Annotated in this window: 42 protein-coding genes and 2 pseudogenes; 21 read left to right on the top strand and 23 right to left on the bottom strand. The window is 63.3% G+C overall.

Translation table 11 applies throughout. The features are described 5' to 3' along the window. Positions 1 to 135: 135 nt before the first annotated feature. Positions 136 to 1416 carry an acyl-CoA dehydrogenase family protein gene (locus tag JWQ24_RS17650; protein ID WP_299810726.1) on the bottom strand — a complete coding sequence of 427 codons (1281 nt, stop codon included), beginning with the start codon at positions 1414 to 1416 and terminating at the stop codon, positions 136 to 138. Next, positions 1413 to 2240 (bottom strand): alpha/beta hydrolase, encoded by an 828-nt coding sequence (locus tag JWQ24_RS17645; RefSeq protein ID WP_299810723.1) that lies wholly within the window; start codon positions 2238 to 2240, stop codon positions 1413 to 1415. The genes JWQ24_RS17650 and JWQ24_RS17645 overlap by 4 nt, the downstream gene beginning before the upstream one ends. A gap of 213 nt (positions 2241 to 2453) precedes the next feature. On the opposite strand from JWQ24_RS17645, the gene JWQ24_RS17640 reads away from it, so the two are divergent. Further along, on the top strand, positions 2454 to 3632 hold the full coding sequence (locus JWQ24_RS17640) for an acyl-CoA dehydrogenase family protein (protein ID WP_299810720.1): 1179 nt from the start codon (positions 2454 to 2456) through the stop codon (positions 3630 to 3632). Between the two features lie 106 nt (positions 3633 to 3738). Here the strand turns inward: JWQ24_RS17640 and JWQ24_RS17635 are convergent, their stop codons facing one another. Continuing rightward, a complete protein-coding gene (locus JWQ24_RS17635; RefSeq protein WP_299810718.1) occupies positions 3739 to 4188 on the bottom strand; it encodes a cupin domain-containing protein in 450 nt (149 codons plus the stop codon). A 127-nt stretch (positions 4189 to 4315) separates the two neighbouring features. Between JWQ24_RS17635 and JWQ24_RS17630 the strand changes: the two genes are divergently transcribed. The 4 genes from JWQ24_RS17630 (at position 4316) to JWQ24_RS17615 (ending at position 9945) form a co-directional block, all read left to right on the top strand. Then, entirely contained in the window at positions 4316 to 5074 is a 759-nt protein-coding gene (locus JWQ24_RS17630) for an SDR family oxidoreductase (protein WP_299810716.1), read from the top strand. 46 nt (positions 5075 to 5120) lie between these two features. Then, complete coding sequence (locus tag JWQ24_RS17625) at positions 5121 to 5957, top strand: enoyl-CoA hydratase family protein (RefSeq protein ID WP_299810714.1); 837 nt, start codon at positions 5121 to 5123, stop codon at positions 5955 to 5957. 263 nt (positions 5958 to 6220) lie between these two features. Further along, positions 6221 to 8572: a bifunctional salicylyl-CoA 5-hydroxylase/oxidoreductase gene (locus JWQ24_RS17620; protein WP_299810712.1), complete on the top strand. Its 2352-nt coding sequence runs from the start codon at positions 6221 to 6223 to the stop codon at positions 8570 to 8572. A 122-nt stretch (positions 8573 to 8694) separates the two neighbouring features. Further along, positions 8695 to 9945 carry a flavin-dependent oxidoreductase gene (locus JWQ24_RS17615; RefSeq protein ID WP_299810710.1) on the top strand — a complete coding sequence of 417 codons (1251 nt, stop codon included), beginning with the start codon at positions 8695 to 8697 and terminating at the stop codon, positions 9943 to 9945. A 196-nt stretch (positions 9946 to 10141) separates the two neighbouring features. Here JWQ24_RS17615 and JWQ24_RS17610 read toward each other — a convergent pair whose 3' ends face one another. From JWQ24_RS17610 to JWQ24_RS17585, 6 genes are all read right to left on the bottom strand, one after another. Beyond that, positions 10142 to 10597, bottom strand: coding sequence for a cupin domain-containing protein (locus tag JWQ24_RS17610; RefSeq protein ID WP_299810708.1), 456 nt, complete (start codon positions 10595 to 10597; stop codon positions 10142 to 10144). A gap of 43 nt (positions 10598 to 10640) precedes the next feature. Next, positions 10641 to 11339: an ABC transporter ATP-binding protein gene (locus tag JWQ24_RS17605; protein WP_299810706.1), complete on the bottom strand. Its 699-nt coding sequence runs from the start codon at positions 11337 to 11339 to the stop codon at positions 10641 to 10643. Then, the gene (locus JWQ24_RS17600; RefSeq protein ID WP_299810704.1) at positions 11339 to 12091 is read right to left on the bottom strand and encodes an ABC transporter ATP-binding protein; all 753 of its coding nucleotides are present in this window, start codon (positions 12089 to 12091) and stop codon (positions 11339 to 11341) included. The genes JWQ24_RS17605 and JWQ24_RS17600 overlap by 1 nt, the downstream gene beginning before the upstream one ends. Further along, positions 12088 to 13071, bottom strand: a complete 984-nt coding sequence (locus tag JWQ24_RS17595; protein ID WP_299810701.1) for a branched-chain amino acid ABC transporter permease — start codon at positions 13069 to 13071, stop codon at positions 12088 to 12090. Before JWQ24_RS17595 ends, JWQ24_RS17600 begins: the two co-directional genes overlap by 4 nt. 12 nt (positions 13072 to 13083) lie before the next feature. Further along, a complete protein-coding gene (locus JWQ24_RS17590; RefSeq protein WP_299810698.1) occupies positions 13084 to 14004 on the bottom strand; it encodes a branched-chain amino acid ABC transporter permease in 921 nt (306 codons plus the stop codon). A 201-nt stretch (positions 14005 to 14205) separates the two neighbouring features. Next, positions 14206 to 15378: an ABC transporter substrate-binding protein gene (locus JWQ24_RS17585; protein ID WP_299810695.1), complete on the bottom strand. Its 1173-nt coding sequence runs from the start codon at positions 15376 to 15378 to the stop codon at positions 14206 to 14208. A 325-nt stretch (positions 15379 to 15703) separates the two neighbouring features. Between JWQ24_RS17585 and JWQ24_RS17580 the strand changes: the two genes are divergently transcribed. The 4 genes from JWQ24_RS17580 to JWQ24_RS17565 all read left to right on the top strand — a co-directional run bounded on the left by JWQ24_RS17580 (position 15704) and on the right by JWQ24_RS17565 (position 19342). After that, positions 15704 to 16222: a MarR family transcriptional regulator gene (locus JWQ24_RS17580; protein ID WP_299810693.1), complete on the top strand. Its 519-nt coding sequence runs from the start codon at positions 15704 to 15706 to the stop codon at positions 16220 to 16222. Next, entirely contained in the window at positions 16219 to 17034 is an 816-nt protein-coding gene (locus tag JWQ24_RS17575; protein WP_299810691.1) for an alpha/beta hydrolase, read from the top strand. The genes JWQ24_RS17580 and JWQ24_RS17575 overlap by 4 nt, the downstream gene beginning before the upstream one ends. A 150-nt stretch (positions 17035 to 17184) precedes the next feature. Then, positions 17185 to 18849, top strand: coding sequence for an AMP-binding protein (locus tag JWQ24_RS17570; RefSeq protein ID WP_299810689.1), 1665 nt, complete (start codon positions 17185 to 17187; stop codon positions 18847 to 18849). Between the two features lie 58 nt (positions 18850 to 18907). Continuing rightward, positions 18908 to 19342, top strand: a complete 435-nt coding sequence (locus JWQ24_RS17565) for a RidA family protein (RefSeq protein WP_299810732.1) — start codon at positions 18908 to 18910, stop codon at positions 19340 to 19342. Positions 19343 to 19525: 183 nt separating this feature from the next. Here the strand turns inward: JWQ24_RS17565 and JWQ24_RS17560 are convergent, their stop codons facing one another. Together JWQ24_RS17560 and JWQ24_RS17555 are read right to left on the bottom strand one after the other, a co-directional pair. Beyond that, positions 19526 to 19768 (bottom strand): pentapeptide MXKDX repeat protein, encoded by a 243-nt coding sequence (locus tag JWQ24_RS17560; protein ID WP_299810686.1) that lies wholly within the window; start codon positions 19766 to 19768, stop codon positions 19526 to 19528. A 139-nt stretch (positions 19769 to 19907) separates the two neighbouring features. Further along, a complete protein-coding gene (locus JWQ24_RS17555) occupies positions 19908 to 20708 on the bottom strand; it encodes a helix-turn-helix transcriptional regulator (RefSeq protein ID WP_299810683.1) in 801 nt (266 codons plus the stop codon). A 62-nt stretch (positions 20709 to 20770) separates the two neighbouring features. Here JWQ24_RS17555 and JWQ24_RS17550 point away from each other — a divergent pair, with 62 nt between their 5' ends. Next, the gene (locus JWQ24_RS17550; protein WP_299810680.1) at positions 20771 to 21943 is read left to right on the top strand and encodes an MFS transporter; all 1173 of its coding nucleotides are present in this window, start codon (positions 20771 to 20773) and stop codon (positions 21941 to 21943) included. A gap of 86 nt (positions 21944 to 22029) precedes the next feature. Here JWQ24_RS17550 and phaZ read toward each other — a convergent pair whose 3' ends face one another. After that, positions 22030 to 23253 (bottom strand): polyhydroxyalkanoate depolymerase, encoded by a 1224-nt coding sequence (phaZ, locus tag JWQ24_RS17545; protein ID WP_299810677.1) that lies wholly within the window; start codon positions 23251 to 23253, stop codon positions 22030 to 22032. A gap of 147 nt (positions 23254 to 23400) precedes the next feature. Between phaZ and JWQ24_RS17540 the strand changes: the two genes are divergently transcribed. Together JWQ24_RS17540 and JWQ24_RS17535 are read left to right on the top strand one after the other, a co-directional pair. Beyond that, on the top strand, positions 23401 to 24054 hold the full coding sequence (locus JWQ24_RS17540) for a glutathione S-transferase family protein (RefSeq protein WP_299810674.1): 654 nt from the start codon (positions 23401 to 23403) through the stop codon (positions 24052 to 24054). 261 nt (positions 24055 to 24315) lie between these two features. Beyond that, positions 24316 to 25467: a hypothetical protein gene (locus JWQ24_RS17535; protein ID WP_299810729.1), complete on the top strand. Its 1152-nt coding sequence runs from the start codon at positions 24316 to 24318 to the stop codon at positions 25465 to 25467. A 218-nt stretch (positions 25468 to 25685) separates the two neighbouring features. Here JWQ24_RS17535 and JWQ24_RS17530 read toward each other — a convergent pair whose 3' ends face one another. Continuing rightward, positions 25686 to 25895, bottom strand: coding sequence for a hypothetical protein (locus tag JWQ24_RS17530; RefSeq protein ID WP_299810672.1), 210 nt, complete (start codon positions 25893 to 25895; stop codon positions 25686 to 25688). Positions 25896 to 26039: 144 nt separating this feature from the next. Here JWQ24_RS17530 and JWQ24_RS17525 point away from each other — a divergent pair, with 144 nt between their 5' ends. After that, positions 26040 to 26399 carry a hypothetical protein gene (locus tag JWQ24_RS17525; protein WP_299810669.1) on the top strand — a complete coding sequence of 120 codons (360 nt, stop codon included), beginning with the start codon at positions 26040 to 26042 and terminating at the stop codon, positions 26397 to 26399. A 53-nt stretch (positions 26400 to 26452) separates the two neighbouring features. Here JWQ24_RS17525 and JWQ24_RS17520 read toward each other — a convergent pair whose 3' ends face one another. Continuing rightward, entirely contained in the window at positions 26453 to 27676 is a 1224-nt protein-coding gene (locus JWQ24_RS17520; protein ID WP_299810666.1) for an ABC transporter substrate-binding protein, read from the bottom strand. A 158-nt stretch (positions 27677 to 27834) separates the two neighbouring features. Further along, a complete protein-coding gene (locus JWQ24_RS17515; RefSeq protein WP_299810664.1) occupies positions 27835 to 28671 on the bottom strand; it encodes an enoyl-CoA hydratase-related protein in 837 nt (278 codons plus the stop codon). A gap of 156 nt (positions 28672 to 28827) precedes the next feature. Between JWQ24_RS17515 and JWQ24_RS17510 the strand changes: the two genes are divergently transcribed. Both JWQ24_RS17510 and JWQ24_RS17505 read left to right on the top strand, forming a co-directional pair. Beyond that, entirely contained in the window at positions 28828 to 29763 is a 936-nt protein-coding gene (locus JWQ24_RS17510; RefSeq protein ID WP_299810662.1) for an SMP-30/gluconolactonase/LRE family protein, read from the top strand. A 10-nt stretch (positions 29764 to 29773) separates the two neighbouring features. Then, a complete protein-coding gene (locus JWQ24_RS17505; RefSeq protein ID WP_299810660.1) occupies positions 29774 to 30361 on the top strand; it encodes a GNAT family protein in 588 nt (195 codons plus the stop codon). Between the two features lie 147 nt (positions 30362 to 30508). Here JWQ24_RS17505 and JWQ24_RS17500 read toward each other — a convergent pair whose 3' ends face one another. The 5 genes from JWQ24_RS17500 to JWQ24_RS17480 all read right to left on the bottom strand — a co-directional run bounded on the left by JWQ24_RS17500 (position 30509) and on the right by JWQ24_RS17480 (position 36559). Continuing rightward, positions 30509 to 31489 carry a PDR/VanB family oxidoreductase gene (locus JWQ24_RS17500; RefSeq protein ID WP_299810657.1) on the bottom strand — a complete coding sequence of 327 codons (981 nt, stop codon included), beginning with the start codon at positions 31487 to 31489 and terminating at the stop codon, positions 30509 to 30511. Positions 31490 to 31502: 13 nt separating this feature from the next. Next, the gene (locus tag JWQ24_RS17495) at positions 31503 to 32255 is read right to left on the bottom strand and encodes a GntR family transcriptional regulator (RefSeq protein WP_299810654.1); all 753 of its coding nucleotides are present in this window, start codon (positions 32253 to 32255) and stop codon (positions 31503 to 31505) included. A 4-nt stretch (positions 32256 to 32259) separates the two neighbouring features. After that, positions 32260 to 33309: an aromatic ring-hydroxylating dioxygenase subunit alpha gene (locus JWQ24_RS17490; RefSeq protein WP_299810651.1), complete on the bottom strand. Its 1050-nt coding sequence runs from the start codon at positions 33307 to 33309 to the stop codon at positions 32260 to 32262. A gap of 298 nt (positions 33310 to 33607) precedes the next feature. Beyond that, positions 33608 to 34450 (bottom strand): MoxR family ATPase, encoded by an 843-nt coding sequence (locus JWQ24_RS17485; RefSeq protein ID WP_299810648.1) that lies wholly within the window; start codon positions 34448 to 34450, stop codon positions 33608 to 33610. A 192-nt stretch (positions 34451 to 34642) separates the two neighbouring features. Further along, positions 34643 to 36559: a diguanylate cyclase gene (locus JWQ24_RS17480; protein ID WP_299810645.1), complete on the bottom strand. Its 1917-nt coding sequence runs from the start codon at positions 36557 to 36559 to the stop codon at positions 34643 to 34645. A 281-nt stretch (positions 36560 to 36840) separates the two neighbouring features. Here JWQ24_RS17480 and JWQ24_RS17475 point away from each other — a divergent pair, with 281 nt between their 5' ends. The 3 genes from JWQ24_RS17475 to sseA all read left to right on the top strand — a co-directional run bounded on the left by JWQ24_RS17475 (position 36841) and on the right by sseA (position 39445). Continuing rightward, entirely contained in the window at positions 36841 to 38022 is a 1182-nt protein-coding gene (locus tag JWQ24_RS17475; protein ID WP_299810642.1) for a VWA domain-containing protein, read from the top strand. Continuing rightward, complete coding sequence (locus JWQ24_RS17470) at positions 38019 to 38438, top strand: rhodanese-like domain-containing protein (RefSeq protein WP_299810639.1); 420 nt, start codon at positions 38019 to 38021, stop codon at positions 38436 to 38438. Before JWQ24_RS17475 ends, JWQ24_RS17470 begins: the two co-directional genes overlap by 4 nt. A 152-nt stretch (positions 38439 to 38590) precedes the next feature. Next, positions 38591 to 39445: a 3-mercaptopyruvate sulfurtransferase gene (gene sseA, locus JWQ24_RS17465; protein ID WP_299810636.1), complete on the top strand. Its 855-nt coding sequence runs from the start codon at positions 38591 to 38593 to the stop codon at positions 39443 to 39445. A gap of 36 nt (positions 39446 to 39481) precedes the next feature. On the opposite strand, the pseudogene JWQ24_RS17460 reads toward sseA, so the two are convergent. Next, positions 39482 to 39604: pseudogene (locus tag JWQ24_RS17460) on the bottom strand (AraC family transcriptional regulator); the annotation flags it as partial. A 4-nt stretch (positions 39605 to 39608) separates the two neighbouring features. Between JWQ24_RS17460 and JWQ24_RS17455 the strand changes: the two are divergent. Further along, positions 39609 to 39692: pseudogene (locus tag JWQ24_RS17455) on the top strand (3-oxoacyl-ACP reductase); the annotation flags it as partial. 9 nt (positions 39693 to 39701) lie between these two features. On the opposite strand, the gene JWQ24_RS17450 reads toward JWQ24_RS17455, so the two are convergent. Further along, positions 39702 to 40445: a hypothetical protein gene (locus tag JWQ24_RS17450; protein WP_299810633.1), complete on the bottom strand. Its 744-nt coding sequence runs from the start codon at positions 40443 to 40445 to the stop codon at positions 39702 to 39704. Positions 40446 to 40447: 2 nt separating this feature from the next. On the opposite strand from JWQ24_RS17450, the gene JWQ24_RS17445 reads away from it, so the two are divergent. Then, on the top strand, positions 40448 to 40744 hold the full coding sequence (locus tag JWQ24_RS17445; RefSeq protein ID WP_299810630.1) for a hypothetical protein: 297 nt from the start codon (positions 40448 to 40450) through the stop codon (positions 40742 to 40744). A 55-nt stretch (positions 40745 to 40799) separates the two neighbouring features. Continuing rightward, positions 40800 to 42002: a L,D-transpeptidase gene (locus JWQ24_RS17440; RefSeq protein WP_299810627.1), complete on the top strand. Its 1203-nt coding sequence runs from the start codon at positions 40800 to 40802 to the stop codon at positions 42000 to 42002. Between the two features lie 2 nt (positions 42003 to 42004). Here JWQ24_RS17440 and JWQ24_RS17435 read toward each other — a convergent pair. After that, on the bottom strand, positions 42005 to 42703 hold a 699-nt coding region (locus JWQ24_RS17435; protein ID WP_299810624.1), incomplete at its 5' end, for a D-2-hydroxyacid dehydrogenase family protein.

Genomic DNA, 42703 nt, shown 5'->3' with positions numbered 1-42703 from the left:
GATGAGATCGGAGAGGTCCATAACGGTGCCGGGCTCAATTCGCGACGCCTGGGAGCGTCGACGCCACGCACCTGCGGCGCGTCACGGCGGTGCGCCTTGCGCGCGCACCGGCGACGGACACTTCCCGGGCCATCATCACTCGTCAGTTTCGCCCGGCTCATACAAGGTCTCGCGCCCGAGCCGGTCGAGGCAGATTTCGGCCGTCCACGGCAGCATGAGCGAGCCGCAGCGGCTGTCGCGGTAGATGCGCTCGAGCGGCAGGCTCTTCAGCATGGCCTGGCCGCCGCAGGTGCGGATCGCCAGCGTCGCGATCTCATTGGCGCCTTCCATCGCGGAGTATTGCGCGGCGTAGGCGCGCAGCACCTGCTCCTTGCTGGGATTGGGGCCGGCTTCGGTGACCGCCTGAAACCAGATCGCCTTGATCTGCTCCAGTTTTATTTGCATCTGCGCCACCGCGATCTGCTTGGTCGGATACATCCGGCGCTTGACCGGCGGCATGCCCGGCACTTCGCCGCGCAGATATCTGATGGTGAAATCATAGGCCGCCTGCGCCAGACCGACATAGGTCGGCGACAGCGTCAGGAACATGTGCGGCCAGCGCATTGCCGCCTGGAAATACACGCCGCGCGGCATCAGCGCCGCGTCAAACGGCACGAAGACATCCTTGAACAGCAGCGTGCGCGAAACCGTGCCGCGCATGCCCAAGGGATCCCAGTCGCCAACCACCGCGACGCCCGGCGCGTCGGCGGGGACTGCGAGATACAGCGTGTTGCGGCGGGAGGCTTTCTCGCCTTCGGCCACCTCGGTGCACAGCACGCCGTAATAGTTGGCGTGGCCGGCCAGCGATGCAAAGATCTTCTTGCCGTTGACCAGCCAGCCGCCCTCGACCGGCTTCGCCTCGGTGCCGAACGCGACGCCGCCCGCGGCCGCCGCGCCGCCTTCGGAGAATGGCTGCGAATAGATCGCGCCGTCCTCAATGATGCGCTTGTAGTGGATGGCGCGGCGGCGCTCCTGATCGGCGCGGGTGGGCTCGTCCATCTCGAGGTCGTCGGCCAGCGGGCCGGACCACAGCGTTGAGCAGACATGCATGTTCCAGGTCAGCGCGGTGGCGCCGCAATAGCGACCGATCTCGGCGGCGGTCATCGCGTAGGTCTGGTAGCCCGCGCCGAGCCCGCCGTGAACTTTCGGGATCGCAATGCCGAGCAGGCCGGCTTGATGCAGATCCTTGTAGTTCTCCGCCGGGAAGGTCGCTTCCCTGTCCCAGACCGGCGCACGGCCGGCGAACACGGTCTGCCCGAGCGTGCGCGCCCGGGTCATGATCTCCGCCTGTTCGTCAGTCAGGCCGTAGGCCTTGGCGTCGAAGATCGGTTTGTCGAGTACGATGGCGTCGAGGTCGAGTTTGGCCGGCATGGTCATGAGGAGGTTCCCGAAACTTCATGACTGGTGGACAGGAAGTTGCCCAGCACTTCGTTGAATTCGTTGGGCCGTTCCATGTTGACGAGATGGCCGACGCCTTCGAGTTCGACATAGGTCGAGCCCTTTACGAAGGTCGCCATCTTCGCCATCGTCTTGGCCGGTGCATTGTTATCCCTGGAGCCCGACAGCAGCAGCGTCGGCACCGCGATGTCGGCGAGGTTCTTGCGAAGGTCGAAGCCGATCATCGATTTCATCGAGGCGCGATAGGTCTCCGGTTTCACCGAAGCCATGCAATCGCGCGCCAAAGCTACGCCGGCTTCACTGGGTTCATCACCGAGCAGGTCCTGCACCAGCTTCGGCGCCATCGACGCCATGGTCTCGCCGCGGTCAAGCGGGCCGAGCCGGGCCTCGATGAAATTCTTCTGCCACTCGCCGTCGGAACTGCCGAATGCCGAACTGGTCTGCGCCAGCACTGCGGCGCCGGCGAGATCGGGATAGGACAGCAGAAACTGCTGCACGATCATGCCGCCGATCGAATGGCCGACCAGCACCGGCTTGACGGCGCCGAGCTGCGCCAGGAAATCCTTCAATGCGGTGGCGAGGCTGGAGATGCTGACTTCGGGCAGGGGCTGCGAGCCGCCATAGCCCGGCATGTCCCAGGCGACGGCATGATAGCGGTCGCCGAATGCGTCGAGCTGGTTGCGCCAGCCGCGCGCGGCGCCGCCGATGCCGTGCAGGAAGACCAGCGGCGTGGCCGCGGGGTCACCCGCCGACTCGTAGCCGAAGCGGCCGTCTGTGGTGGTCTTGGCTGCGGAGTGAGTCACGGCGCATCTCCCTGTGGACTGGATTGCCATCGATCCTAGCAGGGTAAAATTATATGAAAAGCGATAGTTTTAGACTTAAAGGGCCCCCGGGTGCCTAGCGGACAGGCAGGTTAAGCGCACAATACGCGAGCGTGCCGACCTGCGGCCATGGCTCTTGTCCGAAATCTCTTTAGGTTTAAAACAATCCCGTCGCCTGAACGCAGGAAAGCAAACATGTCCGATCAATCGTTTCTGTCGTGGCCGTTTTTCGAGGACCATCACCGCAAGCTGTCCGCGGAGCTTTCGCAATGGGCGGCGGCCAATGTGCCGGCCCTGATCGACCATCACGACACCGACGGATCGTGCAAGCGACTGGTGCGGGCGTTGGGCGATGCCGGCTGGCTGCGCGTGGCGGTGCCCGCCAGCCACGGCGGACTGTACCCCACCTTCGACGTGCGCGCGCTGTGTCTGGTGCGCGAGACGTTGGCCTATGTCAGCGGCCTCGCCGACTTTGCCTTTGCGATGCAGGGATTGGGCACCGGGCCGATCAGCCTGTTCGGCACCGATGAGTTGAAAGCGCGCTATTTGCTACGCGTGGCCAAGGGCGAGTCGATTGCGGCCTTTGCGCTGTCGGAGCCCGATGCCGGCTCCGACGTGGCGGCGATGACCACGTCGGCCGTGCCGGATGGTCCGGATCACGTGCGCATCAACGGCCTCAAGACCTGGATTTCCAACGGCGGCATTGCCGATCATTACGTGGTGTTCGTGCGCACTGGCGAGGCCGGCGCCCGCGGCATCAGCGCCTTCGTTGTCGATGCCGATACGCCGGGCCTGACGATCTCCGAGCGCATCGACGTGATCGCGCCGCATCCGCTGGCGACGCTGAAATTCGAGGATTGTCGCGTGCCGCTCGCCAACCGCATCGGGCGGGACGGTGAGGGCTTCAAGGTGGCGATGGCGACGCTCGACGTGTTTCGCTCGACGGTCGGCGCCGCAGCGCTCGGGCTTGGCCGGCGCGCACTCGACGAAGCGATCCATCGCTCGGCCACGCGAAAAATGTTCGGTCATACGCTAGGCGACCTGCAGCTCACTCAAGCGGGCCTCGCCGACATGGCGACCGACATCGATGCCTCCGCGCTGCTGGTGTATCGCTCGGCCTGGACCAAGGATCAGGGCGCGCCGCGCATCACCCGCGAAGCCGCGATGGCCAAGATGTTCGCCACCGAGGCCGCGCAAAAGGTGATCGACCGCGCCGTGCAGATTTTTGGCGGCATGGGCGTGCAATCCGGCGTCAAGGTCGAGGAGCTGTACCGCGAAATTCGCGCGCTGCGGATCTACGAGGGCGCGACGGAAGTCCAGAAGGTCATCATCGGCCGCGAACTGATCAAGGCCGCGCAGGCGGCTATCTCGTAAGAGCTAATTGTAACTCGTCATGGCCGGGCTTGTCCCGGCCATGACGATGTCGCGCGCTGGCGTGGATGCCCGGCATGACGGCCTCTGGTGCCGGGCTTCAGGCTCGCTATTCATTCGCTTCCGGCGGCAGGAAGTTGACTTCGTGTTCGGCTGACACCTTCACGATAGCTTCGATGTCGGTCATGTTGTCCAACTGCTTGAACAGCGCTTCCAGCTTCGCCGCCGGCGACACCCAGAACAGCGCCCGTGCCGGTTTGTCGGACTTGTTGAAGTAACCATGCGGAATGCCGCGCGGCAGCCGGACGAGGTCGCCGGCATGGGCCTTGACCCAGACGCCGTCGAGCTTGAGGTCGAGGGTGCCTTCCTGCACCAGGATGAACTCTTCCTGCGTCGGGTGCACGTGCACCGGGACGAACTGGCCGGGATCGCTGTTGGTCTCGAAGGCGAAGGTGGAGTCGGTCACAGCCTTCGGGAAATACACTTGGCCAAGGATATTCCATGTCGTGCCGGCATATCCCGTGCCGTTGGCCGTGATGCCTTTTTCGAGCGCCGTCATCCATCAGTCTCCCTGTTGAAGGTTGAAGGCTACCTGCGGTGCATGCGCTGTCAAGCAAGGCTTTGTTGCAAAAGCTTGAAGTCTAAAATATATCCAAAGCCTGTTCGGCGTTGATGGAGACTGCGGAATGTCCACTTTGTCAGGCTTCCATGCGCTGGTCACCGGCGGCGGACGTGGCATCGGCCGCGCCATCGCGGCGTCGCTGGTGCAGGCCGGCGCGACGGTGACGATCATGGGCCGCAAGCTGGATACGCTGAATGAAGTGATCGTTGCCGGCGATGCGCATCACGCCATCGCCGCCGACGTCTCCGATCAGGCAGCCCTGACAGAAGCCATTGCGGAAGCCGCAAAGCGCGCCCCGATCGATATCCTGGTCGCCAATGCCGGGGCTGCGGAATCCGCGCCGTTCGGCCGCTCCGATGCGGCGCTGTTTCAGCGTATGATGGACGTCAATTTCCTGGGCGTGGTGTATGCCGCGCAGGCGGTGCTGCCCGGCATGGTTGCGCGCAAGCGCGGCCGCATTGTCGCGATTGCCTCCACAGCGGGTCTCAAGGGCTACGGCTACGTGACCGCCTATGCCGCTGCCAAGCACGCCGTGATCGGACTGGTGCGCTCGCTGGCGCTGGAAGTGGCGACCAAGGGCGTTACCGTGAATGCGGTCTGCCCGGGCTTTACCGAGACCGATCTTCTGGAAGGCAGCATTGACAATATCATGGGCAAGACCGGCCGCACGCGCGAGCAGGCCGTTGCAGAACTGGCGAAGCACAATCCGCAAGGCCGTCTGGTGACGCCGGCCGAAGTCGCTGATGCCGTTTTGTATCTGTGCGGGCCGGGCGCTAGCGCGATCACCGGGCAGAGCCTGGTGGTGGCCGGCGGCGAGATTTGATCCAGCGCATTCAAGACCAACGAACAACAGACTACAGGGAGCTCCCATGCAGAAGTTCGCCAACCCCGTCACGCTGCCGCTGATCGACTACAAACCGCAGCATTTCCTGCTGGCGGTGGTCGATGGTATCGCGACCGTGACGCTGAACCGGCCAGAGCGGAAGAACCCGCTGACCTTTCAGAGCTACCGCGAACTCACCGACTTCTTCCGCGCCTGCGCGATGGATGACGACGTGAAGACCATTGTCGTCACCGGCGCCGGCGGCAATTTTTCGTCGGGCGGTGACGTGTTCGAGATCATCGGGCCGCTGGTCGAGATGAACACCAAGGATCTCACCGCCTTCACGCGCATGACCGGCGATCTCGTCAAGGCGATGCGCGGCTGCCCGCAGCCGGTGATTGCAGCCGTCGAAGGCATCTGCGCCGGCGCCGGGGCGATCATGGCGATGGCCTCTGATCTTCGGATTGCCGCCACCGGCGCCAAGGTCGGCTTCCTGTTCAACAAGGTGGGCCTCGCCGGCTGCGACATGGGCGCTTGCGCGATCCTGCCGCGCATCATCGGCCAGTCGCGCGCCTCGGAGTTGCTCTATACGGGCCGCTTCATGACCGCCGAGGAGGGCGAGCGCTGGGGCTTCTTCAGCCGCGTCGTTGCACCCGATGAGGTGCTGGCGCAGGCGCAACTGCTCGCCAAACAGATTTCGGAAGGCCCGACCTTCGCCAACACCATGACCAAGCGGATGCTGGCGATGGAATGGGCGATGTCGGTGGATGAGGCGATCGAGGCCGAGGCGGTGGCGCAGGCGCTGTGCATGACCACCGAGGATTTCGCCCGCGCCTTCCACGCCTTCGCCAACAAGCAAAAGCCGGTGTTTCAGGGAAATTAAGGTAGGCTGATCGGCTTCGTTTCCCGGACGCGGTGCTGCATTCTTATGCCGCTCCGCAGATCCGGAATCCCGGTCTCTTCGCGCCTAACCGGGGCCCCGGATCAGCAGGGCACCAGCCCGCAAGGGCGGGCCCGTGCGCAGCATCCGGGGAACGAGCACCTGGCGGCCTGCGGAGGCGGCACCCATTGCCGCTCAAACGGGCTTGCACGGAAATGCTTTAAGGTTAAAATATATAGGTTGAAGCTCTACCTGCGGAGGCTTGCATGAAGATCGCGATCATCGGTGGCGGACCTGCGGGGCTGTATTCCGCGATCCTGTTGAAGAAGCAGCGGCCGCAGGCGGATATTACCGTCTATGAGCGCAACCGGCCGGATGATACCTTCGGCTTCGGCGTGGTGTTCTCCGATGCCACGCTCGATAATTTCGAGAAATACGATCTTCCGAGCTACCAGCGTATCACCCAGGAGTTCGCCTACTGGGATGACATCGCCGTGCATTTCCGCGGCACCGTGCACCGCGTCGGCGGCAACGGGTTCTGCGGCTGCTCGCGCCGTACGCTCCTGATGATCCTGCAGGACCGCGCCCGCGAACTCGGCTGCAAGATCTTTTTCGAGGTTGATATCACCGACGAAGCGCAGTTCGCCGATTGCGATCTGGTGGTGCTGGCGGATGGCATCAACAGCCACTTCCGCAACAAGTACATCGAGCACTTCGAACCCGAAGTCGACCTGCGCTCCAACAAGTTTACCTGGATGGGCTCGACCCGACCACTCGACGCCTTCACCTTCCTGTTCGAGGAAACCGAGTGGGGCCCGTTCATCGCCCATGCCTATCAATATGAGGCAGGACGTTCGACCTGGATTTTCGAAACCGATCCGGAGACCTTCAAGCGCGCCGGCCTGGAAGGGCTGAGCGAGCAGGAGTCGGCCGAACGCATGGAGCAGATCTTCGGCGGGTTCCTCGAGGGCCACAAGCTGCTGATCAATCGTTCGATGTGGCGCAACTTCCCAATGATCCGCAACAAGCGCTGGGTCCGCGACAACATGGTGCTGCTCGGCGACGCCAAGGCAACCGCGCATTTCTCGATCGGCTCCGGCACCAAGCTGGCGATGGAAGATGCCATCGCGCTGTACGAGTCGATGGGCCGCGCAGAGAACGTCCAGGCCGCCCTCGACGATTACGAGCACGGCCGCCGCGAGGAAACCGAGAAGATCCAGCATTCGGCAGATGTCTCGCTGGTGTGGTTCGAGCACGTCGACCGGTTCTGGGATTTCGATCCCGTGCAGTTCGCCTTCGGCGTGATGACGCGCTCCAAGGCGATCACCTACGACAATCTGACCTTGCGCGCGCCCGGGTTCGTCAAGGAAGTCGACAAGGCGTTTGCGGAATCCGTTCGCGCCAAGGGTTTTGACGTCGACGTGAAGAAGCCGGCGGCGCCGATGTTCCAGCCGATCAAGCTGCGCGACATGACGCTGGCCAACCGCGCCGTGGTGTCGCCGATGTGCATGTATTCGGCGACCGAAGGCGTGCCCGGCGATTTCCATCTGGTGCATTACGGCTCGCGCGCGATCGGCGGCGCTGGTCTGGTTTTCACCGAAATGGTCTGCGTCGGCCGCGATGCGCGCATCACGCCCGGTTGCGCCGGGTTGTGGACCGACGAGCAGCAGGCGTCATGGACACGGATCGTCGATTTCGTGCATGGCAATTCGGCCGCGAAGTTCTGCCTGCAGTTGGGGCATGCCGGTCGCAAGGGCGCGACGAAACTGATGTGGGACGGTATGGACCGCCCGCTGGCGGAAGGCGCGTGGGACGTGCTGTCGGCGTCGCCGATCCCGTACTACCCGGACAGCCAGGTGCCGCGCGAGATGGACCGCGCGGCGATGGATGCGGTGAAGGCGGAGTTTGTCGCGTCCACGCTGCGCGGCGATGCCTGCGGCTTCGACATGCTGGAGCTGCACTGCGCTCACGGCTACCTGCTGGCCAGCTTCATCTCGCCGCTGACCAACCAGCGCAGCGATGAGTATGGCGGCTCGCTGGAAAACCGGCTGCGCTTCCCGCTCGAAGTGTTCGAGGCGATGCGCGCCGCATGGCCATCGCACAAGCCGATGTCGGTGCGCATTTCCGCTACCGACTGGGCCGAGGGCGGCATCACCGGCGATGACGCTGTTTTGATCGCGCGCGCTTTTGCCGAGCACGGCGTCGATCTGGTCGATATCTCTACCGGCCAGACCGTTCGCGATGCGCAGCCGATCTACGGGCGCATGTTCCAGACGCCGTTCTCCGAGCAGGTCCGTAACGAGGGCCGCGTCGCCACCATGTGCGTGGGCAACATCACTTCCGCCGATCAGGTCAACACGATCCTGGCCGCCGGCCGCGCCGATCTGGTGGCGCTCGGCCGTCCGCATTTGATCGATCCCTCGTTCACCATCAAGGCGGCGGCCTGGTACGGCGCCAAGGATGCCTATTGCCCGCCGCAATACATGCCCGGCAAGGAGCAGATCTTCCGCAACAGCGTCCGCGACAAGCAGGATTTCGACGAGCTGAAAATTAAGGCTAAGCCGAAGACCCGCGCCGAGTTGCGCGCCGAAGCGGCCAAGCCGCTTGCAGCGGAATAGGACGGGTGGCACGTTAAATCGAAAGGTAGGCCGTTCCTGCTCCGCACCCCGCGAAGCTTAGTTGGGTGGGGAAAGGTGAAGAAGGCGCCGGCCGGCGTTATAGTAACTGTGGAGTAAAGCGGATGAAGGCGATCATCGTTGGCGGCGGGATTGGCGGGCTCACCACGGCCCTGATGCTGCGGGCGCGGGGCATTCACTGTGAGCTTTATGAGCAGGCGGACAGCATCCGCGAGCTTGGCGTCGGCATTAACACGCTGCCGCATGCAATTCGCGAACTCGCCGGTCTTGGCCTGCTCGATGCGCTTGACGCGATCGCGATACGTACCGACGAACTGCACTATCTCAACCGTCACGGCCAGGAAGTCTGGCGCGAAACCCGCGGCTTCGGCGCGGGCCATGACGTGCCGCAATTCTCCATCCATCGCGGCCGCCTGCAGAGCGTGATCCACAGCGCGGTCGAAAAGCGCCTCGGTGCTGATGCGATCCACACCGGCCGCCGGCTTGGCGCTTTCACGCAGGACGAAGGCGGCGTCACCGCGCATTTCTTCGACCGTTCCGGCGCCCATGTCGAAACCGCGCGCGGCGATATTCTGATTGGCGCCGACGGAATTCATTCCAAGGTGCGCGACACGCTGTTCCCGAACGAAGGTCCGCCGGTCTGGAACGGGCTGATGCTGTGGCGCGGCGCACGCGACTGGCCGGCCTTCCTGACCGGCAATTCGATGATCGTCGCCGGCGGCCTGCATGCCAAGGTGGTGGTGTATCCGATCGCGGAGGGCATGACCGCAGGCAACCGCCTGACCAACTGGGCGGTGCTGGTGAAGGTCGGCGATGGCGGCACGCTTCCGCCGCGCCGCGAAGACTGGTCGCGCGTCGGCAAGCGCGAAGAACTGATGCCGCATGTAGCGCGCTTCAACGTCCCGCATATCGACGTGCCCGCTTTGATCACCGCGACGCCGGAATTCTGGGAATATCCCTGCTGCGACCGCGATCCGTTGCCGTTCTGGTCGAGCGGACGCGTCACGCTACTCGGCGACGCCGCGCATCCGATGTATCCGGTCGGCTCCAACGGCGCCTCACAAGCCATTCTGGATGCCCGCGCGCTGGCGGATTCGCTGGCGCATGCCGAGCATCCGCGCCAGGCGCTGATGGCCTATGAGCGCAAGCGTTTGCCGATGACCGCCGAGATCGTCCGCGCCAATCGCCGTGGCGGCCCGGAAGGCGTCATCGACGCCGTCGAGCAGATCGCACCGGACGGCTTCGACAATGTCGAGCACGTGCTGACCTACGCGCAGCGCGAAGCGATCGTGAAGGGCTATGCCGGCAAGGCTGGCTTTGCCGCGTTGCCGGGACTATCGGTGGTGGGCGGGTAGAGCGAAGCTCTTTTCTTACTTCCCCTCTCCCCTTGTGGGAGAGGGTGGATCGAACCGCGGAGCGGTTCGAGACGGGTGAGGGGTAGTCCCAAACTCCGAGCCTTGCGACTACCCCTCATCCGCCTCCGCTTCGCGGAGGCACCTTCTCCCACCTAGCGAAGCTTCGCTTCGCGCGGGGGAGAAGGAAGGAAGCAGTTCACGCGCCGGGAGGCGGCGGCAGGAAGTGGATGTTGTGCTCCGCGGCCAGCGCCACGACGTCGGCCGGGTTCTGATCCTTCATGTTGTGGATGCCCCAGAACAGGTCATACAGCCGGCGCGTCGGCGATACCCAGAACAGCACTTTTGCCGCCTGATCCGACTTGTTGAAGATGCCGTGCGGGACGCCGCGCGGCAGGCGCACGAGGTCGCCCGGCGTGGCCTGCGCATCGGCGCCGCCCAGCATGAAGTCGAGCTTGCCCTCGAGGATGTAGAGATACTCTTCCTGGTCGGGATGGATGTGCGGCGGCACGAAGGTGCCGACCGGGAAGGTGGCGTGCCAGGAGAACGAATCTTCGGTGCAGGTCTTCGGCACGTAAATCTGGCCGAGGATGCTCCAGGTGATGCCCTGCATGCCCTCGTTGGCGCGCGTGATGCCGGCGGTTTCTGTTTTCACGATGTTTCCTTCCTTGGTTCTGACGCTTGGCGGCGCCTGATTATCAGACATGGAGAAAGCGATCCTTAACGGTAGGATCGTCCTTCAGCTCTGCCGAGGTGCCGGTCCACACCACGCGGCCCTTTTCGATGATGACGTGGCGGTCGGCGAAGGCGGCGAGGGCATCGACGTTCTTGTCGATCACCAGAATGGACTGGTGTTCGGCCTTGAGCATCTTCAGGCAATTCCAGATTTCCAGCCTGATCAGCGGCGCGAGACCTTCGGTGGCCTCGTCGAGGATCAGGAGCTTCGGATTGGTCATCAGCGCGCGGCCGATTGCCAGCATCTGCTGCTCGCCGCCGGACAGTTGCGTGCCGAGATTGCTGCGGCGTTCCTTCAGCCGCGGAAACAGCTCGTAGATATCCTTCAACGTCCACCTTGCCGGCGGGCGGCGCACCGCGGCTGTGGCCAGCAGGTTTTCTTCCACGGTCAGCGTCGGGAAGATATGTCGGCCTTCCGGAACCAGCCCGATGCCGGCCTGCGCGATGCGATACGACGGCAGGCCGGTCAGCCCCTGGTCGTCAAAGGTGACGCTGCCGCCGGTCGGGCGGATAAGGCCCATGATGGTATTGATCGTGGTCGTCTTGCCCATGCCGTTGCGGCCAAGCAGCGTGACGACTTCACCTGCGCCGATACTCAGCGAGATATCGAACAGCACTTTGGCGGCGCCATAGGCGGCCTGAAGGTTGGTGACATTCAGCATCAGAGCGCCTCCTCGCCGAGATAAGCGGCGCGCACGTCGGCATTGTCGCGGATGCTCTGCGGCGTGCCGGAAGCGATGATCCGGCCGTAGACCAGCACCGAGACACGGTCGGCCAGTGCGAACACCGCGTCCATGTCGTGTTCGATCAGCACGATCGGTAACTCGCGGCGCAGTTCCTGCAGCGTGTTGATGAGGCGTTGCGACTCGTCGTGGCTGGTGCCGGCCAGCGGCTCGTCGAGCAGCAGCAGCTTCGGTTTGGCGGCCAGCGCGATGGCGATTTCGAGCTGGCGCTTTTCGCCGTGCGACATTTGTCCGGCGGGAATGGTCGCGCGATGAGCGAGCCCGAACCGCGCGAGCAGCGCCATGGCAATGTCGTTCAGCCCGCGCTCGGTGGCGGCATTGCCGAGGAACGAAAAGCTGGAGCCGGAGCGCGCCTGTACGGCGAGGGCTACGTTCTCCAGCGCCGAGAAGCGCGGCAGGATCGAGGTGATCTGGAACGAGCGCACCAGGCCGAGCCTGGCGCGTTCCGGCATGCGCAGCCGGGTCACATCCTGGCCATCGAACACGATGCTGCCGGAGTCGGGTCGCGCAAGGCCGGAGATCTGGTGGATTAGCGTGGTCTTGCCGGCGCCGTTGGGGCCGATGATGGCGTGCAACTCGCCGGGCGCGATGGTCAGCGAGACGTCGTCGGTGACGCGAAGCGCGCCGTAGCTCTTGCGCAGGTTCTGCAATTGCAGCGGAGCGGTGTTCATGGCTTGCTCCCCAACAGGCCGCCGATGCCGCCGCGTGCAAACAGCACCACGAGGATCAGGATCGGGCCGAACAGCAGCGCCCAGTGTTCGGTGTAATGCGACAGGATGTCCGCGAGCAGGCTGAACGCCGCAGCGCCGATGATCGCGCCGTGCAGCGTGCCGAGGCCGCCGAGCACGATCGCGAAGATCAGGTCACCGGAGCGCTGCCAGCTGGTGAAGGCCGGGCTGACGAATTCGGTCTGGTTGGCGAGCAGGCAACCCGCCACGGCGGCGATCATGCCGGCGATGACATAGGCGGCGAGCTGGTAGCGATACGGCGTAAAGCCGATCGCCTCCATCCGCACCGGGTTCTCGCGGATGCCGCGCAGCACGCGGCCGAAGCGCGAGGCAACGATGCCGCGCAGCAGCAGGTAGGCGCCCAGCAGGAAGCCGAACACGACGTAATACAGCACGACGTCGTTCTTCAGGATCTTCGAGCCGAGCAAGGTGCTGCGCGACGCCAGCGTAAGCCCGTCGTCGCCGCCATAGGCGGCCAGCGACGTGCCGAGGAAATACAGCATCTGGCCGAAGGCCAGCGTGATCATGATGAAATAGACGCCCTTGGTGCGCAGCGAGATCGCGCCGGTCAGCAGCGCGAACACGAACGACACGGCCAGTGCTGCGCCGAGATGGACGAAGCCGTCGGTGATGCCGTGGCTGGACAGGATCGCGACGCTGTAGGCGCCGAGGCCTACGAAGGCGGCGTGGCCAAACGAGATCATCGCGCCATAACCGATCAGCAGGTCGAGCGACATGGCGGCGAGCCCGAGCACCATGATGCGGGTGACGATGGAGAGCACGAAGCTCTGCGCGCCCCACAGGCCGGCCAGCGGCACCAGCGCGAACAGCGCAAACAGAATCAGCGGCAGCAGGACAACGCGGCGCGCACGCGCGGGGGCGGTGATGGCAGGGGCAGTATCGAGGTCGACGGATTTGTTCACGGCGATATCCCGTTAGTGTTTCGACGGGAACAGGCCGGACGGCCGGAAGAACAGCACCGCGGCCATCAGGATGTAGATCAGCATCGGCGCAATGGCGCGGCCGGTCTGGCTGGCGGTCGAGGGATCGAACAGCAGCTTGAGCAGGGATGGTGCAAAGAAGCGACCGAGCGTATCGACCAGGCCGATCAGCAGGGCTGCGATGAACGCGCCGCGGATCGAGCCGATGCCGCCGATCACGATCACCACGAAAGCCAGGATCAGGACGTTGTCGCCCATGCCGGGCTCCACCGACAGGATCGGCGCCACCATCGCGCCGGCGAAGCCCGCCAGCATGGCGCCGACGCCGAATACGATGGTGAAGAGAAAGCGGATGTTGACGCCGAGCGCGGAGACCATCGCCGCATTGCTCGCGCCGGCGCGCACCAGCATGCCGAGCTTTGTCTTGTTGACGACGAGGTAGAGCGCGAGGCCCACGGCGAGGCCGACGGCGATGATGACGAGGCGATACACCGGATAAAGCATGCCATCGGCGATTTCGATGGTGCCGGACAGCGCATCAGGCATCGGCACGTTGAGCGGCGCGGCCCCCCAGACGAACTTGACGGCCTGATTGAGGAAGATGATGACGCCGAAGGTGGCCAGCACCTGGTCGAGATGGTCGCGGTCATACAGATGCCGGAAGATCAACACCTCCAGCAGCAGGCCGAACGCCAGCGCCGCCGGCAACGCCAGCGCGAGGCCATAGAGGAAGCTGCCGGTCATCGCGGCGAAGGCGGCAATGAAATAGGCGCCGACCATATACTGCACGCCATGCGCCAGATTGATGAAGTCCATCACGCCGAACACCAGCGTCAGGCCGGCGGCGATCAAAAACAGGATCAGCCCGAACTGCAGGCCGTTCAGGATCTGGACGAGGGCAAGGGTGAGGGTCATGCGGGGAATGCGATCTTTGCGCGGCCGGCGAAACATCCGCCGCGTCGTCCCCGCGAAAGCGGGGACCCATAAGCACTGTCGTCATTGAGAAGCATCGGCGCTGGCTCCGTCACAGGATTGGCACCTCGGCGCGTATGGGCCCCCGCTTCCGGGGGGACCCATGTTGATAGGCCATCGCTGGGCGATGGCGTGTTCGCCGACTTACTGCGGTGTGCAGCTGGCGGCGTAGCGGTCGGCGTAGTTGGTGAACACCTTCTGCGCGATTTCGGTCTGGAACTTGCCGTCGGCGCGCTTGGCGACCTTGGTCAGATAGAAGTCCTGGATCGGGTAGCCATTGGCGCTGAACTTGAAGTCGCCGCGCAGCGACTGGAAGTCGGCTTTTTTCATCGCCGCGCCGACCTTGGCCTTGTCGGACAGATCGCCCTTCACGGCAACGACGGCGCTGTTGATCAGCATCGCCGCGTCATAGGACTGGAAGGCGTAGGTTGCCGGCACGCTGTTGTAGGTCTTCTCATATTCCGCGACGAACTTCTTGTTCTGCGCGTTATCGAGGTTGGGTGCCCAGTTCGAGCCGCCGAACATGCCCAAAGCAGCATCCTGCTGCGCCGGCAGCGTCGATTCGTCGACGGTGAAGGTGGACAGGAACGGGATGCGGTCGAGCAGGCCGGCCTGCTTGTACTGCTTGACGAGGTTGACGCCCATGCCGCCCGGCATGAAGGTCAGCACAGCGTCGGGCTTCATCGCAGCGATCTTGGAGAGTTCGGCCTGGAAGTCCAGCGTGCCGAGCGGCAGATAGGATTCCTCGAGGACTTCGCCCTTGAAGTCCATCTTGACGCCGGCGACGAAGTCCTTGCCGGCCTGGTAGTTCGGCGTCATCAGATAGACCTTCTTGTAGCCGCGCTCCTGCGCGACCTTGCCGAGGATCTGGTGGATCTGGTCGTTCTGATACGACGTCACATAGAAGAACGGATTGCATTCCTTGCCAGCGAAGCTGGACGGACCGGCGTTCGGGCTGATCAGGAACGTCTTGTTCTCGGTCACCGGCTTGTGGATCGCGCCGAGGATGTTGGAGAAGATCGGGCCGACCACGAAGTCGACCTTGTCGCGCTCCAAAAGGCCCTTGACCTTGGTGACGGCGACGTCGGGCTTCAATTCATCATCGACGACGATGACTTCGACTTCCTTGCCGCCCATCTTGCCGCCGAGGTCCTTGACGGCGAGGTTGAAGCCGTCGCGGGCCTGCTGGCCGAGCACGGCGCCGGCGCCGGACAGCGACACGATCACGCCGATCTTGATTTTTTCCTGCGCGACGGCCGGCAAGGCCGCGACGCTCATCAGGGCGGCCAGGCCGGCCAATTTGATCTGCTGCTTCATGATCTCTCCTCTGGTCGGCCGCGCTTTGCGGCCGAAATCCCGCCAACCCGAATGGTTCCTGCCTCAGACTATTCTGAGAATGTCTGCCGCTGCAAGCAAGCGTATCGCGGGCTAACCGTGAAAACGGCTATGCAAACGGCAGGCCAATTTGTTTGAAGCCTAAAGAAATATCGGGAATCCGGCGCCCGGGAAGCTGCGGCGTTTTGACTTGCGGTGGCTCGGTTATTGCTTGAAGGTCAAAGCATCGGACGGTGCCCGGTGGTGCGCCGTAGGGATTTCCGGTGGCGTTGCTATCGCGGACGCCCAAGCCAGGTAAGATTGCATCATGATTCTCGATTCCGAGACCAAGGCTGTCGAACTTCCCGATGATCACGGCGACGAGTTGCGGCTGTGGCTGCGGCTGCTCACCTGCACCACGTTGATCGAGGGTGAGGTTCGCGGCCGGTTGCGCGAGCGCTTCGACGTCACTCTGCCACGCTTCGACCTGATGGCGCAGCTCGACAAGGTGCCAGACGGCATGACGCTGTCGGATGTCTCCAAGCGCATGATGGTATCGAACGGTAATGTCACCGGGCTGGTCGAGCGGCTGGTCGAATCCGGTCATGTCGATCGCCGCACCTCGGACACCGACCGCCGCGTCCAGGTGATCCGGTTGACCAAGCTCGGCCGCGCCGATTTCCGCAAGATGGCGGAAGAGCATGAGACCTGGATTGCCGAGATTTTCACCGATCTGGCGCCGAAGGACGTGCGCGAATTGATGCGGCTGCTCGCCAAGACCAAGGCGTCGGCGCAAAAGGCCGCGCAAAAGCTTGCGCCGAAGTCAGCTAACGGCAAGGCGACGTGAGCGTGATCGATCTTGAGGTTGAGTACAATAATCGCGCGCGCGTGCCTGAAAATCCGACGCTGATCGCCGGCTGGGCGCGGGACGCCAAAGGCTATCGCGAGGCCTGCCCGGGCTGGCGCGTCATTCCCTACGGCGTGGGTGCGCGCCACACGATCGATTTTTTTCCGGCGGGCAATGACGGTCCGATCGTGGTCTTCATCCACGGCGGTTACTGGCAGGCGCTGGACTCCTCGTTCTTCAGTCATCTCGCCGCCGGCCTCAATGCGCACGGCGTCAGCGTCGCGCTGCCGTCTTATGATCTGTGCCCGAACGTTTCGGTCGGCGACATCATCGAGCAGATGCGTTCCGCGGTGCGCGAACTCGCGAAAATCGGGCGACGACTGGTGATCTCCGGCCATTCCGCCGGCGGACATCTTGCAGCCTGCATGCTGGCGACCGAATGGCGCGCGCTCGATGCGGCGTTGCCGTCAGATCTGGTGGTCGCGGTGTACTCGATCTCCGGCCTGTTCGATCTCGGGCCGCTGGTGCCGACCTCGGTCAACGCGCCGCTGCATCTGAACGACCAGAGCGCCCGCGATGTCAGTCCCTTGTTCTGGCCGATGCCGTCGCATGGCAGTCTCGATGCCGTGGTCGGCGGTAATGAGAGTTCGGAGTATTTCCGGCAGAGCCAGGCCATCGTCGATGCCTGGGGCGCTGCCATCCCGACGCGCTATGAGGCGATTTCCGGCGCCAACCATTTTACCGTCATTGCAGGGATGGCCGATCCGCAGTCGGCGATGACGCTGCGTTTGAAGCAACTGGCGCAGCGTTAGGCGGCGTTTGCCTAAACTTCCCGCGGGCGTTCCGGCCGGAAATCGAAAAAAACCGTCGACCGGCCGATCCGGGCAGTTGCGCCAATATGTTTTAAGTCTAAAATGATATCGGACGCGCTACCGGGCGTAATATCGTGACAGGAGCAAGCAATGGCCCTCGCCGAGGCTCACCTCACACAGGCTTACACTGCTCAATCTTATACGGCCCATGTTGATACGTTCGCGCGGGACAACATGCCGCCGCCGGAGCAGTTGCCGGAGTTTCTGTTTACCCGGCCGGAGTTTCAGTATCCGCCGCGCGTGAATTGCGTGACGCCGTTTCTCGACCGCTGGGTCGAGGAAGGCCATGGCGACGCGCCCTGCATGTTCGGTCTCACCGACAGCTACACCTATCGCGAATTGCAGGCGCTGGTGAACCGGATCTGCAACGTGCTGGTAGGCTCGCTCGGTCTCGTGACCGGCGGCCGCGTGATGCTGCGCTCTGCCAATAACCCGATGATGGTCGCGACCTATCTGGCGGTGATCAAGGCCGGCGGCGTCTGCGTCGCGACGATGCCGCTGCTGCGCGCCAAGGAACTGACCTATCCGATACAGAAGGCGAAGATCGCGCTGGCTTTGTGCGACGGCAAGCTTTCCGACGAGATGGAAAAGGCGAAGCTGGCTGCGCCCGAATTGCAGCGCGTCGTCTATTGGGACGTGGAAGGCCCGAACTCGCTGGAGGCGATGATCGCCGACGCCAGCCCGGAATTCACCGCGGTTGATACCGCTTCCGACGACATCTGCCTGATTGCCTTCACCTCGGGCACCACGGGCGATCCGAAGGGGACGATGCATTTCCACCGAGACATGCTCGCGGTGTGCGACGGCTTCGCCCACAACGTGCTGCGCGCCTCGAAGGAAGACCGCTTCATCGGCTCGGCGCCGCTGGCCTTCACCTTCGGATTCGGCGGCGTGCTGTTTCCGCTGCACATCGGCGCGTCGTTCGTGGTGATGGAGAAGGCCGGCCCGGAAGAACTGCCTGTCGCGATCGAGAAGTTCAAGGTCACGGTGTGCTTTACCGCGCCGACCTCGTACCGCGCGATGCTCGCCAGGCTCGGCAGCCATGACATCTCCTCGCTGCGCAAATGCGTGTCGGCCGGCGAGACGCTGCCGAAGGGCACCTATGACGCCTGGCTCAAGGCCACCGGCATCAAGCTGATGGACGGTATCGGCGGTACCGAGTTGTTGCACATCTTCATCTGCGCCACCGAGGAAGAAATCCGGCCTGGCTCGACCGGAAAGCCGGTGCCGGGCTACATCGCCAAGATCATCGACGAAGAGGGCAATGACGCCGCGCCGGGCACGATGGGCCGGCTCGCGGTAAAGGGTCCCACCGGCTGCAAGTACCTCGCCGATCCGCGCCAGCTGAAATTCGTGCAAGACGGATGGAACCTGACCGGCGACACCTTCATCATGGATGAGGACGGCTACTTCTGGTACAAGTCGCGCTCCGACGACATGATCGTTTCTGCCGGTTACAATATCGCAGGTCCTGACGTCGAAGCCGCGCTGATGACACATCCCGCGGTGGCCGATTGCGGTGTGGTCGGCTCGCCCGACGAAGCGCGCGGCATGCTGGTGAAGGCCTATATCGTGCTGGCGCCGGGCTTCATCGGCGACGACACGCTGACATTGGAGTTGCAGAACCACGTCAAGCGCGAGATCGCGCCGTACAAATATCCGCGCGCGATTGAATTCGTCACGCAACTGCCGAAGACCGAAACCGGCAAGCTGAAGCGTTTCGCGCTGCGCCAGGTGGCGATGGCAGCGGAATGATATTGATCGACTTTTGCCTGAAGGAGAATTGCCGGTGACTGCCCCCAAGGGCCCCACGCTGACCGTGGTGCCGAATGCCAAGACCGATGCCGATCCGTCCGCCCCGCGCGTGCTGCAGCCGTCAGGCTGGCCGGTGCCGAAGGGCTACGCCAACGGCATGACCGCCGATGGCCGCATCGTCGTTACCGGCGGCGTGATCGGCTGGGATACCGTGGGCCATCTGCCGGCGGATTTCACCGCGCAGGTCAAGCAGGCGCTGGAGAACATCGCAGCCATCCTCGCCGACGGCGGTGCGAAGCCCGAGCACCTGGTGCGGCTGACCTGGTACGTCGTCGACATGGAAGAATATCTGGGGAACCTGAAGGCGCTCGGCCGGATCTACCGCGATGTTTTCGGACCGCATTATCCGGCGATGGCGCTGGTGCAGGTGGTCCGGCTGGTCGAACTCGCCGCGCGCGTCGAGATCGAAGCTACCGCGGTGGTGCCGCGATAGGCCGTCGTTGCCGCATGCGTTGTTGAAACAGCATCAGGCGGCCGTCCGTACCGCGCAGAAGCCGCCGGGATCATTGTCACGATTGATGCTTTTCCAAAGCCACTGAAGCTTCGCAAGGCCCGTTCATTCCCATGAACGCGCCTTGCGGGCGTGGCTGCAGGTGATGGTCAGTCGGTGAAGCCGTTACTTCTTCATCCCGTCCTTGGCCGTGCCGTCTTTCTTCATGCCGTCCTTGTCCATCATGCCATCCTTCTTCATGCTGTCCTTGCTCATGCTGTCCTTGCTCATGGCGTCCTTGCTCATGGAGTCTTTGGCCATGCCGTCCTTGCCCATCTTGTCCTGTGCATAAGCGGGCGATCCCGCCGCGAGGCCCAGCACAAGCATGGCGGCCGACAGCGAGGTGGCAATTCGTGAAGTCGTAGTCATGGGCTCATTCCCTCTGGATGGGTTGGACGATCGACGTCGTCCATAGGCATACGGAGCGGAAAGCGGCGGCGTTACGCCGGCTCCAACATTTGGTTGGAATATTTCGATCCTCGCCGCGCCGCCGCCCGGACGCGCCGCGTCACGTCTTGTTGGCGAATTCCGTCGGACTCTTGCCGGTTACCTGACGGAACGCGTGCGAGAACGCGGAGAAGCTGGCGTAGCCGAGATCGGCGGCGAGCTGTTTTACCGGCAAATCCCGTTCCATCGACAGCCGTGCGATAGCGCCGGCGATGCGGGCACGCTGGCACCAGCTCCTGAAGCTCAATTGCGTTTCCGCGAGGAACAGCCGTGACAGCGTCCGCGCCGAGGTGCCGACCGAGCGCGCTAGCGTCTCGATTTCGTACGAACCCGTGGGATCGGCCAGCACGATATCGGCGGCGCGGCGGCAGCGCGGCTCGTGTGGCAACGGAATGAACGTTGTGGGGTCTTCCGCTTCGTGCAGTTCGAGCATCGCCAGCCTGATCAGCAACTCGTTGCGGACGGCGTCGTTGCGGCCGTCGAACAAAGCAAGGATGGCCTGGTGCAGTAGTTGCGATACCCGGACGACGAATTCGGCGTCGAGATTGGCGTGATGCGCGTCCCGCTTCATCCAGCCGACGTCGAAATACAACGCACGCATCTCGATATCGGCCAGCACATCGATCGCGTGCGGAAGTCTGGCCGGCATCCAGACGGCGCGATCCGGCGGCACCAGCCAGCGCCCCTTCGGGGTGGTGACCTGCATGGTGCCTTCGGTGGCGAAGATAAGTTGCGATTCGCGATGGGTATGCGGCTCCAGCCGCATGCCCTTCGGGTAACGGGTCGCCAGAATGTGGACGCCGCCGCCGGCTGAACGCCGGCGATCGGATAGCGGACGAATTGGCGCTTTGGCGATAATCATTGGCGACATCCCGACAGGGTAACTTCCTATAACGGATATCAACGTCCACAGGAATCGCTTTCATGAACGTCCCCGCCCGGGTCATCACCCTCGTCAACGTCGCGCATTTCATCGACCACTACGCGATGCTTATTTTTGCCGCGGCCATCATTGTGATGGGGCCGACGATGAACATGACTTATTCCGAACTGCTGCCCTATGCGACGCCGGGATTCGTTGCTTTCGGCGCGGGCTCGCTGATCACCGGCTGGCTCGGCGATCGCTGGAGCCGGCGCCACATGATGGTGATCTATTTCTTCGGCATTGGCGTCTCGATGATCGCCGTGGGCCTGGTGCAGACGCCGTTGCAACTCGGCGCGGCCTTGTTCTCGATCGGTGCTTTTGCGTCGATCTATCACCCGGTCGGCACCGCGATGATCGTCTCTTATGCCGACAAGATCGGCCGCGAGATGGGCATCAACGGCGTGTTCGGCAATTTCGGCGTGGCGTCTTCGGCGCTGGTCACGGGTGTGGTCGGGCAATTCTTCGGCTGGCGCTACGCCTTCATCCTGCCGGGTCTGGCGACGCTGGCAGCGGGCGTGGTGTTCATGCGCGGCGTCGCGCATGAGGATCGTTCCGGCTTCAAGCAGGCGGCAGCGCAGTCGCGCGTCGCAAAGTCCGATATGTGGCGGGTGATCCTGGCGCTGCTGATCACGGTGATCGCGATCTCCACCACCTTCAATGCGATCACGGTGGCGCTGCCGAAGCTGTTTGCCGAGCGCCTGTCAGACCTGACGCACAGCCCGGCGCTGCTCGGCGTCATCGCAGCCGGCGTCTATGTGTTCGGCGCGCTGACGCAGTACAATATCGGCGGGCTGATCGACCGCTATTCGCTGAAGGCAGTATGCGTGCCGCTGTCCTTCGTGCTGGCGCCGTTCCTGTATTTCGCAGCCACCCTCTCGAACGTCTCGCTGATCGTGGTCGCGATCGGCATCATCATCGGGCTGTTCGGCCAGATCACCGTCAATGAGGCGATGGTCGGTAAATACACCAGCGAGGAATGGCGCTCGCGGGCTTATGCGGTTCGCTATTTCGTCGGCTTCACTGCGGCGGGCGCCTCGGTCGGGCTGGTGTCCTGGCTGTATGAGAAGGGCGGCTTCATGATGATGCTGCACACCTTCTCGGCGCTATGCGTGCTGGTGATCCTCGCAGCCCTGATCCTGCCGCCGGAACTGCCGGGCGCCAAGGCCACCTGATCCGCGGCCGGACGACGTCCAGTTCTGACGGGGCACGAAAAGACCGGCCCGAGGGCCGGCCTGGCGTTGATACGCCGTGCCCGTAATCAGGAATTGACGTGCACGAAATCTCGCAGCAGCGGGTAGATTTCGTTGTTCCACCGGCGTCCGCTGAACACGCCGTAGTGGCCGACGCCGGCCTGCATGTGGTGGACCTTGCGATAGGCGCGCACGCCCGTGCACAAATCCTGTGCGGCCAGCGTCTGGCCGATCGAGCAGATATCGTCTTTCTCGCCTTCCACCGTCATCAGGCCCATGCGCTTGATCGAGCCGGGATTCACCGGCCGGCCCTTGTAGGTTAGCTTGCCCTGCGGCAGCAGATGCTCCTGGAAGACGTCGCGGATGGTCTCGATGTAGAACTCCGCCGGCAGGTCCATCACTGCGAAATACTCGTCATAGAACGTCTTGATAACCTCGGCCTTCTCGGTCTCGCCTTTGGCCAGATGGTCGGCGAGATCGACATGCGATTTGATGTGGCGCTCCAGGTTCATCGAGACGAAAGCGGTGAGCTGGATGAAGCCGGGATAGACCTGCCTGAACGCGCCCTTGCACTGGAAGGGGACGTAGTTGATCAGATTGTCCTCGAACCATTTCAGCGGCTTGCTCTTGGCGAAGTCGTTGACCTTGGTGGGGGAGATCCGCGTGTCGATCGGCCCGGCCATCAGCGTCAGACTGGCCGGCCGCGCCGGATGGTCGTCCTCCGACATGATAGCCGCGGCGGCGAGCGCCGACACGGAAGGCTGGCAGATCGCTACCATGTGCGAACGAGGGCCGAGTTCATTCATGAAGGTAATGAGATGCTCGGTATATTCGTCGAGCCCGAACTTGCCCTGATTGACCGGGATGTCGCGCGGATTATGCCAGTCGGTGATGTAGACGTCGTGGTCCTGCAGCAGCGTCTTTACAGTGCCGCGCAGCAGCGTCGCGAAATGACCGGACATCGGCGCCACCAGCAGCAGCTTCGGTTGCAGCGGCGAATTCTCTTTCTTGAAGTGCAGCAGGGAGCCAAACGGGGTGGAGAATGTCACCTCTTCGGTGACGGCGAGCTCGCTGTTGCCGACCATCACCGGGCCGATGGCGAATTCCGGCCGCACATAGGTGAGGGCGGTGCGCGAAACCAGTTCCAGCGCGGAAGAAAGACGGCCGAACAGCTTTTCGGATGTACCGGCCGGTACGAGATTTAGGTATTTCAGGGCCGCTGCGGCGCCGGAGCGCCACGGGGCCGTCAGATCCATGTGGTTCTGGTAGGCCTGATACATCATCGACATCATCCGGTGATCTCTTCCCTGCTTTATTGCTATGCAATATCGAAGCCAGCGCGGAGTCAAACTATCTTGAAAACTGGCACATGGTTTGCTCAATAAGATGCGGGCAGCCGGGGTATATTCGGCCGCCTTGGGTGACGCAGGGGGAATAGAATGGCCAGAGCGACACTGACACTCAGCAGCAAGAATTACTCGTCATGGTCGCTTCGCGGCTGGCTGCTGACCAAGTTTTCCGGGCTGGAGTTCGACGAGATCGTCACTGCGCCGGACGACGCTTCCGCGAAAGCGGAAATTCTGCTGCTTTCGTCCTCGATCCTGGTGCCGTGCCTGCGCCATGAGGGCGCGGTGGTGTGGGATACCCTGGCGATAGCCGAATACCTCAACGAAATCATGCCGGAAGCGGGTCTGCTGCCGGCCGACCGCGTGCTGCGCGCGCATTGCCGGTCGATATCAGGCGAAATCCATTCCGGCTTCACCACGCTGCGGGCGTCGCTGCCGGTCAACCTCAAGGGCCATTTCCCGAATTTCAAGATCTGGTCGCGCGCACAATCCGACATCGACCGCGTCTGCACGATCTGGCGCGAATGCCTGGCGAAATCCGGCGGACCGTTTCTGTTCGGCCAGCGCAGCATGGCGGACGCGATGTACGCGCCCGTGGTGACCCGCTTCATGACCTACGACGTCAAGCTCGACCCGCAACTTACCGTTTATGCCTCCCTGATCATGGCGATGCCGGAAATGCAGGAATGGGTCGAGGCCGCCAAGAACGAGCACGAGGACATCGAAGAGCTCGAAGTCGAATACTAGGCAGCAAGGGCCAACGGCCATGTGGCGAGGGTATCTCGCCATGAAGGCTGACCTGTAGCGGCCCGCGAATCGGGCAAGCTCTGCTCAATCTGTATCCAGAGGTTGTGGGAGCCCTTCGGCGAATTTGACCAATCCGGCGGCAAAAGGCCGGCGGATGCTACCGTTTTGGTAGCAAAAGTCCTCCTCAGCCGCTGGCGTGGAATTCGCATGGTGCATTGCAGAAGCAATGGGCCAGCGCCCCCGCCAGGATTGGAGGATGCCATGAACGTGCATGCTACGGTCGATCTCAAATCTACCGGCCTCACCCGCCCGAACGGCGCTCCCCTCCGCCTCAATCATCAGGATTTTGTCGCTATCGACCGCGACAAGAATGCAAAGTTCGAGGCGACGTACCGCCCGCAAGCGCTCTACAATCGCGCCAACGAAGGCTTTCACGCGAACAACGAAACCTTCCTCCTCCATGAGGTCGCGACCAACCTGCCGATCTATCGCGAAGATACCGGCCCGACGGATTTCCATCTTCATCTGCCGCCCGGCGGTTTCCAGCTCGTGCTGGTCACGTCGGGGGTGTTCACCTTCGATTACGATGGTCGCGTGTACTACGTCGGCCCTGGCGCGGTGATGCTGCAAAGCGCGATCGTGCATCGCCAGTTGTTTTACACCTGGTCGGGATTATCCACCGAAGAGAACCTTAAGACGCCGCAGACCGTGGTGCCGGATGCGCTTTCGATGGGCTATTCCGGCAAGTTCCTTGAAGCCTTCGTGACCGATCCGACGACCTTCCCGAATCCGACGATCGTCGGTCCCGATCAGATTGTTGAGGCCGAAACGCCGCGTGTGGCCTGGACTCATTCGCTGCATGATCGCCCTGTGGGCGCAGGCTTCTGGTTGCAGGATCCGTTGGCGCTGGATGCGCTGTTCAAGCCGCTGGTTGATAGTGCCATCAAATCGACCTCGCCGGTTTACGTGCGTGATATCGGGATCGAGGTTCCGAGCGGTTTTCTTGTCACCGGCCACATCATCGGGACCGACCCGCGCGGCCAGTCGCTGCTGCCGAAGAGCACGTCGGCGTCCGTGGACGCGGCTTCTTTCGCGAAAGGCGAGGTGGTCATCTATCGCGTCATTCGCGGCACCGCCGAATTCAAGGACAATACGGGGAAGACCTTCGAACTTGCCGCCGGCGATGTGGTGACGGCCGGCAAGGATTCGACCAACCTCATCGGCCTGGGCGAGAACACGCAGGTTCTCCGGCTCGGCCTTCTGAAGGGCATGGAGCAGCTTCGCAGCTGGACGCCGACACAGCGCGACGAGATCGACGGCCTGGCGGGGGACATCATCACCCGGAAGGACATTCGCCCGCTGCGCACGGAAGGCGCGCCGGTCGGGTATCTGTACGAGCCAACGCCGGCCTGACGGGCGCAGCGCTTTCGTTAACCTTTGATACAGGAATTCGATCGCCAGACGGTTCTGCTGCTGGCTAGATCTGGTGCGATGGCTGGAGCGCCGCACCAGATGCACCTGCGCGCATGGTCTCGCGAATCGAATTCGCCGATTCGGGCGCGGTTCGTTCTATGCGCGTACCAGAGGTTAACGCGGCTTCGAATTTCGTCGCAATTTGAGACAAATGCGCTCTAAGTGAAGCGCGGTAGGCGCCAGCCGACTACGGCAGCCTCGACAAGGCTGCCGGATGCGGCGTTGCGCCATTGGCCATCGATAAATTTGCAGGGGAACGGCAGCTGATAGGTGCCGCTATGGTCTTCGCACAGAACTTGCACCGCCTGATCGGGCAGCGGGTCGCCCTGTCCGTTGAATTCCGCCAGCCGTCGTTCGCGTGTTGCCATTCAAAAAATGCTCCGTGGCTGCAACGGTGGCGGTACACCGTTGTTCCGTTTGCCGCCGCTCTCGCCCTGCTGCTGCGGTTGACAGCCGGCCGTTCTGGCCGCTTGGCTTGGCGCAGCACTTCAGGGAAACGACGAGGGCCACCAATGCGCACCCAGATCATGGCAACAATGCTGCTGGCAACCTGCTTGGGCAGGCCGGCGTTGGCGCAGGACGTGCCGGGGATCGAGATTTGCACCGTCGAGAAGACGATGGAGCGTCGCACCAGTTGCCTGCAGAGCAACGTGAACTTCCTGCAGACGACGCTCGGCAAGCAGGGGCGCGATCAGCAGCAGAAGCTCGACGCCGCCAACCGCCAGATCGATGCATTAAAAGCGACGCTGGCAGGTTTGCAGAAGACGGTCGAGGAATTGCAGGCGGCGCAGAAGAAGGCACCGGCTGCAACGCCTGCGAACGATGCGCCAGCTAAGGAAGGCACGCCGGCCAAGGAGGGGGCGGCGAAGTAAGTTGCTGTTCCCTCCCCGCAAGGGGGAGGGAAGCCATTTGCGCCAGTGCTAAGTTACGATTCTTTCTCCCCCGACATCAGCGGGCCGAACAGCTCCCAGCTCTCGCCCTTGAAGCGCATCATCTGCAATTGATCGAGCGGGCTGAAATCGGTCGGGCTGGTCCTGATCTTGGTGCCCGGCAGATAGATGCCGATCTCCATGTTCAGATTGGCGGCCTGCTTCATGATGTTCTCGCGGGTCAGGTTGTCGCCGCATTGCTTCAGCACCTGGACGATGCCTTGCGCCACGCCGTAGCCGAACACGGTGCCGCCGTCCTCCTTGTCGCCTTCGGGGAAATACTTGTCCATGAAGACGCTCCATTCCATCATCGCGGAGTCGTTCTTCCAGGTCGGGTCCTTGGGATCCTTCATATAGGCGGCGCTGAGCACGTCCTGCGAGTTGCCATAGCCTGCCGGCTTCATGACCGCGCCGACGGATGCCGAGACGTTGGTGACGATGTGGACCGGCTTCCAGCCCATCTCCCCGACCTTCTTGATCGCCTGCGCGGCGAACTTAGGCGTCGCGATGTTGATGAAGACGTCTGGATTGGCGGACTTGATCTGCACGATCTGCGAATCCACCGTCGGTGAACTGGTCTCATAGGGTACTTCGCTGACGATATAGTCCTTGACCTTGTCGCCGAAGCCGTCATGCAGCCCGATCAGGTAGTCCTTGCCGAAATCATCATTCGCGAACAGCACGCCGACCTTCTTGCCGGGATAATTTTTCATGACGTACTGCGCATAGATTCGCGCCTCGGCCTGGTAGCTCGGCTGCCAGCCCATCGTCCACGGGTAGTTCTTTGGATCTGCCCATTTCGCCGCGCCGGTGGAGACGAACAGTTGCGGCACCATCTTGGTGTTCATGTATTTCTGGATCGCGGTGTTGCCGGGCGTGCCAAGCGGATTGAGGATGAACAGCACCTCGTCGCTCTCCACCAGCTTGCGCGCCTGCTCGACGGTCTTCGGCGGGCTGTAGCCGTCGTCATAGGAGATGAAGTTGATCTTGCGGCCGTTGATGCCGCCCTTCTCGTTGATCATCTTGAAATAGGCGGCTTCGGTCTTGCCGATGACGGCGTAGGACGAAGCGGGGCCGCTATACGGCATGATGTTGCCGATCCGAATCTCGGTGTCGGTGGCGCCGGTGTCGTACTTTTTCTGGGCGAGTGTTGCAGTGGCGGTCATGGACAAGACGATACCGGCAAGCGCCAGCGATCGCCCAACTTTACAGCTTGGCATAGTGTCCTCCCTCTGTGGTTCGATCACCGCATCGGCCCGTCTGCGCGGGTCTTGGATGCGGCTCGAATGCCGGGAGTATGCACTAAGGCGGTGGATTGGAAAGCTGCGCTGCGGCGCGTGGTCGTGGCGCGCCGCACAACGCCGACCCAATGATGTTGCTATCGCCCCTTGAAATCGGCCGGGCGCTTCTCCAGAAACGACGCCATGCCCTCGCGAAAATCCTCGGTGCGAAACAGCGGCAGCAATTGCAGGAAGACGTGGTGAACGTGGTCGCCGAAACTCTCCGAAAGGCCGGAGCGCATCATCCGCTTGGCGGCCTGCACCGCCAAGGGTGCGTTGGCGGCAATCTCGGCGGCGACCGCGTTGGCGCGCGTCATCAGTTCGGCATCCGGAACGACTTCATTGGTCAGTCCCATCGCGAGGCTTTCCTGCGCGGTCAGCGTGCGGCCGGTGAAGATGAGTTCGGCGGCTTTCGCCCAGCCGATCATGCGCGGCAAAAACCAGGTGCCTCCGGATTCCGGCACGACGCCGCGCTTGACGAAGGCAGCCGCGAATTTCGCGCTCTCCGCCATGATGCGGATGTCGCAGCCCAGCGCCATGTCCATGCCGTAGCCTGCAGCCGCGCCGTTCAGCACGCAGATCGTCGGCTTCTCCATGTTGAACATCACGGTCGGGGGCGCCGTCTTGAGGTCGAGCGTGGTGCGCGGCGTTTCGGCATCGTTGGCGGAGCCGATGCCGGTGCCCTTGGTGGCGCTGGTCATGTCGAGCCCGGCGCAGAACGCGCGGCCGGTGGCCGTCAGGACCACCACGCGCACGGCGGGATCAGCATCGGCCTTGAGAAACAATTCGCTGAGCAGCGCGAGCATGGCGCGCGAGATGGTGTTCAGCCGTTGCGGGCGGTTCAGCGTGATGGTGGCGATGCCGCGATCGACGGCATAGAGCACTTCGTCATCGGCTGGTGAAACGGCGGGTTCAATCGCGGGAGCGTTCGACATCTGGCGTCCTCCATTCGTGGTCTTGTTGCTTGCAGCTAAGGCCGATTGGATATTCCACGCAAGGCGCCATGCGCTGGCGCGCCTTGGCAGCGCGGGGGATGTTTGCTTTAGTCCGCCGCCAAGCGACAAAAAGAAAAATCATAGGGAGCTTCCATCATGTCCAATCCCAACATCCGCGTGCTTGCGACCGATCTGGCCTTTCCGGAAGGTCCGGTGGTGATGCCGGACGGCTCGGTGATTCTCGTCGAGATCCGCGCGCAGCAGCTGACGCGGGTGTGGCCCGATGGCCGCAAGGAAGTGGTGGCGAAGATTCCCGGCGGCCCGAACGGCGCGGCGATGGGGCCAGACGGCAAAATGTACATCTGCAACAATGGCGGCTTTGCCTGGGTGCCGTCGCGCGGCATGCTGATGCCGCACGCGCCGGAGCCGCATGAATATATCGGCGGTTCTCTGCAGCGCGTCGATCTGCAATCCGGCAAGGTCGAGACCCTGTTCGACACATGCGGCGAGCATCGTTTGAAAGGGCCAAACGATCTGGTGTTCGACCGGCAGGGCGGGCTGTGGTTCAGCGATCTCGGCAAGCGCCGCGCCCGCGACATGGATGTCGGTGCCGCCTATTACATGAAGCCCGGCGCGACGGAGATCACCGAGCAGGTGTTCGGCGTGCTGCCGGCCAACGGCATCGGCCTGTCGCCGGACGAGAAGACGATGTACATCGCGGAGACGCCGACGGCCCGGCTGTGGGCCTATGACATCGCGACACCCGGCGAGGTGAAACCACGCGATGTGATCTACCGTGGCGAGCGCGGCCATCCGATCGCAGGCCTCGGAGGCTACCAGATGTTCGACTCGTTGGGGGTGGAGGCCTCCGGCAATATCTGCGTCGCGACTTTGGTCAGCGGCTGCATCTCGGTGATCGCGCCGGACGGAAAACTGGTCGAGCAGGTGCCGACCGGCGACCGCGTCACGACCAACATTGCGTTCGGCGGCCCAGAGCTTAAAACGGCGTACATCACGCTGTCGGGCAGGGGCGAACTTGTCGCGATGGACTGGCCGCGTGGCGGCCTGCCGCTGAATTTTTTGAATAAATAAAGGACGCTGAATGCCGTGGCTTGAACCCGTAACGCTCAAAGGTGCTCATGCCCGGCTCGAGCCGCTGTCACCCGCCCATGTCGACGGCCTGATCGAGGCGATCGGCGACCTGTCGAACATCTGGTACACGGCGATCCCGACGGCGGACAAGATGCCCGCCGAGATCCAGCGCCGGCTGGCGCTGCAGGCGGCAGGCAGCATGCTGCCCTTCACGGTGTTCGATGCCGGCGGCAAGATCGCCGGCATGACCACTTACATGAATGTCGATGCCGCCAACCGCCGCGTCGAGATCGGCTCGACCTGGTACGCGAAGCGGGTGCAGCGCACCGCGCTCAACACACAGTGCAAGCTGCTGCTGTTGCAGCATGCCTTCGAAAGGCTGGATTGCATCGCGGTCGAATTCCGCACGCATTTCTTCAACCACCAGAGCCGCCGCGGCATCGAGCGCCTCGGCGCGAAATATGACGGCATCATCCGCAATCACCAGATCGCGCCCAACGGCACGCTGCGTGATACCGTGGTGTACAGCATTCTCCCCGGGGAGTGGCCGACGGTGAAGGCACATCTGACCTATCAGATGAACGAGCGGGTGAGGTAGGCAGCGGCCTCTCCACGCCATTGCGAGGAGCACCACGACGCGGCAATCCAGAAGACTGCAAGCGCGAAAAGAGCTGGATTGCTTGGTCGTAAGGGCTAAGGGGAAAGCTGGCAAAGCCAGCTTTCCTTGACCTCGCAAAGACGGCGCCTAGATCGCATCCGGCTGGTACTGTGTATCCACCGTCACCGTGCCGAGTACGCGTGATACGCACGGGCAGATCTTCGCGTTGCCCTGCTTCTGGTGGTCGCTGAAGAACACGTCGCGGTGGTCGATCTCGCCGTCGAGCGCCACCACGTCGATGGCGCAGACGCCGCATTCGCCGCGTTCGCAGTCCGACATCACCTCGAAGCCGGCATCGTTCAACGCCGCCAGCATCGAGCGGTTCTGCGGCACCACGAGTTCGGCGCCCGAACTCTTCAGCCGCACCCGAAATTCCGCGGTCGGCAGCAGTCCGCTGGAGCCGAAGGTTTCATAGCGCAGGTCGGAAGGCTTCCGGCCGGCATCGTTCCAGGCACGGCGCGCCGCTTCCAGCATCCGCATCGGGCCGCACAGGATAGCGATGGCATCGGCGGGCAGCGAGGCAAAGGTCGCAGCGAGATCGAGCCTCGCGCCTTCGTTGCCTGCATGGACGGTCAGGCGATCGCCGAGCCATTCGGAAAGCTCATCGAGATAGGCGGCGTCACGGCGTGATTTCACGGCGTAGTGCAGTTGCACCTCGATGCCGTCGCGCAGGTTCAAGGCATGAGCTATGCCGGTGATCGGTGTGATGCCGATGCCCCCGGCGATCAGGCAATAGGTCTGCCGCGTCCAGTCGATGTCGTACAGCGACGACGGGCTGGAAATCTCCAGCCGCGCGCCGGTGTTCAAATTCCACATCGCGCGCGAGCCGCCGCGGCTGTCCGGTGCCAGCCTGACCGCGATACGCAATTGATCCGAGTTGCGTTCACCGACCAGCGAATAGGATCGTGTCTGCGGCTGTCCGTCGATCAGGAGACTGACGTTGATGTGGCTGCCCAGCGGATAGGGCGCGACAGGTGCATCGGGCGTCAGCGTGATCTCGCGAATGCCCGGCGTGACATCGCGCGTGGATGCAATGGTGCAACCCATCCAGTGTTCGGCAAAGCGCATGGCGGTTCTCCGATCAGTCGCTGGTAGCGGTCAGCAGCGTCAGCGCCGGCAGCAGGTCGAGATGGCTGCGGTTGCGCAGCGCCAGTCGCAGATTTCGCACCGCGAGCCTTGCATGTTCGCGCATGATCGCCTCGGCGCGCGCACCCTCGCGGTTCTCGATGGCGTCAACGACGATGCGATGATGCTCCTGGCCGATCAGCAGGATGGTATGGGCCTCGGGCAGCGCCGACTGCGCCATCACGAAGGCGCTTGGCGAGGCAAACGGCATCGCGGCGACGCGGTCGATCTGTCGGATCACCGGCGCGCTGCCGGATAATTCGGTGAGCAGTGCGTGGAAGCGGGCGTTCATGGTGACGTAAGCAGAGAAGGCTTCCACCGAGATCGGATCTTGCCGCACCAGCTGGTCGATGTCGGCGAGACATTCCTTCAGCGGTTCGAGGCTGCGGGCGCTGGCGCCGCGCTCGGCGGCGAAGCGCGCGGCGAGGCCCTCCAGCGTGCCGCGCAACTCGATGGAATCGAGGATGTCGCGTTCGGAAAACGCCTTCACCATGAAGCCGCCGGAGGGGATTGCCTGTAGCAGGCCTTCATCCTCCAGCCGAACCAGAGCGAGCCGCACGGGGGTGCGCGACACGGAGGTTATCTCCACCGCCTGCAATTCGCTGATGCGCTCGCCGGGCCGCAGGCGGCCGGACAGGATCAGGTCGCGCAGCGCCAGTTGGGCGCGCACGGTCTGCGAGACGGAGCGTTCGGAATCGCGTTCAATCATGGTCTCACTCCGCGGCCTGCAGCTTCGGCGGCGTCGTCTCTTTCGCCACCATGCGGTCGATCACCCGCCGCGTCCACATCGCGCCGGCGTCGATGTTGAGGTTGTAGAACACCCGGTCGGGATTCTCGGTCATGGCGCGCTGCTGCGCCTCGAGAATGATCTCGTCCTCGCGAAAAATGGCCGAGACGCCTTCGCGGATCTCGGTGGTCAGCTTCTGCTCGGTGATGCGGTGGTTGCGCATGAACGCCCAGAAATAGTGGCAGGTGGTTTCGGTCTCCGGCGTCATGGTGTTGAGCACGAAGCCGTTGACGCCCTGCGAGCGATCGCCTTCCGGCGCGCCGGTGCCGGCCGGGGCCACGCCGACATCGATGTTCACCGTGGCGGGCGCCTCGAAGCGGATGATCTGCCAGCGGTCCACCGGGCCGGGCTTTTGCAACTGCTGGGCCCAGAACGGCGGCGCCTCGATGCCCTTCATCCAGCGCGTCACGGTCACCGTCTTGTCGCCATGCGTCACGTCGAACGGCGCTTCGGCGACATCTTCCTGGCCGATGCTGGAGCCGTGCACGAAGGTCTCGTGGGTGAGGTCCATCAGATTGTCGATGACCAGGCGCCAGTCGCATTTGGCGTGGATGGTCTTGCCGTCGCCGGCCCATTCGGGATCGTCGTTCCAGTGCATGTCCGGCACCAGGGCGGGATCGGCCAGCGCCGGGTCGCCCATCCATAGCCAGACGAAGCGATGCCGCTCCACCACGGGATAGGATCGCACGCAGGCGGAGGGATTGATGGTCTCCTGAGAGGGCATGTAGGTGCAGCGGCCCTGCGCGTTGTATTTCAGCCCGTGATAGCCGCACACCACGGTGTCGCCGTCGAGCCGGCCCTTGGAGAGCGGCACCAGCCGGTGCCAGCAGGCATCCTCCAGCGCGGCAATCCCGCCATCGGCGCGGCGATACATCACCACATGCTTGTTGCAGATCGTGCGCGGGAAGAGGGCGTGCTTGATGTCCACATCCCAGGCGGCGGCGTACCAGGCATTCATGGGGAAGGGGGCGGTCATCTCGGCGTCCTCCGGCTCTTATGAATTCAGGATGTATACTGAAATTCGATTAAAGGCAGGGTACAGCGCAATTTATGGCTTTGGAAGCCTATTCCTGTATACTGAATTTGTATTTACCATTGCTGAAACATAAAAACCGCATCCGGATACCGGATGCGGCTGTTTGGCATCGTCTTCTCCGCGTCATGGCCGGGGCCTGCCTATCCCGGCCATCCACGATGTTTTGCGCCAACGTCGATGCCCGGCACGAGGCCGGGCATGACGGAGCTCTGGTCGATATATCGTTGTGTTACCGGCCTCAGACTTCCCGGCGGTTCAGAAACGCCAGCCGCTCGAACAGATGCACGTCTTGCTCGTTCTTCAAGAGCGCGCCGTGCAGCGGCGGGATCAGCTTGCGCGGGTCGCGCTCCCTGAGCATCTCCGGCGTCATGTCCTCGTTGAGCAGCAGCTTCAGCCAGTCCAGCAGTTCGGACGTGGATGGCTTCTTCTTCAGGCCGGGCACGTCGCGGACCTCGAAGAAGATCCGCATCGCTTCCGCCACCAGCCGCTGCTTGATGCCCGGGAAATGCACCTCGACGATCTGGTTCATCGTCTCTACGTCGGGGAACTTGATGTAGTGGAAGAAGCAGCGGCGCAGGAAGGCGTCGGGCAGTTCCTTCTCGTTATTCGAGGTGATCATCACGATCGGGCGCTTGGCCGCCTTGATGGTCTCGCCGGTCTCGTAGACGTGGAATTCCATGCGGTCGAGTTCGAGCAGAAGATCGTTCGGGAATTCGATGTCCGCCTTGTCGATCTCGTCGATCAACAGCACCGGGCGCTGCTCGTGGGTAAAAGCCTCCCACAATTTGCCGCGCTTGATGTAGTTGCGAATATCCGACACGCGGGCGTCGCCGAGCTGGCTGTCGCGCAGCCGCGATACCGCGTCGTATTCGTACAGGCCCTGCTGTGCCTTGGTGGTCGATTTGATGTGCCAGGTCAGAAGCGGCGCGCCGAGCGCCTTGGCGACTTCCTCGGCCAGCACGGTCTTGCCGGTACCGGGCTCGCCCTTCACCAGCAACGGGCGCTCGAGCACGATGGCGGCGTTGACCGCGATCTTGAGGTCGTCGGTGGCGACGTAGTTCTGGGTGCCGGTGAATTTCATCAAACGCTGCCTTGTCCTGTGGGCGGGCGTTCCCGACGTGAAACGACCGCCTTCCGGCGGTCGTGGATCAGGTTCAAGGATGACGCCACTCTTCGAGGCCAAGTCTAGTGGAATTGGCGGGCAGGTCCAGCCGCCATTACGGAGCCCTCCCGTGATATGACGCAAAACATATCATCGCGGGGAAAGCGCGGGTCAGCCGTTCTGGATCAGGCCGGTGTCGATATATTCGTGTTGCAGCGTGGAAGCCGCCACACAGCAGTCGCGGCCGCGGCGCTTGGCTTCGTACAGCGCCAGGTCGGCCTCGCCGACCAGCACCGCCTCGCTCGGCGTTTGTGGTCGCCGGCCGGCGACCCCGACGCTGATCGAGAGATAGCCGCGGCTGGTGGCGGAATTGGGCATCTCCAGCGCCCGTACCTTCAGCCGCACGGATTCGGCGACGATCATCGCATCGGCTTCCGATACGCCGGGCAGGATGATCGCGAACTCCTCGCCGCCGTAGCGCGCCGAGAGGGCCGGCGTATTCTCCGTCGCCTCTGCCACCACAGCGGCGACGCGCTTCAGGCATGCGTCACCCGCCTGATGGCCCATGCTGTCATTGTAGCCCTTGAAGTGGTCGATATCGATCAGCAGCACCGACAGATCGTAGCGCAGCTCATATTCGCGGCGCAGGAAGCTATCCAGCGTTCGGCGGTTGGCGAGGCCGGTCAGGCCATCGGTGGTGGCAAGTTCGGAGAGGCGGCCGTTCAGCGCCGTCAGTTCGTCCTGCATCAATTTGCGCTGCGTGACGTCGCGGAGCACGCCGACGACCTCGATCCTGTCCTGGTCTTCTGCGCGGCTTGCCAGCTTGAAATTGATTTCAACCCAGGCAGTGGAACGGTCGTCGCGAAAGGTGCGGAAGATCGCGGTTCGGGTTGCGGTCAGGTCGGTGAGCTGCGCGCTGGCATGTTTCACCGCCTCGATGTCGTCGGGATGCACCAACTCGAAGCAGGAGCGCCCGATAAGGTCTTTCGGATCCAGACCGAGCACGAATTCGACCGACTGCGAAACGAACACGAAATTGCCGAGGCGGTCGAGCAGGATCACGACGTCCGCGATATTGTCGGCGAGCAGCCGGTAGCGTGATTCCCGTTCGCGCAGCGCCTCCTCCATCCGCATCCGAAACCGGAACTGGGTCGATAGCAACGCAGCCAGCAGGATAACGCTGCACAACAGCACCGAGGCGACAATGATGTCCGCCTGCAGGTTACTGCGCCAGCTCGCCAGCACGCGTTGTTCGGGAATGCCGACCGCAGCCAGGACCTGATATTGGGGGCTACGTTCATAACCGAAGTATTTCACCAGGCCATCGAACGGCGATGTCGTTTTGTAATAGCCGGCGCCACCGTCCTTCAAACGGGTCTTGAAGAGCTCATTGTCGGACAGGTCCTGGCCGATTTCCGAGACGGGCCACCGTGCCAGCACGATGCCGTCGGTGCGAAACAAGGTGATGCTGGCATCTTCGCCGAGCTGAAAGCTTCTATAGAATTTATCGAAGTAATCGTCGTCGATGCCGGCGACGACGACGCCGCTGAAGCTGCCGTCGGGTTTGTCGATCCGTTTCGACAGGACGATGGTCGTCTGGCCGGTCAGTCGCGACATCAACGGCGCGTTGATCCGCATCGAGGGATCGGGATTTTCGCGGTGGTAGATGAAATAGGGACGGTCGTAATTGCTGTAACCGGGCAATTTCGCTGTCGATGAATATTGCCAGTTGCCGAGCGCGTCGAGCACGCCGATTTCCCGCAACTGCGGAAGCGCTCGCGCGGTGCTGGCAAGGAACGGGTTGAAGCGATCCGGTCGCGGATTCTGGTATTTCAGCAGATCAGCCATGCCGTTCATGGCGATGTCGGCCGATTGCAGGCTGTGGGAGGCGTGTTCGACCAGCGAGTGGGCAAGGTTGCGAACGTTGGCTTCGCTTTGCGCCAGCGCGGCCTTGCGGGCGTCGAATGCCTTCCAGATCACCAGCCCGAGCACGCATGTGCTCATCGCCAGCACGAACAGCGCCACGATCACTCCCGGTGCGGACAGGCGGCTGGTGGGCCGGTGGCTAAAGTTGGCGGAATCGATCATGGCGTCCGGCTGTCGCGGAAAGTAGTCTCCCGCAGCATGCGCCGCGGTGCTTTCACGATAGCTAATATCGTTCGCCTGCGAACGTTCCTGCGCGGCGTGGTTAAGCGCTGCCAAAACATTGAAACAAATACCGGTGGTCCGGTGATGCGGCGTTAAACCATGCCGCGGGGCGGAAAATTCTCCTGTTTCGGTATGAGCGACCGATGGTGCGCGGCGGCGCGCGTAGACCCCTACCGCATCAAGGCCTTGACGGACGCCGATGGCCGGGCAATCTGTCAATCATGTTTCTACAATTCTTCACATCGCTGCGCGATGCGCAGGTCCCCGTGACGCTGCGCGAATACCTCACGCTGATGGAGGCGCTCGACGCTGACCTCGCCGGACAGTCGATCGAGAACTTCTATTACCTGTCGCGCGCCGCCCTGGTGAAGGACGAGCGCAACCTCGACAAGTTCGACCGGGTGTTCGGAACGGTGTTCAAGGGGCTGGAAAGCCTGCTCGACGGCATCGACAAGGCCGAGATTCCCGCCGAATGGCTGAAGAAGCTGGCGGAGAAATATCTCACCGAGGAAGAGAAGAAGCAGATCGAGGCGATGGGCTGGGACAAGCTCATGGAAACGCTGCGCGAGCGCCTCAAGGAACAGAAGGAGCGCCACCAGGGCGGCAGCAAGTGGATCGGCACTGCCGGCACTTCACCGTTCGGCGCCGAGGGCTATAACCCCGAGGGCATACGGATCGGCCAGGACAAGAGCCGCCACCGCCGCGCCGTGAAGGTCTGGGACAAGCGCGAGTTCAAGGATCTCGACGGCAATGTCGAGCTCGGCATCCGCAACATCAAGGTGGCGCTGCGGCGGCTGCGCAAATTCGCCCGCACCGGCGCACCCGATGAGCTCGATCTCGACACCACCATCAAGGAAACCGCCAACCACGGCTATCTCGATGTCCACATGCGGCCGGAGCGGCGCAACGCCGTCAAGGTGCTGGTGTTCTTCGACATCGGTGGATCCATGGATTCGCATGTCGAGCAGGTCGAGGAATTGTTCTCGGCGGCGAAAAGCGAATTCAAGCACATGGAATATTTCTACTTCCACAACTGCCTCTATGAAGGCGTGTGGAAGCAGAACCGCCGCCGCTTTACCGATCGCACGCCGACCTGGGACGTGCTGCACAAGTACCCGCACGACTATAAAGTGGTGTTCGTCGGCGACGCCTCGATGTCACCTTATGAAGTGATGGTGCCCGGCGGCTCGGTCGAGCACGTCAACGAGGAGGCCGGCTCGGTCTGGCTGGAGCGCATCACCCAGACCTATGCGAATGCGGTGTGGCTCAATCCGGTCGCCAAGCGGCATTGGGACTATTCGGAATCCACGACGCTGATCCGCCGGCTGTTTTCCGAGCGGATGTATCCGCTGACCATCGAGGGCCTCGAAGGCGCGATGAAGGAACTGGTTCGAAAATCATGACGCAGACCATTACCCGCGGCATCAAGGCGATGATCGACGAGGCCAATGCGGTGGTCGAGGTGATGACCGCTGCCGACGCCATCGCGGCGGCAAAACGGCCCGACGTCATCCTCGTCGACATCCGCGACCCCCGCGAGATCGAGCGCGATGGCCGCATTCCCGGCGCGTTCTCCTGCACCCGCGGCATGCTGGAATTCTGGATCGATCCGCAAAGCCCATATGCCAAGCCGATCTTCCAGGAAAACAAGAAGTTCATCTTCCACTGCGCCGGCGGGCTGCGCTCGGCGCTGGCGGCGAAAACCGCGCATGACATGGGCCTGGCGCCGGTCGCCCACATGGCCGGCGGCTTTGCCGCCTGGCGCGATGCCGGCGGCGCCGTTGAAATGGTCGAGCCGCGCAAGGCGAAATCGAACTAACGCCCCATCGTCATTCCGGGGCGGGAGCAGCGACAGCTGCGAGCGAACCCGGAATCCCGAGATGAGACGATGAACATCTCAAGGTTCCTGGCCTGCGCCATCCGGCCTCGCCGTCTGTCGCATCCCGGAATGACAAAACAGAGGTTCCACCAATGACCACCACCGATCCGCTCGTCTCCACCGACTGGTTGGCCGCGCATCTCAATGATCCCACCGTCAAGGTGCTCGACGCCTCGTTCAAACTGCCGGGCGTCACGCCGCTGCCGCGCGAGGATTTCCTGGCCGCGCATATTCCGGGCGCCGCGTTCTTCGATGTCGATGTCATCAGCGATCACGGCGTCGCGCTGCCGCATATGTTTCCGAGCGAAGGCAGCTTTTCCGATGGCGCCGGCGCGCTCGGCGTTTCCAATGCCGATACGGTGGTGATTTACGATGCGGGCGGCTGGGTAGCCGGCCCGCGGGCGTGGTGGATGTTTCTCGCCTTCGGTCACGCCAATGTGCGCGTGCTTGATGGCGGCCTGCAGAAATGGCGTGCCGAGGGGCGGGTGGTCGAAAGCGGCGAGGCGGACCCGGAGCCGGTCAGCTATTCCGCATCGTTCGAACCGGGCTTCCTGCGCAGTCGGCAGCAGGTGGTCGGCAATCTCGCGAGCCGGACCGAACAGTTGATCGACGCCCGGCCGCAGCCGCGTTTCGAAGGCAGCGTGCCGGAGCCCCGGCCGGGCCTGCGCGCCGGCCACATTCCTGGCAGCCGCAACGTGCCCTATGGCCGGTTGTTCGATGCCACCACCGGCGCGATGAAGCCGCTCGATGAGTTACGCGCGGCCTTCACGGCGGCCGGCGTCGATCTAGACAGGCCTATCGTCACGACGTGCGGCTCCGGCGTCTCCGCGCTGGTGCTGACGCTGGCGCTGTACCGGCTCGGTGTGCGCGGCTCCGCGCTGTACGATGGCTCCTGGGCCGACTGGGGGCAGGCGGATGGCCCGCCGGTGGCGACCGGACCTGCGTGATCGCGGCTACATCGGTGCGCGCGATAGCTGACCGGTTCAGGCTCCGGATACAGCCCAGCTCCTGACCGCTTCGGTGTCGCGGCCCGGCGGCAGGCCGAACATCCGGCCGTATTCCCGCGTGAACGGCGATATGCTCTCGCAGCCAACGGCGAAGGTCGCTCGGCCGATGATTGCCAGTCTGTTGTCGGAGAACAATCGCTGGATCAACGCGCAGCGGATCGAAGTGTCCGGCGGCCAGGGGATCTGAGGCCAGTCGTTACTGTTGCTGCGACCATCCGAACGCCGGAGTTGCTGCCGGCTGGGCCGGGGGCAACTCGGCGCGGGCGTCCAGACGGCGGCGCTTTGCCGACTTTCCTTTCATGCGGACCTTTTTCTCTGTCGTCACAACCGGCTTGGCCTTCGGCAGCGGCACCGGCTCGATATCGACCGGCGGTCCGCCCAGCGTGGCGACGGTGAAGCTCATGATCTGCGCATCGGCCGGTGTCAGTGTCGAGGCCGGCTGATCCGGCGTTGTCGCCGGCGCTGCGATGGCGGCGACCGTGGCCGGTTCATCCGCACGCGATTCGGCAGCTGCGGGCGGCGGCACAGCGGCGGGTGCGGCAGCGATCTCAACGGCCGGGACTGTTTCGACTTGCGCCGGTTCGGGCCTCGCAGGTTCTGCGACGGGCGGAACGTCCGTGGTCGGTGCGGCAAGGCTGAGGGAGGCCTGCCTGTCGGCCTCGGGTTCGGTCGGGGCGGGGCTGGCCGGGAGGGCGACCGCGATGTCGGCGGGGGCTGCGGTTCTGGTCTCCGGCGCCTCGACGCGCAGCATCGAGAGCGTGGCCGGCGCTTCTGGCGGCTGCTGCGATGCAAAGACCATCTGCGGCGCCGATCGGCGCACCGGCAGATTGGCAAATTCCTCGCGGGCAGAGCGCAGCAGCGCCGTGGCGCCGAAACCGAACACCAGCATCGAAAAGCCAAGCAAAACGGCCGCAATCAGAAAACGGAAACCAGGGAGCATAAATGTGGGGTTCCGCCTTCGCCGGCAAACTGCGCGAAGGCCCTCGAGCCATCGGGGACGCGGTGACAATACTGGGAGCAGCCGAATCGCGGTGGCAAAAGGGTGCTTCGACGTCGCGAATCAACGAGATACAGAATACCGCAACGCCTCGAAACCGTTTGTTAAAAATTAACCTCCACAACAAACGGCAGGCACGGTTTCCATCGTGGTGCGGCAAGTTGGCCACGTTGTCGGCTGATTGCGTGAATATGACGAAAATGAGCGGCTTTTTTGCCGGATTTGTCTTGAATGCGCCGTGATCCCCTGCGATCTCAAGATTCACGATCCGGTGTCGGCTTGGGTTAGACAAGGGCCATGATGATCAAGCAAGTTTTGACGATTTTCGCGACGGTAGCTGTCACTGCCTCGGGCGTTTCCCTGGCTGCGGGGCAGAGCTATTCGACGCCATCCAGCGGTTACTCGATTCCGCCGGACCCGGCCTATCCCCCCGGCGGCTACCCCGCCGAGTCGCGCTCGCGCGCGATGGATGCGATGCCGGACTTCGACGCGCTTGACGAAGACGACGCGCAGGCGCCGCGCGGCCGCTCTGCCGTGGCGTTGCCGACCCCAGGCCCAATCATGTCGCCCGACGATCCGCGCTATGGCCGTGCGCCTGCCGTCGCGCCCGGTCCCGTCTATTCCGACCGTGCCCCTGCACCGCAGGGCCCGGTGATGTCGCCTGATGATCCGCGCTACGGCCGCCCGATGGGCCCGCCGCCGGTGATCTATTCGGATCGCCCGGCCGGTGGACAGCCGCAGACCTATTCAGATCGCGGCCCCGATGACGGTCGCGGCCTGCGCCCGCCGGAAGCTGTTGGCCCGCAAGGTGGCTACAACACTGGTTCGGTGCAGGACCGTGCTCCCGGTGCTGGCATGGGCGCCAACGGCAAGTCGGTGATGGTGGCCGCGTTGCCGCCGGAAGAACAGCCGGAAAGCGATCCGGCGCAGTTGCCGCCGAACCTGCGTCGTCAGGAAGTCGCGTTCGTCACCAAGGAGCCGCCCGGCACCATCGTGGTCGATACGCCCAACACCTATCTTTATTACGTGCTCGGCAACGGCCGGGCGATGCGCTACGGCGTCCGCGTCGGCCGCGACGGCTTCACCTGGACCGGCGTGCAGAAGATCTCGCGCAAGGCCGAATGGCCGGATTGGCATCCGCCGACCGAGATGATCGAGCGTCAGCCCTATCTGCCGCGCTTCATGGCCGGCGGCCCCGGCAATCCGCTGGGCGCGCGGGCGATGTATCTCGGCTCTACCGTCTATCGCATCCACGGCACCAACCAGCCCTCGACCATCGGCAAGTTCGTCTCCTCGGGCTGCATCGGCATGCTGAACGAGGACGTCTCCGACCTGTTCGACCGCGTCAAGGTAGGCACCCGCGTCGTCGTGCTGCCCGGCGGCGCGCCGCCGCCGTCCACCGCGACCGCCTCGGCGCAGCCGATGCCCGGACCCGGTGGACCGCCTGTTGGCGGCCCGACCGTGGTGCCGCCGCTCCCCGCGCCGGTGACGGTGCGGTAGGACTAACCCAACCGCCGCACCGGCTCGCCCTTCAGCCAGGCGCCGATGCCTTCGACCATCTGGCGATAGTGATTGCGGAAACCTTCCTCGGTGACGTAGCCGAGATGCGGGGTCAGTACGATATTGTCGAGCTTGCGGAACGGATGATCGACCGGCAGCGGCTCGACCGAAAACACGTCAATCCCGGCGCCGGCGATTTTGCGCTGCTGCAGGGTTTCCAGCAGTGCGGCTTCATCCACAATCGGTCCGCGCGCGGTGTTGACGAGGTAGCTCGTCGGCTTCATGCGCGCCAGATCGTCGCGTCCGACCAGCCCGCGCGAGCGCTGGCTCAGCACCACATGGATGGTGATGATGTCAGCGGTGGAGAAAAGCTCTTCCTTGCTGGCATAGCCGACGCCGACTTCCTTGCAGCGCTCCGGCGTCAGGTTCGGGCTCCATGCGATGACGTTCATGCCGAACGCCTGCGCCAGTTTTGCGACCTTGCTGCCGAGCTTGCCGAGGCCGACTACGCCGAGCGTCCTGCCCTCGATCTCGAGGCCGACGAATTTCTGTAAGCGTTCGCCGGCATGCATGCGCGCGTTCCCGCGGCCGATATTGCGGGTCAGTTCGAGGATGATTCCCATGGTGAGCGGCGCGGTCGGATCGCGGCCCCATTGCGTCCCGCACAGCACGACGCCGTGCTCTTTGGCGGCCTCCATGTC

This window comes from Tardiphaga sp. (genome assembly GCF_028290495.1).
Taxonomy (GTDB): Bacteria; Pseudomonadota; Alphaproteobacteria; order Rhizobiales; family Xanthobacteraceae; genus Tardiphaga.
This window is presented reverse-complemented; position numbering and strand designations above follow the sequence as displayed.

Coding starts and splice junctions, on each gene's coding strand:
- JWQ24_RS17650 (WP_299810726.1), bottom strand. CDS start 1,416: ATGACCATGCCGGCCAAACTCGACCTCGACGCCATCGTACTCGACAAA.
- JWQ24_RS17640 (WP_299810720.1), top strand. CDS start 2,454: ATGTCCGATCAATCGTTTCTGTCGTGGCCGTTTTTCGAGGACCATCAC.
- JWQ24_RS17635 (WP_299810718.1), bottom strand. CDS start 4,188: ATGACGGCGCTCGAAAAAGGCATCACGGCCAACGGCACGGGATATGCC.
- JWQ24_RS17630 (WP_299810716.1), top strand. CDS start 4,316: ATGTCCACTTTGTCAGGCTTCCATGCGCTGGTCACCGGCGGCGGACGT.
- JWQ24_RS17625 (WP_299810714.1), top strand. CDS start 5,121: ATGCAGAAGTTCGCCAACCCCGTCACGCTGCCGCTGATCGACTACAAA.
- JWQ24_RS17620 (WP_299810712.1), top strand. CDS start 6,221: ATGAAGATCGCGATCATCGGTGGCGGACCTGCGGGGCTGTATTCCGCG.
- JWQ24_RS17615 (WP_299810710.1), top strand. CDS start 8,695: ATGAAGGCGATCATCGTTGGCGGCGGGATTGGCGGGCTCACCACGGCC.
- JWQ24_RS17605 (WP_299810706.1), bottom strand. CDS start 11,339: ATGCTGAATGTCACCAACCTTCAGGCCGCCTATGGCGCCGCCAAAGTG.
- JWQ24_RS17600 (WP_299810704.1), bottom strand. CDS start 12,091: ATGAACACCGCTCCGCTGCAATTGCAGAACCTGCGCAAGAGCTACGGC.
- JWQ24_RS17590 (WP_299810698.1), bottom strand. CDS start 14,004: ATGACCCTCACCCTTGCCCTCGTCCAGATCCTGAACGGCCTGCAGTTC.
- JWQ24_RS17585 (WP_299810695.1), bottom strand. CDS start 15,378: ATGAAGCAGCAGATCAAATTGGCCGGCCTGGCCGCCCTGATGAGCGTC.
- JWQ24_RS17580 (WP_299810693.1), top strand. CDS start 15,704: ATGATTCTCGATTCCGAGACCAAGGCTGTCGAACTTCCCGATGATCAC.
- JWQ24_RS17570 (WP_299810689.1), top strand. CDS start 17,185: ATGGCCCTCGCCGAGGCTCACCTCACACAGGCTTACACTGCTCAATCT.
- JWQ24_RS17560 (WP_299810686.1), bottom strand. CDS start 19,768: ATGACTACGACTTCACGAATTGCCACCTCGCTGTCGGCCGCCATGCTT.
- JWQ24_RS17555 (WP_299810683.1), bottom strand. CDS start 20,708: ATGATTATCGCCAAAGCGCCAATTCGTCCGCTATCCGATCGCCGGCGT.
- JWQ24_RS17550 (WP_299810680.1), top strand. CDS start 20,771: ATGAACGTCCCCGCCCGGGTCATCACCCTCGTCAACGTCGCGCATTTC.
- phaZ (WP_299810677.1), bottom strand. CDS start 23,253: ATGATGTCGATGATGTATCAGGCCTACCAGAACCACATGGATCTGACG.
- JWQ24_RS17540 (WP_299810674.1), top strand. CDS start 23,401: ATGGCCAGAGCGACACTGACACTCAGCAGCAAGAATTACTCGTCATGG.
- JWQ24_RS17535 (WP_299810729.1), top strand. CDS start 24,316: ATGAACGTGCATGCTACGGTCGATCTCAAATCTACCGGCCTCACCCGC.
- JWQ24_RS17530 (WP_299810672.1), bottom strand. CDS start 25,895: ATGGCAACACGCGAACGACGGCTGGCGGAATTCAACGGACAGGGCGAC.
- JWQ24_RS17525 (WP_299810669.1), top strand. CDS start 26,040: ATGCGCACCCAGATCATGGCAACAATGCTGCTGGCAACCTGCTTGGGC.
- JWQ24_RS17520 (WP_299810666.1), bottom strand. CDS start 27,676: ATGCCAAGCTGTAAAGTTGGGCGATCGCTGGCGCTTGCCGGTATCGTC.
- JWQ24_RS17515 (WP_299810664.1), bottom strand. CDS start 28,671: ATGTCGAACGCTCCCGCGATTGAACCCGCCGTTTCACCAGCCGATGAC.
- JWQ24_RS17510 (WP_299810662.1), top strand. CDS start 28,828: ATGTCCAATCCCAACATCCGCGTGCTTGCGACCGATCTGGCCTTTCCG.
- JWQ24_RS17505 (WP_299810660.1), top strand. CDS start 29,774: ATGCCGTGGCTTGAACCCGTAACGCTCAAAGGTGCTCATGCCCGGCTC.
- JWQ24_RS17500 (WP_299810657.1), bottom strand. CDS start 31,489: ATGCGCTTTGCCGAACACTGGATGGGTTGCACCATTGCATCCACGCGC.
- JWQ24_RS17495 (WP_299810654.1), bottom strand. CDS start 32,255: ATGATTGAACGCGATTCCGAACGCTCCGTCTCGCAGACCGTGCGCGCC.
- JWQ24_RS17490 (WP_299810651.1), bottom strand. CDS start 33,309: ATGACCGCCCCCTTCCCCATGAATGCCTGGTACGCCGCCGCCTGGGAT.
- JWQ24_RS17485 (WP_299810648.1), bottom strand. CDS start 34,450: ATGAAATTCACCGGCACCCAGAACTACGTCGCCACCGACGACCTCAAG.
- JWQ24_RS17480 (WP_299810645.1), bottom strand. CDS start 36,559: ATGATCGATTCCGCCAACTTTAGCCACCGGCCCACCAGCCGCCTGTCC.
- JWQ24_RS17475 (WP_299810642.1), top strand. CDS start 36,841: ATGTTTCTACAATTCTTCACATCGCTGCGCGATGCGCAGGTCCCCGTG.
- JWQ24_RS17470 (WP_299810639.1), top strand. CDS start 38,019: ATGACGCAGACCATTACCCGCGGCATCAAGGCGATGATCGACGAGGCC.
- sseA (WP_299810636.1), top strand. CDS start 38,591: ATGACCACCACCGATCCGCTCGTCTCCACCGACTGGTTGGCCGCGCAT.
- JWQ24_RS17450 (WP_299810633.1), bottom strand. CDS start 40,445: ATGCTCCCTGGTTTCCGTTTTCTGATTGCGGCCGTTTTGCTTGGCTTT.
- JWQ24_RS17445 (WP_299810630.1), top strand. CDS start 40,448: ATGTGGGGTTCCGCCTTCGCCGGCAAACTGCGCGAAGGCCCTCGAGCC.
- JWQ24_RS17440 (WP_299810627.1), top strand. CDS start 40,800: ATGATGATCAAGCAAGTTTTGACGATTTTCGCGACGGTAGCTGTCACT.